The sequence below is a fragment of the Sphingomonas sp. SP4 genome (genome assembly GCF_058313375.1).
Genome location: NZ_JBZFLE010000001.1, coordinates 1,728,797 through 1,781,925, shown reverse-complemented (window position 1 = coordinate 1,781,925; position 53,129 = coordinate 1,728,797). Strand labels below are relative to the sequence as shown.

The window sequence follows — 53,129 nt, the reverse complement described above, 5'->3', positions numbered from 1 at the left end:
TGGGCTGTCCCAGCCACTCCTGGAACGTCCCCGCCTGGTTGCGCCACAGCACATCGCTCAACCCGTCACCGTTGAAGTCGTGGGCCGGGACATCCGGAATGACCGTGAGCTGTACCCCGCCCCCGGCCGCTGCAGCCGCCACGATCTTGCCCTCGGGCACACTGCCAAGCGTCAGGGAGCCGCCGCTGTAGGTTAGCGTGTTGCCGGAAAGGCTGAAGGAAAAGCCAGCAAGGCTCGCGTCCGTGACGACAATCCTGTCGCCTACCGAGAAGTCGGTGATCGTGTCGCCGCTGAGCCCCGCGGCCGTGTCCTTGAACGTGTCGTTCCCCGCGCCCCCGGTCAGGGTATCGATACCTCCACCGCCGGTCAGGACGTTCGCGGCTCCGTTGCCGAAGATGGCGTTGCCGACTGCGTTCCCTGTGCCGTCGATAGCGAGGGACCCGGAGAGGAGGAGGTTCTCGACGTCACTGCCAAGGACGTAAGTGACCTGACTTTCCACATAGTCATTGCCGCCGCCGGCCAGCTCCACAACCTGATCGCCGGCATTGTCGACGAAGTAGTAATCGTCGCCGGCGCCGCCCGTCATCGTGTCCGCGCCGGCACCGCCGAAGAGGAACTCGGAATTGGCCGTGCCATTGAGCGTATCGTTGCCCGCGGTTCCCCAGATCAGGTTCGGAGTGAGGATGAAGTCGGACGCGGTGACCGCGCCCTCGACCTGAATCGTCATCGGTCCATTGGCCGTCTGGACAGTAACGGTGCTGACGCCGCCAGCGAAGGTCCAGCTCACCGAATGAGCAACGGTCACGCTGAGGTCGATCTCGTCGACCCCGGTGACAAAGCCCTTGATCGTGTCCACGGACGCGCCCGCAGACTCGTCATGGTGCAAGTAGACGATTACGTCGGCATCGGCGCCGCCATTCAGCACGTCGGCGCCGAGACCGCCATAAAGGACGTCTTGGCCGGCGCCGCCCTCGAGAGTATCGGTGCCGAGACCTCCATCGAGGATGTCGTCGCCCCCATTGCCGATCAAGTGGTCGTTCCCATCCAGGCCGCTGAGCGTGTTCTGGAAATCATTGCCCGTGATGACGTTCGCCAGCTCATTGCCGGTGCCGTCAAAGACACTGTCGACCGTTCCGAACTGGGCTAGAGTCAGGTTTTCGACGTTAGCGCCGAGCGTATAGTCGGTGCCGCTCACCACCGTGTCGATGCCGGCTCCTGCTTTCTCGACCACCACATCGCCGGCGACGTCGACGACGTAGGTGTCGTTCCCCAGGCCGCCTTCCATCCGGTCCGCGCCGGCGCCGCCATCGATGCGGTTATCGGCATCGTTACCGATCAGGACCTGGTCGGCGTAGAAGGTACCAGTCAGGTTCTCGATGTTAGGCAGGCTCGCAATACTGTACGTCGCAAGGTCGGTCCGGATCTCGTCCGTTCCTTCGTTCGCCGCCTCGACGATCGTATCGAACTGGTCGACGTTGTAGATGTCGTTGCCGGCGCCGCCCTCCAAATGGTCCGCGCCCCAACCTCCTGTCAGCGTGTCGTTGCCGGCTCCGCCCGAAACGAAATCGTCACCCGCCTCGCCGTCCAGGACGTCGTCGCCGGCGTTTCCCTGCACGTGGTCGATTCCGGAGCCGCCGAGAATGTTGTCGTTGCCATCGCCGCCGCTCACTAGGTCGTTGCCGTCGCCGCCCCAGAGAGTGTCATTGCCACCCTCGCCGAAGACCTGGTCGTTGTCCTCGTCACCAGAGGCGCGGTCGTCGCCACCGCCCGCATGGATCACGTCGTTGCCGGTGCCGCCGTTGACGAAATCCATCTGGATTCCGGTGGTGATCGTGTCGTCGCCGCCAAACCCAAAGATACCGCTCGTCATGAACGAGCCGCTCACCGGCGCATCGCCGGTCGTGATCGTGTCGGCGAACTCGGTGCCGTAGATCTGACCGTAGCTTTCGAACCCTTTGATGGTCCCCCCGGCGATGCTAATCGTGCCCCCGGCGAACATGGTGGACAGGTCGAGCACCGCGCCCGCCGTCCCGCCACGAAGGGAAATGGCGAGGCTGTCCGTGCCGCTGCCGCCGTCGGCACTGTCGCCATATCCGATCGAGATGAGATCGTTGCCTGCACCGCCGTTGACGACGTCATGCTCGGTCCCATCGTCGACCATGATGTACGCGTTGTCCGCGTAAAGCGCGTCGTTGCCGTCCCCGCCACTCAGCGTATCGGCGCCAAGGCCGCCCTCGAGCGTATCATCCCCGGCGCCCCCATCGAGGACGTCATTGCCTTCGCTCGCGTGGACGGTGTCGTTGCCCGCCCCAAGCGTCAGCTGGTCGTCGCCGAGACCGAGGTACAAATCGAACTGCTCAAAATTTACGAGTGTCAGTCCGCCGCCGGTGAAGTTCCCCCCGATGACGCTGCCGATCAGCGCGGGGCTGTCGAACGGCAGCTGGAGACTAATGGTATCGGAGATGGTCTGGGCGCCGGCGTCGATCGTGATCTTCCAGCCGGGGGGCACCGACGTAAGATCGATGTAGAAAACGTCGTCGGCCGAGCCCGTCTTGATGTTTAGTTCCTCGATACCCCACGTCTCGACCGACGTGAGGCCGTCGCGAGCGCGAAACGAGCCGTAGAGGCCGCCGTCCATGTAGCCGATATTCTGGCCGACTGACGTCGTACCGGCGATGCCCGAATAGTCGATGAAGGCGCGATCGTAGCCCGCGCCGCCAATGAAGCGGTCCTGTCCGCTTGAGGAATAAAAGGTGTCGTTCCCGTCTCCGCCGTCGAGGCCGTCACTGCCGGCGCCGCCGTTCAACGTGTCGTCACCGCCCAAGCCGTAGATGACATCATCGTCGCTGGTGCCGTTCAGCGTATCGTTGCCGGCAGTACCAGTTATCGTTGTCGGCATTCCTCTGTTCCCCCACGCTCGCCGGTCCTGGATATGTCAAAGGCAAGACTCGTCGGCGACGCAGTCCACCCAATGACACATCCGGATGATGCCCCGTTCAGTCGCCCGCGAATGAACTTCGCGTGCAACCGGGAAACTACTGTTGTTCAGGGACTTGGCAAGCCGCTTGGGGCGCAAATCCAGTTTAGGAATCCATACGATCCGCTTCTGCTGACCCGGACTGGTACATTCACGCGCCGTCGGCGGCTCATAGCCGTTCATCGAAAAGGAATTGCGGTGAGGTCTGCTGGGGAGAGCCTGCACCAGGCCAAGCGGGCCTGAAGGGGTAAGCCGATGTCACTCGACCGCCGTGATTTCATCAAGGCTGCCGCGGCGATGGGTGCTTCGCTCGCCTGGGTTGGGAGTGCGCGTGCGTCACGCAGCAACTGGCGGGAGAGCAGCGAGCATTATCCGCAGGGAGTCGCATCCGGCGATCCCGATCCGCACAGCGTCATTTTGTGGACGCGACGCCCTTACGATGGGGGCGGTCGTCACATTCTCACCCTGGAGGTCGCGGAAGACGAAGGTTTTCGAACTGTCGTCGCGCATGCTCGTGCGCCTGTCCTGGCGAGCGCCGATTGGACGGCGCGCGTGCTGGTAGGCGGGCTCAAGCCGGCGCACGTCTACTGGTACCGTTTCACTGACGCCGAGGGGAACGGGAGCCGCATCGGGCGTACGATCACCGCACCGCTCGAAAACGATCCGCGGCCGGTCAATTTTGCTTTCGTCAGCTGCCAGGACGTCAACGAGGGCAAGCTCAACGCCTATCGCCGAATGATTTTCGAGGATGAGCGCGCCGCGCCCGCGGACCAGCTCGGCTTCGTCCTGCACCTCGGCGATTTTATCTACGAGGTTGTCGAATATCCCGACGAGGTGAAGACGCGCTTCGACCGGACGATCTACGATGTCGGGCGCATTCCCGACGGCGGCAAGGCTAGCAACTTCCATTATCCCCTGACCGTCGATGGCTACCGCGCAATCTACAAAGGTTATCTGGCCGACCCCGATTTGCAGGACGCCCGAGCCCGCTGGCCGTTCGTCTGCATGTGGGACAATCACGAATTCTCCTGGCAGGGGCGGCAGAGCATCCAGCAGGCAGGAGGTCCGCCGCGGCCGGGCCAGACGATCAAGGTCGCCGCCAACCAAGCCTGGTTCGAATATATCCCCGCTCGCGTGAAGGCGCCGAGCGGATCGCTCGATGCCTTCGGGACGGTTCCGGTCAAGGACGTCGAAATCAAGAAGTGGGACGCTGACGGCCTCGGCATCGAGCCCAACAACCTGGCCGCCATCAACAGCCTCATCGCCTATCGGGCGCTCCGCTACGGCAAGCACCTCGACCTCATCCTCACCGACCAGCACAGCTTTTGCGGCGAGGATCCCAGCAATGACGACGACATCGTCAAAATCTTCGACCCGAGCTTCAACGGCATGTTCTCCGAGGAGGCAATGATCGCGCTCGACTTCGGGCGTGCTTACAATGGCGGCAACCCGCCCGCTGAACTGCATTTCCGCGATGCCAAGATTCCAAACCCGAGCAAGGACAAGGCCCCGCGCACCATTCTCGGCGCTGAACAGAAAGCCTGGTTCAAGGATCGGTTGAGGCAATCGACCGCGACCTGGAAGATCTGGGGCAATTCGCTGGGAGCGCTCGATGAGCGCGTCGACTTCCAAAACCTGCCGCCTGAGATGGCGAAGAACCCGTGGCCGGCGGACACCTTCGGCATATCGCGAACCGACGATTACGGAGCGGCTTATGCCGAGCGCAGCGAAATCTATGATCTTGTCCGCGACGCAAAGATCACGGGCTTTGCGATCGTGTCAGGCGACCGCCACAGCTTCTGGGCCGGCTATGCGGCGGCTGCGCTCCCGCCGCGCAAGTTCGAACCGGTCGGCTTGAGCTTCGTCGGCGCCTCGCTCGTCAGCCCAGGTGGCCAGGAAGCATGGGAATATGGGTTCAAGAAGGACAAGACGATGCGCCCGCTGTATCTCGCCGACCTGCCCGACGGGAAGGTCGTGTGCACGTACAACATGATGCTGAGGCACGGCGTCCGGTCGGCTCTCGAATATGCCAGGAACTTTGACCTGAAGCGCGCCTACGCCGTTTCCAACCCAGCCCTTTCGCCGCACCTCGAATTTGTCGATGCCGGCGGTCATGGCTACGCAACCGTCCGCCTCAGCGGTGACGAAATGTGGACGGAGTTCGTCTGCATCCCGCGCCCGGTGACGCGCAGCGAACGGCCGGATGGCGGCCCACTGCGCTATCGGGTGGTGCACAGTGCGCTACTGTGGAGCGCGGGAGAGTCGCCGAAGCTCCGTCAGCAGGTGCTCGAAGGCGATGTTGGTTTATCGATCTAATCCGGTGGAGGTGAGCTAGGCCCTGACTGAACGCTGCCGCCATCGCTGGAGAGCGACGACAGCCCAAACGATCTCGACCAGGCCGAATGGCCAGGCGCCCTGGAGGAAGCCGTAAACGGAGCCGAGGGCCGAACCGAGCGCAAAACCAAGGATCCACGCAGGATCGCGGTCTTCCAGCGCATAACAGATCAGCGTGAATGAAACGGCGGCGAGCCCGAACCAGGTGAGAGCGTCCATTTAGGGCCTCCTTCTCGTAGCTAATCGGTGCCGGACTAAACCTTGCTCCTTACGCCCCTCTCAGCTATGGGCCCACACCGTCCGGCAGGTGGCGATCCCCTCTGGACAGCCCGTCTCAATTGGCGAGCGCGTACGGTGAACCGGGCAATGACCGGCACCGGAACGCGCTTTTTCGCATTGTGGCCGGGCTGTTCTGGGTGCCGCCCTAAGGACGCCGCTCCGGCAATGGTGCCGCTGCGGCAGTACATGCAACCAGGTCCGCATGTGGAAGGCTCGCCATGGTGGCGCGCCACGCGGCAGGCCCGATTGAAGAATTAGGAAAAACAAACGCTTATGGCGACTACGACATTCCCGACCCGCGACGATTTCGCGGCCCTCCTCAACCAGAGCCTCGGCGGAGAGAACGAGGCATTCGAAGGCAAGGTGGTGAAGGGCACCGTCACCGGGATCGAGAACGACATGGCCGTGATCGACGTTGGCCTGAAGTCGGAAGGCCGCGTGCCGCTGCGTGAGTTCGCAGCTCCGGGCCAGAAGGCCGAGATCAAGATCGGCGACGAAGTCGAAGTCTATGTCGACCGCGTCGAGAATTCGGCCGGCGAAGCCATGCTGTCCCGCGACCGCGCACGCCGCGAAGCTGCCTGGGACAAGCTCGAGAAGGAATTCGAAGCCGGCAACCGCGTCGAAGGCGTGATCTTCGGCCGCGTGAAGGGCGGCTTCACCGTCGATCTTGGCGGCGCCGTGGCCTTCCTGCCCGGCAGCCAGGTCGACATCCGCCCGGTTCGCGACGTCCAGCCCCTGATGGACCTGCCGCAGCCGTTCCAGATCCTGAAGATGGACCGCCGCCGCGGGAACATCGTCGTGTCGCGCCGCGCTATCCTCGAAGAGACCCGCGCCGAGCAGCGCAGCGGCCTCATCCAGTCGCTGGCCGAGGGCCAGGTCATCGAGGGCGTGGTCAAGAACATCACCGACTACGGCGCGTTCGTCGATCTCGGCGGCATCGACGGCCTGCTGCACGTCACCGACATCAGCTACAAGCGCGTCAATCACCCGTCCGAGGTTCTCAACATCGGCGACACGGTGAAGGTGCAGATCATTCGCATCAACAAGGAAACGCAGCGCATCTCGCTCGGCATGAAGCAGCTCGAGAGCGATCCGTGGGAAGGCGCCGCCGCCAAGTATCCGGTCGGCGGAACCTTCAGCGGCCGCGTGACCAACATCACCGAATATGGTGCGTTCGTCGAGCTCGAGCCGGGCATCGAAGGCCTGGTCCACGTCTCCGAGATGAGCTGGACCAAGAAGAACGTTCACCCGGGCAAGATCGTCAGCACTTCGCAGGAAGTCGACGTGAAGGTGCTCGAGGTCGATCAGGAGAAGCGCCGTATCAGCCTTGGCCTGAAGCAGGCTCAGTCGAATCCCTGGGAAGCGTTCGCAGAGGCTCACCCGGTCGGCTCGGTCGTCGAGGGCGAAGTCAAGAATGCGACCGAGTTCGGTCTGTTCATCGGCCTCGAGGGCGACGTCGACGGCATGGTTCACATGTCGGACATCGCCTGGGGCGTGTCGGGCGAGGAAGCGCTGCAGCTTCACCGCAAGGGCGAGACCGTCAAGGCGCAGGTCCTCGACGTCGACGTCGAGAAGGAGCGCATCAGCCTCGGCATGAAGCAGCTCGAGGGCGGTGGCGGCGCTGGCGCCGGTGCCGGAACCGGGGCTGCGGTTGGCGGTGTTCGCAAGGGCGAGACGGTCACGCTGATCGTTCGTGCGGTTCAGGACGCCGGTCTCGACGTCCAGGTGGGTGACGATGGAGCCATCGGCTTCGTCAAGCGCACCGACCTTGGCCGCGATCGCGACGAGCAGCGTCCGGAGCGCTTCCAGGTCGGCCAGCACTTCGATGCGCTGGTCACCGGCTTCGATCGCTCGAAGAAGCCGACCTTCTCGATCAAGGCGATGCAGATCGCCGAAGAGAAGCAGGCGGTCGCTCAGTACGGCAGCTCGGACTCGGGTGCGTCGCTCGGCGACATCCTCGGCGCCGCGCTGAAGGAAAAGGCGGAAGCCGGCGAGAAGGCGACCAAGAAGAAGTAATTATAAAGGCGGCGTTTCTTAGTGGGACTACCACAAGAAGCGCCGCCTTCGTTTCTGTCTTGCGTGAGACAAAGTTTCCTGACAGCGTGCCGGACAAGCGGCCCCTGTTCGGGGAGAGTATCGGGGCCGATCCAAATTCCTATGCGGGGATGCCGATGATCCGTTCCGAGCTGGTGCAAAAGCTTTGCACCGATTTCCCAGATCTCACGCAACGTGAGGTTGAAGGCGTTGTTAGCGCTATCTTCGATTCCATCACTGACCAGCTCGCCAAGGGCGGCCGTGTCGAGCTTCGCGGTTTCGGCGCTTTTTCGACCCGCCAGCGCGATGCGCGCGTCGGACGCAATCCGCGGACCGGCGAGTCCGTCTCCGTCGACGCCAAGCGCGTGCCCTACTTCAAGCCGGGCAAGGAAATGCGCGAGCGCTTAAACTTAGGCGAAGTTACTGCCGAATAGCCGGGGCGCCCTACCGTAGCCGCGGCTGGCAAAGCGCCTAATGTTTTGGGCGGACGTGGCGGAACGGTAGACGCTGGGGACTTAAAATCCTCTTCCCGATAGGGAGTGTGGGTTCGACTCCCACCGTCCGCACCAGCTTCGCGCACAGCCTGTCCGGGGAACAGGCGAGCACGACGCTCCTGAGCGAAGCGAAGGCTGCCGGAGAGGTCCGGGGGGGACAGCGAGCACGAAGCTCCGAAGCGGACGGCCATAAGCGCTTGAGAGCGCTAAAGAACTGCCGCGCCTCATTTAATCCGTTCTGGCTAGACAATTTCTTAAGCGTTTACGGGTTAACGCCAGAAACGTGTCCAGCGTCGGTAAAAGCAGGGTGGCGTCCGTGACCAAATCGCGGCTTGATAATGCTCGCCGCGATGCGGTGGTGCTCGCCGTTCTGATCGTCGCGGTCATGATGCTGATCTGGAACGGAAGTTCCTTCTTCAGCCACCTGCGCTTCGCCGGCGATTTCGGACCCGAAGTGCGCGTTGCGAGCACTGCACTGACGCTCAACGTCGCGCTGATCATGTTCGGCTGGCGCCGTTACGTCGACCTTCAGCACGAAGCCGAGCTGCGGCAGGAGCAGGAGCGTCGCGCTGTCGTCCTGGCGACCACGGATGCGGTGACTGGCCTCTACAACCGCAAGGGCTTCGCGGACGAGGCCGCGGCGCTCAGCGAAAGATGCAAGCCGACCGGCTGCAATCTTGTCATCATCTCGCTGCAAGTTCAGCGCTTCAAGACAGTCAACGACCAGCACGGCTACGAGACCGGCGACCGGCTGCTCAAGAGCATCGCCGGTGCGCTGAAGGAAACCGTCGGTCCGGAGGCAGTCGTGGCGCGCTTGAGCGGCGACGAATTCGCCATCGCGCTCGGGCTGAACGATGCGCAGATGCCGCAGGCCGAGAAGATCGCCGAGAAGGTTCTGTTCGCGGCCACGAGGCCGTTCACGCTGGACGACCGCATTATCCAGGTCGGCGGCTTCTCCGGAATTGCGTCGGCCGACGCCGCAGAGACCAAGGTGCCCGACCTGATGCGCCGCGCCGACATCGCGCTCGATCACGCGCGGCGCGGCCGCGTTGCACGTCCCGTGTGGTTCGACGCCGGAATGGAGCGCGCGCTGCTAGCGCAGGGCGAGATCGAGCAGGGCATCCGCTTCGGCCTCGAGCACGGCCAGTTCGTTCCGTTCTTCGAGCCCCAGGTCGATCTGGCCACCGGCACGATCGTCGGCTTCGAGGTGCTGGCCCGCTGGAACCACCCGCTTTCGGGCATCATCGGGCCCGACGTGTTCATTCCGGTGGCCGAAGAGATCAACGTCATTGGCCGCCTGTCCGAGCAGGTGATCACCGAAGCCCTGCGCGAGGCCGCGGCGTGGGATCAGTCGATCAAGATTTCGGTCAACATATCGCCGACGCAGCTGGCCGATGGCTGGCTCGCGCAGCGCATCGTCCGCATCCTCGCGGAGACCGGCTTCCCGGCCGAGCGGCTGGTGGTCGAAGTCACCGAGAGCTCACTCTTCGCCGACATCGACCTCGCGCGTACGATCGCGACGAGCCTCAAGAACCAGGGCATCCGGCTGGCGCTCGACGATTTCGGGACGGGCTTCTCGTCGCTGGCACACCTGCGGTCGCTGCCGTTCGACATCATCAAGATCGACCGCAGCTTCGTCAGCAACCTGCATGCCAAGCGCGAGAACAGCGCCATCATTCACGCGGTGACGACACTTGCCAATGCCCTGTCAGTGCCGGTGTGCGTCGAGGGCATCGAGGGCGAGGACGTCTACGAGGCCGTCGTCGCGCTCGGCTGCCAGATCGGGCAGGGATGGTATTTCGGAAAGGCGATGCGCGCCGACCAGGTCCGGGAGATGCTGCGCGGCCGTAAGCAGGACGCCGAAGCGCCTGCGCGAACGAGCGCAACCAACCGCTAATCAAGTCAGAAAAATCGCACCCTTGTCCCGCTGCGGGACGCTGGGAGCCGTCCGTCGCATCGATGAGTTGAGCATGGTAAAAATCGGGTTAAGGTTTTGCCATGCAGCTTGTGCGTACAGCCAGTGCAGTTCATCCCCGCACCTTCGGGCGCGGCCCCCGGAAGGTCTCCGGCGACATTGTCGCTGTCAGGCCTGCCGCTCTGATCAGCGACGATCTGAAGCTCTTCGCCACGACCTTCGCGGCGGGCTTCATCTTCGTTTCGGTATTTCTCGCTTAGTCGCAGGCGAGGTGGAGCTTCCACCCCAGCCACGCCGAGAACACGCACATTGCAGCCACCAGCAGCAGCTGACCGGTGGGTCCGATTCCGACGCTGCTGAGCGCGAAGGCAAGTAACGAGCCGATGACCATCGCGCCGGAGTTCACGATGTTGTTCGCCGCCACGGTTCGGGCGGTTTCACTCTTCGGGACGGTGGTGGTCAGGAACGCGTAGAGCGGCACGACGAACATTCCGCCGGTGATCGCAACACCGAGGAGCGCCAGGATCATGAGGCCGGCCATCGGATGCGTGACGAAATTGCCGAGCGTGGTGAGGCCCGGATCGTGCTTGCCCCAAGCCAGCGCGACGAAGTGCAGCAACAGAACGAAAACGCCCATCGAGAGGACGGATGCGGGCGCGAAGCGCGCCGACACTTCGCTCTTGAGCAGGCGGTTGATTGCAACGGAGCCGATGGCGATGCCGACCGAGAAGACGGCGATGAACATGCTCGCGACTTGCTCGTCAGCGCCTAGGACGTTCTTCACCAGCGGCGGGAAAATGATGATCAGCACCGCCCCGATGGTCCAGAAGAAGCTGATCGCGAGGATCGCCAGGAACAGCCGCCGGATATGAAGCGTCGCGCTGACCAGTTCGATCGACGCATGGATGATGTGCCAGTTGAACGGAATGCGATCCGCGGCCGGCGGGGCAGGGGGCACCTGCCGCCCCGCGAGCAACCCGAGCACCGCGATTCCGATCGTGCATGCCACCGCAATTGGCGGCGTATCCGCGAGCACTCCCGCAAGGATCGTTCCGCCCAATATTGCAAGATAGGTTCCGGCTTCCACCAGGCCGGTGCCGCCAAGCACTTCGTCCTTCTTCAAGTGCTGCGGGAGGATCGCGTACTTGATTGGGCCGAAGAACGTCGAGTGAACGCCCATCGCGCAGACCGCGGCAAGCATCAGCGGGATGTTGGCCAGCATGATCCCGGCACCGCCACAGATCATGATCCCGATCTCGGCAAGCTTGATGATGCGGATCAACCGCGACTTGTCATGATCGTCCGCGAGCTGCCCGGCCAGCGCCGAGAAGAGGAAAAAGGGCAGGATGAAGAGGCCCTGCGCGATCGCGCTGAATTGGGTTTCCTGCGCTGGATTCTTGAGGAGTTTGTAAGTCGCGAAAAGGACCACTGCCTGCTTGAACAGGCTGTCGTTGAACGCTCCGAGAAACTGCGTTGTGAACAGCGGCAGAAAGCGCCGCGCGCGCAACAGGTGTGATACGTTCTGAATCAAGGACGAAGCGCGCCGGCTCTTATGGACTGGGGAGCGAAGGCATAGCCAGCTTTGCGCTTTGCTCCAAACGCTATAACGACCCTGTTTCAGAACGATGCTGTCGCTACCGAACCTGCTTACGCTTTCGCGGATCCTGGCGGTGCCGATCCTGGTATTCCTGCTGTGGAAGCCGGCGCCGTGGGACTATGCGGTGACGTTCGTGCTCTACTGCATCGTCGGCATCACCGACTATTTCGATGGATATCTCGCCCGCGCGCAGGGCCTGACTTCGCGGCTCGGTCAGTTTCTTGATCCCATCGCCGACAAGATCATGGTTGCCGCAGTTCTCGTGATGCTGATGGCGAGCCGCAAGGCCGATGGCTTGCCCCCGATCATCCAGGACTGGAGTGTCATTCCAGCGCTCATCATCCTGCTTCGGGAGATCATGGTTTCGGGGCTTCGCGAGTATCTTGCGCCGCTCAACGTGTCGGTCCCAGTGAGCGCGCTCGCCAAGTGGAAGACGACGTTTCAGATGGTCGCGCTTGGTGGGTTGATCCTTGGCGGGGCGTTCCCCGAGCAGCCGTGGATCCACTACGTCGGGATCGTCAGCCTGTGGCTTGCGGCGGCGCTGACGCTGATAACCGGCTACGATTATCTGCGCATCGGGCTCAAATACATGGATTGAGGCCCGATAGCCGTTGATCGATTTTCTGCGTCTGACTGACCAACTTTAATCGTTTCTGTCGTTTCACCGACAGGCCTAGGCCGACACTCCTACAACTGAATGGAGGGATGGCATGGACGCGAAGACCGGCGAACCGATGGGATGCCCCGTAGACCGGCCAACGACTGTACGATCACTGCTCGGCCGTCAGAACCGAGATTGGTGGCCTGAGTCCCTCCCAGTAGAGATCCTGCATCAGGGCGGCGTTTCGCCTGACCCGATGGGTGCCGACTTCGATTATGCCGAGGCGTTCAAGAAGCTCGATTATCAGGCGCTGAAGCGGGACCTGACCGCACTGATGACGGACAGCCAGCCGTGGTGGCCGGCGGACTATGGGCATTACGGCCCCTTCTTCATCCGCATGGCCTGGCACGCGGCGGGCACCTACCGCACGGCGGACGGCCGCGGCGGCGCGAACTCGGGCAACCAGCGCTTTGCTCCGCTCAACAGCTGGCCAGACAACGGCAACCTCGACAAGGCGCGGCGGCTGCTGTGGCCAATCAAGCAGAAGTACGGGAAGAACATCAGCTGGGCCGACCTGTTCATCCTCGCCGGCAACGTGGCGATCGAGTCGATGGGCGGGCCGATCTTCGGCTTCGGCGGCGGCCGCAAGGACATCTACGAGCCTGAGCGCGACGTCTATTGGGGCGCCGAGGAGAAGTGGGTCGAGGCGACCGAAACCCGCATCCAGCCGGACCGCGAGATGGAACTCGAGCATCCGCTCGCGGCGATCCAGATGGGCCTCATCTACGTCAATCCCGAAGGGCCGGGCGGCAATCCCGACCCGCTGCAGTCGGCTCGCGACATCAAGGTGACGTTCGAGCGCATGGCGATGAACCATGAGGAGACCGTCGCGCTGACGGCCGGCGGTCATACGTTCGGCAAGGCGCACGGCGCGGGCGATCCGAGCCTGGTCGATGTCGCGCCGGAAGCGGCCGATATCGCGTTGCAGGGTCTCGGCTGGGCGAGCGCATTCGAAAGCGGCATGGGCGAACACACGATCACCAGCGGCATTGAAGGTTCGTGGGTGAACACGCCGACGTCGTGGTCGGAGAACTATTTCCGCCTGCTGCTCGACTATGAATATGAGCTGGTGAAGAGCCCGGCCGGTGCGAAGCAGTGGCAGCCGATCAACCAGAAGCCGGAAGACATGGCACCTGCCGCGCACGACCCGAACAAGCGCGTGCCGACCATGATGACCACGGCCGACATGGCCTTGAAGGTCGACCCAGAATTCCGCGTCATCTCGGAGAAATTCCGCAACGACCACGAGGCATTCAAGGACGCGTTCGCGCGCGCCTGGTTCAAGCTGACCCACCGCGACATGGGTCCGAAGGGCCGTTACCTCGGCCCGGAAGTCCCGTCGGAGGACCTGATCTGGCAAGACCCGGTTCCGGCGGGAAGCAAGCCTTCCGACGCGGATATCTCTGCGTTCAAGTCGAAGATCCTCGATGCAGGCTTTAGTGTCGGCCAGTTGGTCAAGGCGGCGTGGGCGTCGGCGTCGACCTATCGCAGGTCCGATCACCGCGGCGGCGCCAATGGCGCTCGCATCCGGCTTGCTCCGCAGAAGGATTGGGCGGTCAACGAGCCCGAAGAGCTTGGCCGCATTCTCTCGAAGATCGAGGAGCTTCGCGGCAACCTGTCCGTCGCAGACGCGATCGTCCTTGCCGGCACGGCTGCGGTCGAAAAGGCGGCGAGGGATGCTGGTTACAACGTCACGGTCCCGTTCACCGGCGGACGCGGCGACGCGACGCAGGAATGGACGGACGCCGAAAGCTTTGGCGTGATGGAGCCGGCAGCCGACGGCTTCCGCAATTATCTGAAGACCAAGCATTCGGTGCGCACCGAAGAGCTACTGCTCGACAAGGCATCGCTGCTCGGCCTTTCGGGACCGGAAATGACAGTGCTGATCGCTGGACTCCGCGTCCTTGGTGCGAACTATCAGGACCGGCCCGAAGGCGTTTTCACCAACCGCAAGGGTCAGCTGACCAACGACTTCTTCGTCAACCTGCTGGACAACTCGACCTTCTGGGAGGTGGTCGAGGACAGCGGCGACGAGGAGTTCATCGGCTACACCCATGGCGGGCGCGACGAGAAGTGGCGCGCGACGCGGACCGACTTGATCTTCGGTTCGAACAGCCAGCTTCGCGCGACGGCCGAGGTCTATGCCGAGAAAGGCAATGAGGAGAAGTTCGTTCGCGACTTCATCAAGGCCTGGACCAAGGTGATGAACGCGGACCGGTTCGACCTGCCTCAGAACACGAACAGCGTTCAGCCGGAAGGCATCGCCGAGCCGGCACTGGCTAAATAGGATTCACTTCGGCTCGCTGCGGCGCCCCGCTCCCCTCCCCCGGCGTCGCAGCGTTCCGAAGCTGAATGCTAAGCGTAAGCAGGTTCTTTTGAGCCTTCAGGTTCCCCGGCGGTGCCGAGGCCCGGCGTGACCTCCAGCATGATCTCGCGCAGCGCCTGCGCCAGCATCCTGAACTCGCTTTCGCGCGGGCTTGACCGCCGCCAGATCAGGGCGATGCGGCGGTATCCGTGATCGGACCGCAGCGGCTTCGCGTCGACTTGGGTGTTCTCGAGAATGCCGGCCTCAATCGCCATTGACGGGATGAACGTCACGCCGAGACCGTTGTCGACCATCTGCACCAAGGTGTGGAGCGACGTCCCCATCATTGCGGCATGAGCCCGCATTTCGGGCCGGTTGCAGGCGGATAGCGCATGGTCCTTGAGGCAATGGCCGTCCTCAAGCAGCAGCATCCGGTTCTCGTCGATGGCGCCGACGTCCACCTTCGCCCCCGCGGGCGCTTCGCCGCGCGGGAAGGCCACGAACAGCGGATCGTCGAACAGCGGTGCCGAATCCACGTCGCCGCAGGCGTAGGGGAGGGCGAGCAGCACGCAATCGAGCTGACCGCGGTGCAGCGCTTCGCAGGCTGACTGGCTGGTCTCTTCCCGGAGGTAGAGCTTCAACTTCGGCCATTCCTGGCGAAGGCGCGGTAGCATCGCGGGCAGGAGGAAGGGCGCGATCGTGGGAATGACGCCCATTCTGAGCTCCCCATGGAGCGGTTGTCCCGCGGCGCGGGCCATTTCGGCCAGCTCCTCCGTTTCGCGCAGCACGCGAACCGCCTTGTCGGCGATCTTCTCGCCAAGCGGGGTGAACCGCACCACTCGGCGCGTCCGCTCGACGAGAGTGACGTTGAGCAGAGTCTCCAGCTCGCGAAGTCCGGCGGACAGAGTGGATTGCGTGACGAAGCACGCTTCGGCCGCCTTGCCGAAGTGGCCGTGCTCCCGCAGTGCAACGAGATATTGAAGCTGCTTGATGGTCGGTAGGTGGACGGTCATCGTAATCGAAAATTCCAATCAGTTCATTCGATATAATAGACTTGAACGATTGGAGCCAGAACCATAGATGCTGCGGTGCAAGACAGTTTTATTGTGCAACGCAACAGGAGTAATGAATGCTGACCGTTGGTGACAAGATTCCTTCCCTCACCCTTCCCGTGCAGCAGGGCACGTCCGCGCTGCCGGCAGGCGAGACGATCGATCTCGGCCAGACCAATGGCAAGTGGAAGGTCCTGTTCTATTGGCCGAAGGACTTCACTTTCGTCTGCCCGACCGAGATCGTCGGCTACGGCGATCTGAAGGCTGACTTCGAGGACCGCGACACCGTTCTGATCGGCGCTTCGACGGACACGGCGCACGTCCACTTCGCATGGCGCCGCTCGGACGAGCAGCTCGCAAATGCGGATTTCCCGTGGATCGCAGACAACAAGAAGGAACTGGCGGACGCGCTCGGCATCGTCGATCGTGAAGAGGGCGTCGCCTACCGCGCGACCTTCATCATCGATCCGGACAATGTGATCCAGCACGTCACGGTCAACGGACTCAACGTCGGCCGTAACCCGGCGGAGACGCTGCGCGTGCTCGACGCGCTTCAGACGGATGAGCTCTGCCCCTGCAACTGGGCGCCGGGCGAAGAGGTCCTCAAGCCCGCAGCCTAGCTAGCTGAATTCAGTTCCTCCCCGCCCCTGTGGGGAGGATGGCCGGCATGCCCCCGCCGGCCGCTTCGGAGGGGCGGGTTTGGTTCGCCCAGGCCCGTCCCTCTTTTGCATCCATTCCCAAGGAAATCCCATGTCGCTGAAAACATTCACCGAGAGCCTGCCCGATTACGCCAAGGATATCCGCCTCAACATGGGTTCGATCCTCAGCGACCAGCTGATGGGTGAGGAGCGCAAGCTCAGCCTGTTGCTCTCATGCGCGCACGGATCGGGCTACAAGCCTTTGGTTGAAGCTGCTGAGGCCGAAGTCGCAGGCAAGCTGTCGGATCAGGTCGCGAATGCTGCTCGCGGCGCTGCCGCGCTGATGGCGATGAACAACGTCTATTACCGCTTCGTACACCTGACCTCGAACCCCGAATACGGCCAGATGCCGGCCCGCCTCAGGATGAACTTCATCGGCTCGCACGGGATCGCCAAGGAAGACTTCGAGCTGTTCAGCCTCGCCGTCTCAGCGATGAACGGCTGCGGCATGTGCATCGACAGCCACGAGCGCGTGCTGTTGCAGCACGGCGTAAAGCCGGAAGTCATTCAATCGGCGGTGCGGATCGCAGCGGTGATGAAGGCGATCGCGACGGTTCACGCGACGGTTTAGTCGACTGGCTCGAGCTGAGGGTTGGTCCACAGGAATGCTGCCGGGATGCCGAGGGCCATCAGCCCGAGAGCGATCGGCAGCACGCCATTAGGGACGAGCAAAGCCATGACCCAAGCCGGAAGCGTCAAGGCGACTAGGCCGACGAAGGTAAGTAAGCCGGACGCCTGACGGAGGACTGACCGGAGCGTGTGGCGCTCGCGGAACAGGCGCGTGAGTTCGTCTACGGTCCGGCTGGCGGTCTTCATGCAATAGCCGGGAAAGACGCCGTGGATGATGCAGGCAAGACCCGCGCCCACGAGCATCAGTCCGACGCCCACGGCAAACCGCAAATGTTCGAAGTAGCTTTCACCGGCCTCAGACAGATGTGCTCTGCTTCTTCTCCACATGATTCGCCGTCTCCCTCAGCGCGGCGATTTTATACTCTACTGTTAGGCTAGGGAACGATCGCACACGCCGTCCGGCGAAGAATCGCGTCAGCTGAGCGCGCGGTAAAGACCGTAGAGACTGACGAGAGTCAGCAGCGCGCCGACGAAGGTCAACAGCGTGTCAGCCTTCACTTTCTTGGCGATCCAGGCACCGAAAGGCGCCGCGAAGACCCCTCCAATCAGCAGGCCGACGGTTGATACGGTGAACGCCTGCCAGCCGATCCTCGCGAGGAACGTCGCCGAGATGGTGACCGTCAGGAAGAATTCGGCGGTGTTGACGGTGCCGATCGTCTTGCGCGGATTGCTTCCCTGGACGAGCAGGTTCGACGTGACGATTGCGCCCCATCCACCACCGCCGGCTGCATCGAGGAACCCGCCCAGCAGGCCTAGCGGCGACACCACCTTCGGTTGCCGTTCGGTGTGCCGATGCATCACGCCGCGGTAGAAGAGATAGAGGCCAAGCGCGGTCAGGTAGGTCAGCACGAACGGCTTGGCGACGCTCGCATCGACTTCGGTGAGGACGTAGGCGCCGAGGACTCCGCCAATGACGCCCGGGACGACCAGGCGGGCGAATAGCTTCCAATCGACGTTCCGATGCAGGACGTGACTGATGCCCGAAACGCCCGTCGTGAACGTCTCGGCGGTGTGGACGCCTGCGGAGGCGGCGGCGGGAGGAACGCCCATGCTGATCAGGAGCGTGCTGGAGATCTGCCCGTAGGCCATTCCCAGCGCGCCATCGACGACCTGCGCGGCGAAGCCGATCAGGATGAAGAGGACGAGCGTGAAAGGATCGCCCAAGATTTGCGTTAGGATGTCGTGCTCCAGCCCTGTTCGAAAGCGCGCTGTGCCCAACGCCAACCGGATCGGCAAGGTCCTTAACTTGAACCCTTTATCAACTCGGCTTGGATTTAATTCGGTCCGCACTTAGATTGATGTCAGCAACAGCAAGAGGTCGAAGCGCTTGCAATCCGGGCTGATCGCCTATCTGGACTCCGTCAAATCCCGAGACCCTGCCGCGCGTTCGCGGTGGGACGTTCTGTTCTATCCCGGCGTCTGGGCATTGGGTCTGCACCGGGTTTCGCACTGGCTGTGGGAAGGGCATTTGACCTTTCCGGCGCGGCTGGTGAATCATTTCTCGCGCTTCCTGACGGGCATCGACATCCACCCGGGCGCGAAGATCGGAAAAAGGTTCTTCCTCGATCATGGCTTCAGCGTGATCGGCGAAAGCGCCGAGATCGATGACGACGTCACCATCTATCAGCACGTGACTCTCGGCGGCACGAACCCGACGACTGGCGTAGGCGGCAAGCGCCACCCGACACTGCGCAGCGGCGTGGTCATCGGTTCGGGCGCGCAGGTGCTCGGCCCGATCGAGGTCGGCGAGGGCGCGAAGGTCGGCGCCAATTCGGTCGTCACCAAGGACGTCGCGCCGGGGCAGACGGTGGTGGGGATTCCTGCGAAGCCGGTGCCGGTCGACGTGGTCCACTATAGCCCGGGGTTCATGCCCTACGGCACGCCGTGCGGCGAGGATGTAGATCCGGTCCGTGCTCGCATCAGCGAGCTAGAGGATGAAATTGCAGAGCTGCGGAAGGAGGTGGCGGAGCTTAGAACTGCTCGCCAGCCGCAGCCGAAGGTGAAGTCCGCTTGAGCGTCGTAACGCCGTTCCCGAGTAAGTGGGACCGGCAGCCAATTGCCACTTTCGATCGCAAGGAGCTGATGCGCATCCTCGACCTCTACGGCCGGATGGTCGCAGCGGGTCACTGGCGCGATTATGCCCTGCGCATCGATCCCGACGTCGCAGTCTTCGCTGCATACCGCCGGACGTCCGAGCGCCCGGAGGTCCGCATAGAAAAACGCCCCGCGCTTCGACTGAAGCAGGGGGCGTTTGCCTTGGTCAGTGAACATGGTGCGGTGCTCAAGCGGGGCCACGAGCTTTCGCTGGTGTTGGCCCCGCTCGAGCGCCGGCTCATGCGGCTGGTTGGGTAATCACCGCAGGACGATCCAGGTTCGGCAGGCGTTCCTGGAGATTTGATGGTAGCCGGGTGACGATCAGGCGGCGAGCCTGGTGCCAGTAGGCCGACAGCAGAAGCAGTGCCGAACCGATGATCAACGCCGTCAGCGCAACGTTCAGCTCGACCGCGCCGAACTGCTTGAACAACTCGGTCAGCGCGTAGAGCACGTAGGCTAGCGCGGAGACGAGCAGCGCACGGCGGTCGATCGCCAGTGCGGTGAGTCCGAACAAGACGTACAGGCCGACCACGACGAGCGCCTCGCCGGTGCTAACCGCACCGCTGTTGAGACCCATCAGCGTGAAGATCGGGTGAGCGATCATCGGCGCCGCGAGCAGGTGCAACCAGAAGGCGACGTCCGAGCGGCGCGTCACGCGGGCACGGTCCGACGAATCCCACCACATGGCGAACAGGAACACGCCGATGCCCAGCACTAAAACGAAGCCGAGGATGAGGTTCTTGGCGCTCTCGCTGTCGCCCGGCTGCACGATGCCGATAACGATCGCGAGGAACAGGCCGGCGACGGCAGCGGCGCCAGCGGCAATCGTGATCGGAACGTGGAACTTGCGCCAGTGCAGATAAGCACCGGCAGCTGCGACTGCAGCGGCGATCCCACCAACGGTGGCGGCGAGGAGCTGGTTGTGATCATTGAACTGATCCGCCCCGATGGTCTGGATCAGCAGGAAGCCCGTGCTCGCAAGCACCGCGCCGACAAAGGCCAGCAGCAGCAGGATAGAGGGGAGGGCCATGCGGCGCTTCGCCGTGAAGAATAGAGCTAGGCACCAGGAAGTTGCAGCGATCGCCAGCGGAGCGAGGAAGCTAGGGCCCTGTTCGCCGTGATCGCTGATGTACAGGCCGGTGGCCTGTCCGATGCTCTGGCCGATCCAGCCGACCGCGAAGAGGAGGATGGCGGCGGCGATCGACACGAAGATGTCGTTGAAGCCGGTGATGAGCCTGAATTGCTCTTCATCGGGGATGCTGAGAGCGCGCTGGCCCTCGACATGCGCGCGCAAAGCGTTGGCCGCTTCGGCGCTGATCACGCCCGACGCCACGGCGTCGTCGAGCTCTTGTTGACTGTACATAGGCTCCTCCCGTTGTTGACAGGAGCTTATGCCTACTGTGTTATAGTGTCAATACACCAAGGCAGTTGAAGAAGGTTTCTCGCTCTCGAAGCCTAACGCGGATACGGGAATGCGTGAGTGAGTTAAGCGTCCGAGACTTTGAGTCACAGGAGCATAGAACGATGGCGAAGAAGGCGAGTAGCAAGAGCGACAGCAAAGGCGGCGGCAAGAGCGGCAAGAAGACCGGCACTCAAGTCACGCGCGTTTCCGCTGCTCGTGGTGATGAGCGGTCTACGGGTAATGGCTTCGACGCCAGCGAAGCGTTCCTGAAGCTGCTGCAGAGCCCGCTCGTCGCGGAGCTTGTGGCCGTGGCCGCCACGGCGGCGTTGGCGGCGCTTGCCGAACAGGGCTTCACCAACGGCGGCGCAACCCGCGGCAAGAAGGCCGGGAAGGCCGTGAAGGCGGCGGGCAAGGCTGCTGCGGCCGCTGTCGGCCGCCGGCTCGGCACGGAAATGGACGAGATCCGGAAGGCGGCTAAGGCCGGCGCAGGAGCGTAAGGCGGGCGCGGCCGACGTTGCGCGTCGCTTCAATCGAGAGGGCGCCTGGGTCGACTTGGTCGTTGCGGTTGGTTTCAATACTGAGCCAGCCGCCCGGCGCGAGCCAATCGGCGCTTTCGACTGCCCGCGCAACGGCGGTGCCCGCGCCCTCCGCATAAGGCGGATCGGCGAAGATCAGGTCGAACGGTTCGGAGCGAGGTAGCGCGAGCGCCGAGCCGCCAATCACATTTCCGGTCGCACCGAGCTTGTCGATATTGCGGCGGATAACCGCAGCGGCCTTCTGGTCGCTTTCGACGAAAGTCGCCGAGGAGGCCCCGCGCGAAAGCGCTTCGAGGCCGAGCGCACCGCTGCCGGCGAAGAGGTCGGCCACGCGTAGATCCTCGAAGGACCCGATGCGGCTGGCGAGCATCGAAAACAGCGTCTCGCGCGCCCGGTCCGCGGTAGGTCGCGTCGATTGTCCGGGCGGCGCTTCGATGGTCCGCCCGCGCCAGGCGCCGGCGATGATCCTCACTTCAGGCTCTTCCGGAACTCGGCCAGCTCAGCTGGGTCGATTTCATCCACGCTAGTCGGTTCCAGCCCTTCGAGCGTGAATGGGCCGTAGGCGGTGCGGATCAGCCGCGAGACCCGCATGCCGAGATGTTCGAGGACGCGGCGAACCTCGCGGTTCTTTCCCTCACTCAGGCTCATCTCGATCCAGCAATTGCGGCCGGTGCGCCGTTCCAAATTGGCGTTGATCGAACCATAGTGGATGCCCTCGATCGTGATGCCGTCCGCGAGGTCTTCGAGCTGGTTCTGCGTCACGTCGCCGAACGCTCGCGCACGGTACGTGCGCACCACGCCGGTCCTCGGCAGCTCGAATTCGCGCTTCAACTCGCCGTCGTTGGTGAGGAGGAGCAAACCTTCCGTCATGAAGTCGAGGCGCCCAACGGGCATGACGCGCGGCAATCCCTTGGGTAGCCGGTCGTAGATTGTCGGGCGGCCTTTAGGATCCCGCTCAGCCGTAAGGGTGGTCGGCGGCTTGTAGAAGCGGAACAGTCGCGTTGCCGCCGCCGGACGGACGGGCCGGCCGTCGACGGTCACGCCCGACAAGTCCGTCAGCAGCGTCGCAGGCGTGGTCAGCTTTTCGCCATTGAGTGCGATGCGTCCTTCAGCGATCATGCGCTCAATCTCGCGCCGAGACGCGATTCCGGCCCGCGCGAGCAGCTTGGCGATACGTTGCGGGCCGCCTTCGCTTTTGGGTGCTGGGGATGGCCCGGCGCGGCGCACTTTTTGTGGTCGCGGCACCGGTCGCCCGTTTGTTCGTTGCTTTGGTTGTTTCGGAGGCGGGTTCATTATTCGAGGCTCAAAAGATGCTGTTCGGTAAGCGTAAGCAGGTCGTCAAGCGGATCCTCATCGTCGAGGACGAACCGCTGACGGCGTTCGACAACGAAAATATGCTTGGCGATGCGGGTTACCACATCGTCGCGACGGTCGACGACCTCGATGAAGCGCTCGAGGTTCTCGACCGCGAAGAGGTGCATTTGATCCTCAGCGACGTGCGTCTGCGCAAGGACAAGACCGGCGTCGAGCTTGCGCATGCGGCCAAGCAAAAGGGCGTGCCGACGCTGTTCGCTACCGGCTATCCTTACCCGGGCGCAGCTGAGGTTGCGGTGGGAAGCCTGCTCAAGCCTTATTCCGCCCGGCAGCTCTGCAAGGCGATCGAATGCGTCGACCGACACATGCAGGGCCAGAAGGTCAAGCCGCCCAAGGGCCTCGAACTGTTCATTGTCGTCGGCGAACAGGAATAACCACCACTAGCCAGCCGCACATCCCCTGCTAGGATCGCCGTTTCTCGGGGAGGGACTGCACCTATGGCGACTGCGGCAGAGCAATCAGGCGGCGGATGGCGGAATGCTCTGCCGGCGGCTGTCAGGCCCTATACCGAAGCCGCGCCGCTAGCCTCGCTGTTCCTCGGAATGTCGTCGGGCTTCCCCTACGCGATGATCGGCGCGACGCTGACGACGCGCCTGAAGCAGGACGGCATCGACAAGTCGACGATCACTGCCTTCACGCTCGTGTTCCTCGCGTACAATTTCAAATTCCTGTGGGCCTGGATCGTGGACGGCGTGCGGATCCCGATCCTCGGTCGCCTAGGTCAGCGCGTATCCTGGATGCTGGTCGCCGGACTCTTCGTGATCGCCGCGGTAGTCAATCTGGCGCTCGCCAACCCCGACGCCGGGATTGGCACCGTCGTGACCGCCGCCATTCTTGTGGGCATTGCGGGCGCTACCTTCGACATCGTCATCGACGCCTATCGCATCGAGCTTCTCGAGCCGCGCCAGCTCGGCGTGGGTTCGGGCATGTCGCAATATGGCTGGCGTATCGGGTCAGCCGGAGCGGGCGCCATCGCGCTCGTGGTCGCGGCGCGTCATGGCTGGAGCGCCGCATACATCGCCTGCGCCGCGCTCGCGCTTCCCGCGATGCTGACGGCTCTCGTGATGGGCGAGCCGCAGCGGCACCGCGCGCCAGCCGAGAAGAAGGGCATCGCCCGGACGATCGCGGCGGTTTGGCAGCCGTTCGCGGAGTTCTTCCAGCGTAAGGGCGCCGTTCTCGTCCTGGCTTTCATCCTTCTGCACAAGATCGGCGACACGCTGGCGAACCTCACGTTCCGCCTGCTGTTCGACGATCTCGGGTTCAGCAACGACGAGATTGCTGCCTACGACGTCGGCGTCGGCTTCTGGGCCTATCTGATCGGCATCTTCATCGGCGGTATCCTCTATTCGAGGCTCGGCCTGAAGCGATCGGTGCTGATCAGCCTCATTCTCATGGCCGTTTCCAACTTCGCCTTCGCGCTGCTCGCGGCCAGCGGGCACAGCAATATCGGCATGGCCGGCGCGATCGGCTTCGAGAATATCGCGAGCGGCATCGGCGGCGTCTGCGTGGTCGCTTACTTCTCGGCGCTCTGCGACCTGCGCTTCACGGCGGCGCAATATGCGTTGATTTCGGCGGCGGCGAGCATCGTCGGGCGCCTCATCACGGGGACGACGGCGGGCGCGCTGATCGATGCGATGGGCTACGTGAACTTCTACCTGCTGACGACGGTCATCGCGCTGCCGGGCATCATCATCTTCTGGATCATGATGCGCACGGGTCTCGTCGATGCGTCGATCGGCAGCGCCGGTACGGCAGGCAGCGGGGACGTCCGTGCCGAGCATCCGGACGAGGAAAAGCCGGCTTAGTCCGGCGCCTGATCGTTCACGGCGAGGACCTCTCCCGCCAAATAGAGCGAACCGAAGATTAGGACGCGTGCCTCCTCGGGGATGGCCGCGAGCGCTTGCTGGAAATCGTCGTGCGGTTCGGCCGCAAAGCCTAGCTCGGCGGCCATGTCGGCGAGTTCGTTCGGGGCGAAGCTTGCATGCGTGCGGATGGGGACGGTGTGGACGCGTTCGATCAGACCCTCGAACGGTTCCAGCATCTTCGGCGGGTCCTTCGTGGCAAGGCTGGCGAAGATCATGTGCAGCGGTTTGTCGCCGAAATGGTGCTTCACATATGACGCGACCTGGCGCGCCGCTGACGGATTGTGACCGCCGTCGAGCCAGACGTCGCGGTCGCTGACGAGGGGACCGGGGGCGAGATGCTGGAGACGAGCGGGCCAATCCGCCCAGCCCATGGCGGCGCTCAGCGCGGACGTCGGGACGGTCAGCGCGTCCTGGTGGCGCAGCATCGCGACGGCGAGGGCAGCATTCATTGCCTGATGCCGTCCGGGAAGGCGGGGCAGGGGCAGGTCGAGCGTGCCGCGCTCATCTTCGTAACGCAGCTTGCCCTGGCGCGAGATTGCGTCCCAGACACCGCCGCGCGGGAGCCATTGCGCGCCGCGCTCATGCGCGACCTCGCCGACGCGCGTAGCGACTTCGGGCGGGTAGAGTTGGGTCACCAGCGGCACCCCCCTCTTGGCGATCGCGGCTTTCTCGGCGGCAATGTCGGTGAGGCCATGGCCCAGGAACTGCTGGTGATCCAGCGCGAGGTTAGCGATGCCAGTAAGCAAAGGTTGCTCGATGACATTAGTTGCATCGAGTCTACCACCAAGACCGACCTCCAATATGCAAGCGTCCGCGGGCGTGCGCGAGAACGCTAAGATGGCGACGGCGGTCGCGACTTCGAAGAAGCTCGGTTCGATGCCTTCGCTCACGTTGAGCGTCTCGGTGAGAAGCGCGGCGAGTTGCTCATCATCGATCAGGCGACCGGCGATGCGGATGCGTTCGTTGAAGCGGACGAGGTGCGGGCTCGTGAAGGCATGGACCTTATGGCCTGATGCCTCCAACGCGGCGCGCAGGAAGGCGACCGTCGAGCCTTTGCCGTTGGTCCCTGCGACGTGGAGCACCGGCGGCAATTTGTCCTGCGGACGGCCGAGACGATCGAGGAGCTCGGCGATGCGGTCGAGGCCGAGCCGGTCGCCGGCCGGCGACAGCTTCGACAGGCGATCCAGCTGCGACTGAACCGCGGGGTGCGTCGAACGCGCGAAGTCGGCCATTACGCCGCCGCTTTCGTCTCCGGAGCGAGATAGGAGATGAGCAGCGCCAGCCGGTCCTTCAGCTGACCGCGCGGAACGACCATGTCGATCATACCGTGCTCCAGCAGATATTCGGCGCGCTGGAAGCCTTCGGGCAGCTTTTCGCGGATGGTCTGCTCGATCACGCGCTGGCCGGCGAAACCGATGAGCGCGCCGGGCTCGGCAAGCTGGACGTCGCCAAGCATGGCGTAGGAGGCGGTAACGCCCCCCGTTGTCGGGTCGGTCAGGACGACGATGTAGGGCAGCCCGGCTTCACGCAGCTCCGCCAGCGCCACGGTCGTACGCGGCATCTGCATCAGCGAGAGGATGCCTTCCTGCATGCGCGCTCCACCCGCGGCGGTGAAGAGAATGTAGGGCGTGCGCTCCTCAATCGCGGCGCGGACGCCGGCAAGGAATGCGGCGCCGACCGCAATGCCCATCGATCCGCCCATGAATGCGAAGTCCTGAACGCCGACGATGACCTTGTGCCCGTCGATCCGGCCCCGCGCGTTGAGCAAGGCGTCGCGCTCTTCAGTTGCGGCGCGGGCAGCCTTGATCCGCTCGGTGTAGCGCTTGGTGTCCTTGAACCGCAGCGGATCCTCGCGGACCTCGGGCGGCGGAAGCAGCTCCCACTCCGCGGCGTCGAATATTTGCTCGAAGCGCTTCTCGGCACCGATGCGGTCGTGGAAGTCGCAGCGCGGACAGACGCTGTAATTCTCTTCCCATTCCTTGACGAACACCATCGTCCCGCAGCGGCTGCACTTGTGCCACAGATTCTCGGCGGTCTGGCGCTTGGGCAGGAACGGAATGCCGCTGCGGACTCGGCTGAGCCAACTCATTTCAAATTCTCACTTTTTCCTTGGCGGACGACAGGGTCGCCGCAATGTCTCTGATTGCCTGTGATGGGCAGGGGGCGCCCGTGATTGGCCGCCCGATGACGACAACGGACGCGCCGTCGTCAAGTGCCTGGCGCGGGGTGACAACCCGCTTCTGGTCCGCGACGTCGCTGCCTTCGGGCCGAACGCCCGGGACGACGAAGAAACCCTCCGGCCATGCGGCTTTGGCCGCGGCGACCTCGGCGCCGGAGCACACGATGCCGTCGACGCCGGATTCCTGTGCAAGCTGCGTCAGCCTAGCGACCTGCTCGGACGGCGAACCGTCGACGCCGATTGAGCGGAGATCATCTCCGTCGAGGCTTGTCAGCACGGTCACTGCGACGACCTTGGTGGATGGCGGAGCGGCACGCTTAGCCGCGGCGAGCATCTCGCGCCCGCCGGCGGCGTGAACGGTCAGTATCTCCGGTTCAAGCGAGGCCAGCGCTTCGACCGCCTTGGCGACAGTATTCGGAATGTCGTGGAGCTTGAGGTCGAGGAAGATCGGAAGCTCGCGCTCCGCCATTCGAAGGACGCCCTGGTGACCATTCGCGCAGAAGAATTCGAGACCCAGCTTCACGCCGCCCGCGACCCCGCGGACGTCTCGGACGATGGCCGCGGCGCGATGGATGTCGGGTGTGTCGATCGCGACGAAGATCGGGGTCATATTACTGGCTCCGTCTCTTCGGCCCGGGGCGGCTCGGCATAGGTTTCGGCATGGCGACGCTCTAGCGCCTCGATCTTGCGCCGGTGCGACCAGCCGCGCGCGCGCATGATCAGCCAGGTGGGCAGGAAGCCGAGCAGGAAGACGATCAGCACTAGGATCGGAATTTTCACATCCGCCTGGATGTCGCCCCAGAGGTTGAGCGTGACGTCGTTCCAGTTCCGCGTCGCAAATAGCGCCACGACCACCGCCAGGAGGACCCAGAACAGGGTCGAGAGAAATCGCATATGGCGCCTTTAAGCGACCCGTGCGTTGAACGCTAGAATACCGTTTGTCCCGCGCGCCTGTCGTTTTGGCGCAAGTGCGCTTAAGTGGCGTTGAGGACGTACCTTCCAACCGGCACAGCAAGAGTGGGGTGGGGAGTACAAAGTTTTGCAAATGAAGCAAAAGATCGGGCTGGGCGCCCTGATTGCCGTCATGGGCGCGTCGTTGCTCGCCATGCGGCCGCACGCGCCCGCGGGCAACCCTTCGGCATCCAAGGTTGCGAAGGCCCACCTGACTTTGGCGTCGCTTTCGACCGAATCACGGCGCGACATCGACTATCGTTTGATCGATGCTCGCCTGCGCCAACTGATGACCAAGCCCGCCATGGTCGGAATGGCCGTCGGCATCGTCGAGAACGGGCGCATTACCTTCCTCCAGGGCTATGGCGAGACGCTCGCCGGGTCGGGCGATCCGGTGACTCCCGAGACCGTCTTCCGCTGGGCCTCGACGTCGAAGGGCGTCGCCGCGACGATGGTCGCCAAGCTCTCGGAGCAGGGGAAGATCAACCTGCAGGCGCCGGTCGCTAACTACGCGCCTGACCTGAAGCTCCCGGCCGGAAACGAATATCGCGCCACCGTCGGCGACCTGCTGTCGCATCGGCTCGGGCTTTACCGCAATGCCTATGACAACAAGCTGGAGGAAGGGCAGGACCCCAGCATGCTGCGCGCCAGCCTGTCGCAGCTGAGCGCCACCTGCCAGCCGGGCACCTGCTGGTCCTACCAGAACATCGCGTATGACGCGTCGAGCGAGATGGTCAGCCGCGCGACCAACATGTCTTACGAGCAGGCGGTCAAGCGCATGCTGTTCAACCCGATCGGCATGTCCAGCGGTAGCGTGTCGATGACAGGGCTACAGTCGAACCAGAGCTGGGCCAAGCCGCACAGCGCCGGCCGTCGGCCGGAGCCGATCGTCGACACTTATTACAAGGTGCCGGGCGCAGCGGGCATCAACAGCAACATCAAGGACATGGCGCTGTGGATGGAAGCGCAGATGGGCGAAATGCCCGACGTGCTCGACGGCAAGCTGCTCAGCACGATCCATGCGCCTTACGTCGTGACGCCCACGGAGCGCGGACGTCTGCGCAAGTTCCTCGAGCGCATCGGCACCGCCTGGTACGGATACGGCTGGCGCAGCTACGATTATGCCGGGCACCGGATCATCGGCCATCGCGGCGGCATCAAGGGCTATCGCTCCTTCATCCTGTTCGATCCCGTGAAGAAGAGCGGCGTCGTCGCGCTGTGGAACAGCGACACGTGGCAGCCGGGCGGCCTCGAGTTCGAGGTGATGGACCAGATCTATAAACTGCCGTTCCGCGACTGGCTTGAGCTCAACACTAAGGTGCCGATCAACACGCGGGAAATCGCTTCGGCTGACTCCGAGCTTGAGAGCGGCAGCGGCGATTCAGCCGAGGTCCCGGCACGGCTTAGGGCCCATCTCCGCCGTTAACTGCGGCGCTCGGCTTTCGCCTTCGTCCGTTCCAGTTCGCGCTTCTGATCGAGGTGCGCCTTGTAGCGGCAGGCCATGCCGACGATCGACAGCAGCATGCCGAGCAGCAAGGCGGGAAGGTGCCACCAGGGCTTGCCTGGCTCCGGCCACGCGATCGCGCCGAGGAACAGCACGCTCACGATCGAGATGAGATAGCCGAGGCCTTTCCAGTCCACGCTCGAGCCTGATGCCTTTGTTACAGTTTCGTGACGCATGTCGCAGGAACATCCAAGCCCTTCAGTTTGTTTCGCTTTCAAACAAACGGGAGGATGTACACCCCATGGCTAAATCACAGGACGCGGTCGCACTTCTGAAGGAAGACCACCGCACGGTCGAAGAGCTGTTTGAAAAGTTCGAAAAGGCCAGCGGCGACGGCCGCAAGCAGACGCTCGCGGAGCAGATCTGCCTAGAACTATCGGTGCATGCACAGATCGAGGAAGAGATTTTCTATCCGGCCTGCGACGGAAAGGTCGACGAGGACCTGCTGAAGGAATCCTATGTCGAGCATGATGGCGCCAAGGTCCTGATCGCCGAGATCATGGCCGGCGGCCCCAAGGAGGACGAGTTCTACGACGCGAAGGTGAAGGTCCTTCAGGAAGAGATCGAGCATCACGTCGAAGAAGAAGAGAAGCGTATGGAGGGCCTGTTCGCTCAGGCGAAGAAGGCCGGCCTCGACATGGATGCGCTTGGCGAGCAGCTGAGCGCTCGCAAGGCGGAGCTGACCGAGCAGTTCAAGACGAGCGGCGTGCCCAAGCCGACGCTTCGCACGATGGAGGATGTGGCGGTCTGACCGCCTTTATTTAACTCAGGTTTACTCCATCTGTATTGAATCGGCGGTTTTCCGCTAGATTCGTCAACGGCCTCGCGCGGGTGGTATAAGCCGCGCGGGGTCGCTTTCCATTCCTTGCAGGCATGGCGCCCCTGACAGCCCGGCAAGCTGCCGCTTGTTAAGAAGGCAGGGGCCTATGAGTTACGACGACCACCTGTATCACCGTGAGCGCGAGCAGCATTGCCGCACCATGGCCGATCTGGCCAACGATCCGGACGTCCGCCGCCGGCATGAAGAGCTGGCTTCGCTGCACGCGAGCCGTGCGTCTCTCTACGGCGGATTGGCCGGTTCAAGCGCCGAGTTTAGCGCGGCCTAAGTGACGTCGCAGGCCGGGGACCAGCGCACGCAGGAGCTCAGCTTCGCATCGCCCGAGGTCCGCGGCTTCTTCGACGAAGCAACCAACAGCATTTCATATCTGGTCGCCGACCCTTCCACGGGCGTCGCGGCGATCATCGACCCAGTGCTGGGGTTCGATCCTGCATCCGGCAAGATCGATACCGACGCAGCCGACAACATGCTCAAGGCCGCGGACGAGGCGGGTTATACGGTCGGCTGGATCCTCGAGACTCATGCTCATGCGGATCACCTATCGGCAGCGGACTATCTGAAGGGCCGCATCGGCGCGAAGGTCGCGGTTGGCGCCGGGATCCGCCAGGTTCAGAGCACCTTCGCATCATACCTCGACGCGGAGGACGTGAAGCCGGACGGCGGCGATTTTGACCGCCTGCTCGCCGACGGCGACCAGCTCGAGCTCGGCAATCTTAAGATCGAGGTCATCGCAACCCCCGGCCACACGCCGGCCTGCGTTACCTACAGGATCGGCGATGCCGCCTTCGTGGGCGATACGATGTTCATGCCCGACTATGGCACCGCGCGCTGCGACTTTCCGGGTGGCGACGCGCGGAGGCTCTTCCAGTCCATGCGCCGGGTTCTCGGCCTTCCGCGCGAGACGCGGCTCTTCATGTGCCATGACTATAAGGCGCCGGGCCGCGACGTCTTCGCGTGGGAGACGACGGTCGGCGAGCAGCTCGACCGCAACGTGCACATCGGGGGAGGCGTCGGTGAGGACGCCTACGTTCAAATGCGCACGACGCGCGACGCTACGCTCAAGGTGCCGAAGCTCCTCTACCTCGCCATTCAGGTGAACATTCGCGCAGGCCGGTTGCCGCCGGCTGAAGCCAACGGCACCCGTTACCTCAAACTGCCTTTGAGCCTACCAGACGAGGCTTAGTTCGCGGTCGCCACCTGGTTCGGCGTATCGCGGCCGTAGATATCGTCGACGTAGGCGATCTGCCCGTCACGCACCTGAGCGGTGAGATAGGTCACGTAGATCGGCGTCGGCGTCGGCAGCAGCGCCTGCTGCTCCGGCGTACCGGACGCGTCCGCCTGCGGGTCGCGGCCGAGCAGCCAGCGCCCGAGACGCTCGGCGTCCTCGAGCCTAATGCAGCCATGGCTGAGCCCACGATCTTCAGAGTTGAACGCGGTCTTCACTGGCGTGTCGTGCAGGTAGATGTCGTCGGCATTGGGGAAACCGATCTTCAGCTTGCCCATCGAGTTCGCCGGCCCCGGCAGCTGGCGCACACGCACCTTCATGCTGCCGTCGGCGATCGCATGCCAATCGAGCGATGCGGGATCGAGTAAAGTGTCATCACCAGCTTCGGCGGGCATGACCTGATAGCCCCGGCTGGAGAGATAGTTCTGGCCCATGTTGAGCACGTTCTTGGCGATGGTCGACTGGATCATCTCCTGCGACACGTGCCAATAGGGGTTGAGCGTCGCATAATAGATGGTGCTGGCGAGCATCGGGGTCTGGGTGGTCGGATCTGCCTTGCCCACGATCACCCTCATGGAATCGACGATCTGGTTGTCCTCGATCATGTAGAGCCGTGCACCGGCCGCATCGACGATGACGTATTTCTTCTGGAACGGCATGTCGCGGACTCGGTCGAGGCTTGCCAGAACGCGTGGATCCACTGCGCCTCCGCGAGCCTGCATGTCCGACCATGCCGCTTCACGAAGCTGCGCATAGACCGGGTTCACGCTCGATACTTCACGAACGTACGTATTGAGCGACTTCGCAGCGGCGGTCCGCGCCAGGATCGTCGCAGGCGAGTCCTGCCGCGGGTTCACCCACTTGTCGGCGTAAGTCATGCCGGCAGGCGGACGCTGAAGCGCCTGAACGTAGAGCACCCATGCGGTCGTGAGCATGCGGTCGGCATCGGCCTGCGCCTGGGCGTCGCCCATGCTGGCGCGGGCCATGAGCGACTGCGCCTGCAGAGCGAGCGACGGACCGTTGGGGAGGCCATCCAGCGAAGCGCGCTGAAGCACGCCGAGCAAGGTGTTCGCCGCCGCGTTGCTGGATCCCGCACGCAGCCACAAGGGCGCGCCGCCGCGGGACGCGTAAAAGGCGCTGATCGCGCGGTCGGCAGCACCGCCGTAGGTGGAGCCCGGAGGAGCAAGCTCCGGAGTGGTCGCTGCTGCCGCCGAAGCAGGCGCATACGAAACCGTCAGCGCCACGCAGGCGACGCCGGCCAAAATCCAGTTTTTCACGGTCGAAACCTTAAAATCTGTGTCTTGTCGGCGATAACGCTAGACTGACCACAGGGTTCAAAATTACCGTTTAACAATGTGGTAAACGGTATTTGGGGTGCAAGGGGCTGTTCCCAATCGGGACTTAGACCCATGCGCGGCTCAGGGTTTGCCGAGACAGGGGCCGCGCCATCACGCGGCGCGGCCCGAACGGCTAGACTACGCGCCGATGTAAACGGGCGTGCCAACGGTGGTCACCGAATAGAGTTTCTTCGCAAATGCCGACGGCAGCCTTACGCAGCCGTGGCTTGCGGGCGTCCCGGGGTTGTGGCCGGCGTGAAGCGCGATGCCGTAATTGTCGATGCGCTGCATCCACGGCATCGGCGCGTTGTCGTACTTCTTCGACCGGTACATCGGCTGCTTGTCGAGGATTGAGAAAACGCCGACCGGCGTCGGCTTCTCGTCCTTGCCGCTGGAGATCGTGGAAGCCGCGATCAACGTGTCACCACGATAGAGATAGGCCATCTGGTCTGATAGGCTGACGACGACGCGCTGTGGGCCCATCGCGCCGGGTACATCGCGCCAGACATATTGACCTGGCTTCAACATCTTCGGACCGAATGCCTCAAGCATGTCGATCCGTGCCTGGGAGGCGGCGTCGCTCGCCTCCATCTGGGCTTCCCATGTTTCTAGAGCGAAAGCTGGCGAAGCTGCCGTAAGACTTCCAAGGGTACACGAACCCGCAAGCGCGAGCGCAAGGGCGAAACGCTTCATTTTACACCTAAATATTTGCTATTGACTTTTGCTGCGAAAATGCGCGGCACCCGAGTCGGGTTCCTTAGGGCTGTTCCGTTCATCGCACGGAAGCTTTCGCCGGAAATGGATGCTATGGGCTGGTCATGGCCCGGAAGTTCACTCCTCTAATCGCTGCGCTAGGTGCTGGAGCGGGGGTCTATTCCCTGCTTCGTTGGCGCCGTTCGAAATCGTCTCAAAATGAGACTGCGATGGACCAGCCGGAGGCAGTGAACGACCAAGATCCGGTCGATGAAGCGGACGAGGAATCCTTCCCGGCGAGCGATCCGCCGAGCTGGACCCTGGGTACGGACGACCCGCGGGGCTGAACGTCTAGCCGCTGACAGCCGTCATCCGGATCGCCGCGAGGGCGAGCAGGAACAGCACGATCAGCAGCAATGCGACCAGGCCGCCGAAGACCGTCTTGAAGCTCGGCGGTGTGAATTTCTCGGGCGCCTGAACGCGGCGCCAGATCTGTTGGTGCGACATAACTCTCGTTCCCTCTCGCGCGAGTCAGCGAGTGGCGAGGGCAGGGGTTCCTTAAATGCCGAGCTTCGCCTGCCAATCCGCAGCGAGGAGGCCGCGCTCTTCGGAATGGCGTTTCATGTAATCGGCGAAGAAGGGGCAGAGCGGGACCACCTTCAGGTGGCGGTCGCGCGCGGCCGTTAGCGCAAAGCGGATCAACGCAGAGCCGACGCCCTGACCCTCGTGTTGTGGCGGGACCTTGGTGTGCGTGAATGCGATTTCGCCCGGAGCGAGGCGATATTCGGCAAATGCGATGCTTCCGTCGCCTAGGTCGGCTTCGAAGCGATGCTTGGCGGGATTATCCTGGATGGCGAAGCTGGACATGATGCCGATGTAGCCACAGCCGTTGGACCCTGCCAGCGGCGAGCGCGTTCGGCGCCGCATGGCGGACCGAGAACAGATCGTAGAAAAAGAGAAACGGGAGTCACCGCTTTCGAACCGGGAGATTAGCGAGGCGGACCAACGCTCCAGCCCCAGCGCGAAGATCGTTCACGAGGCGATCCGCTTAGAAGGGTCAGAGGAGCTCGAGCGACCATACTCATCGATCGGCTGGTCGGGACTGGCGGCGGGCCTCACGATGGGCTGCTCGATGATCGGGGAAGGCATCCTGCAGGCGCGGCTTCCCGACGCCCCTTGGCGGGACCTGGTAGCAGCCTTCGGCTACAGCACCGGCTTTCTGTTCGTTACCATGGGACGGCAGCAGCTGTTTACCGAAACGACGCTGACCGTGATGCTTCCGGTGCTGCACAAGACCCACGGAATTGCAGACGTCGCGCGATATTGGGCGATCGTCTTCGCGGCCAATATCGTCGGCACCCTGCTGTTCGCCGCAGCGGCGACGATACCACACCTGTTTCAGCCGGATCTCGTACGATCATTCACCGAATTGGGCGTGCGAGCCGCGGAACCGGGCACGCTCGGCGTTCTGATCAAAGGCGTGTTCGCCGGCTGGCTGATCGCACTGATGGTCTGGTTGATGCCGGCCGCTGCATCGGCCCGCTTCCTGGTAATCGTCGCAGTCACCTGGCTGATTGGCGTTGCGCACTTCAGCCACGTCATTGCCGGTTCGGTCGAGACGGCCTTTGCGGCGATGCAGGGCGCGATTAGCTGGAGCGATTATCTCGTCGGCTTCCTCATTCCGGCCCTGGTCGGCAACTCCATCGGCGGCGTCGTATTCGTCGCCTTGCTCAACCATGCGCAGGTGAAAGCCGAAATCTAGCGTCCAGCAGTCGTCAAACTGACGTTTATCGAAGGACCATTGTCACGGACGCGTCACGATGATTAGCTGCCCGGCTTGACGATGCCGTCACTTCTGATGCTTTTCCGCGTGACGGCCGCCGCCCCACGAACCCGCTAATGGTGGCGGGCAGTGGCGGTGCATCGGGGAGATGCTCTTTGAACAAGTCGGTTCTGGCCGCGGCGTTGGCCGCTGCATCGCTCCTTGCCCTGTCCACTTGCCGCGATGCGCCGATGCCTGCTGACAACCGCGGAAGCTCTACTGGTTCGAATGCTGCAGCGACGGCCGGCGCGACGATCGACGGGACGTGGAAGACCGATGTCTCAACATTGAAAGTGGACCGCAGGCCGGACCAGTTCATCCTCAAGGACGGCCAATTCCAATGCACGACTTGCGTGCCGCCGCTGACGGTTACCGCCGACGGCGCATTCCACAAGGTGACTGGGCGGCCGTACGCCGACGAAATCGCAGTCAAGGTCGAGGACGCGAACAACGTCACGCGCGTCGGAAAGAAGAACGGCCATGTCACGAGCACGGTGAAATTCAGCGTCTCGCCTGATGGAAAGACGCTGACCCTCAGCTGGATCGACACTTCCACGCCGGGTGGAAAGCCGGTGACAGGAAGCTACACCGAAACGCGCGTCGCGCCGCCGCCGGCTGGAGCGCACGCGATCTCGGGCTCGTGGAAGCAGGCCGGCATTGAAAAGATGTCTGAGGAAGCGCTGATCGCGACCTTCCATGAGGAAGGCGACACGCTGCACGTCAGCACCGCTTCAGGCATCAGCTATTCCGCCAAGCTGGACGGAAGCGAAACGCCGATCAAGGGCGACATCGGCGGGACGACCGCGGCAGTGAAGAAGCTGTCCGACAACGTCTACGAGGAAACCGACAAGCGCGGCGGCAAGGTGATCGCGGTCATGACGATGACCGTGACTCCGGAGGGCAAGATGACGGTCAAGGACGAAAACAAGCAGAACGGCGCGGTGACCACCTACACGGCAGACAAACAGTAGCCGTTAAACTTTCATTCAATTCGCTTGCCAACTGCTGTTGCGAGTGATTTACCTCCCTTCACTGACGACACCGTCACTCCCGTGACGTTGTATGCGTGCGTGACGGCGCCGCAGGTTCACGAACCCGCCAATCTCGGCGGGCGTGACGCATAACGGGGAGTGGCTCATGTACAAGACGATCGGGGTGGCGCTGGCCGCCGCATCATTGCTTGCGCTTGGCGCCTGTAAGCAGAACACTGTTGGCGCGAATGAGTCCGGTAATGCTGCAGCAGAGAATGCCTCTGCGACGGCTGCGGCGGGGACCGGAATCGACGGCACCTGGAAGGCGGACGCGAGCAGCGTCCAGTTCGACCAGAAGCCGGACGAATTGCTGCTCCAGGCGGGGCAATATTCCTGCAAGTCCTGCGTTCCGCCGCTCACGGTCCCGGCGGACGGCGCATTCCACCCGGTGAAACGTCCCTACGCCGACGAATATGCGGTGAAGGTGGTCGACGATCACAATGTGGTCCGGACGTCAAAGAAGGGCGGCAAGCAGGTCGGCGAAACGAAGATGTCGGTTTCCGCTGACGGCAATACGCTCACCAACTCGTTCACCGACACCTCGGGCACCGAGACGGCCACCGGCAGCTTCGTCGAAACACGTGTCGGCCCGGCGCCTGCGGGAGCGCATGCGATCTCAGGTCAGTGGAAACCGTCGAAGCTCGAGAACTTCAACGCAGCGGCGCTGAACTTCACGTACAAGGTGGAAGGCGACACGCTGCACTCCAGCAGCGGAACAGGCCAAACTTACGACGCGAAGTTCGGCGGGCCCGACGTCCCGATCAAGGGCGACAATGCCGGCACGATGGTTTCGGTGAAGAAGACTGGCGACAACAGCTTCGAGGAAACCGACAAGCGCGACGGAAAGGTTGTCGGAGTGTTCAATTTCTCGGTCGACGCAAATGGCGTCGCACACGCGGTCTACGAGAACAAGGAAGACGGTTCTAAGGTCACCTATACCGCGACGCGCTAGCTCGCTATTGGGGCGGCCGCCGACAAGCGCGCCGCCCCCTTTTACTTACCTTAGAGCGCGCACTGGCGTTGATCGATAAATCCGTGGCGCCGTGTGCAAATTGCGCCGGCGCAAGGCAGCTAATGGCGGATTCCGTAGCAACCGGAATCACCAGCCAATGTCGCATGAAATTCTCGCCGATATCTTGAGCGAGCTGGAGGCCCTCAGCGAGATGCTGGCGCGCTCCATCGACGGGTATGAAAGCGAACCGCTTGTGCGTGACGCACTGTTCATGCTCATTCAGGCAAAGACGGCATCCGATCGCGCGGCGAAGCTCATTCGCGAGCGCCTGACGCAGTAGCGATTCGCGGGGCGCAAGCTCTTTATCAGTTGTAAAGCTGCGCGTTCTATCCAGTTTGGATGGCTGTTCAGCCGGATCGTCGCCAGGCCACGCGGCCTGATGATCCCGAACGTCGCGGGAGACGCGCAAACCCGCGCGCTATTATCGCTTTGCCTGCGACGGTTGACGCGCTGAGCGGCCTCCAGCAAACCTGCCTCCTGGACATCTCCCAGACCGGCGCGTGCGTAGAGGGAACGGACCTGCCGCCCGTCGGGAAAGACGCCATCCTCAAGTGCGGTGGCGTCGACACCCTCGGCACCGTGATCTGGGCAGTCGCGGAGCGTTGCGGCCTGCAATTCGACGAGCCGATCAGCCCCGCCCAACTGGTCGCGCTCCGCCACTTCGCCGTCGCCGCCGAGCAATCCGGCGCAACGGCCGACGAACGCCAGGCAGAGGCGGACTGGAGGAACGGGTTGGCCCGATAGGCAGCCAGTCTCCTGCTTCTACGATTGATTTCTTCTCCGCGCGGAAAGCAGACCTTGGCAGATAGCGAAACGCATCTCGCGGTGAGGCCAAGCGACAGTGGAACTTTTTGGTTAACAAGGAGTTAACAGGCGGATTCCCCGATTGCACGACTCTGTTCTTTGGTTTGGCCGCGAAAGGGAGAAGCTAAATGAAGAGACTTGCCATTAGTTGTGCAGCGCTCATCGCTGCAACTGCAGCATCGGGCCAGGTTGTCTACCAGAATGACTTTGATGGGGGGTATTTTGTCGCCCCTGGGGTCACCGATAGCTTTGGCGGTTTAACGCAGGGATCTTTGGAAGCGGCAATCGTTAATGGTTCGATCAACGCAACCGGTTGGTCAGGCAATTACTTCGCCAATCGCAGTGGCGGCACACCCACCGGAACACCTGGCAACGAGTCGGTTCTGGAGTTGACGAACTTACCCACGCACAGTTCGGTGACCCTGAATTTTCTCTTGGGATTCCTCGAGAGCTGGGACAGCAGTAATGGTAGCCCCGCTCCGGATTTGTTGGACATCACGATTAACGGCGTCCCGCTTCTTAGTGGCCTGACGGCTGACAACGCGAGCGGCAATGTCGAGAACTATGGCGGCGGAACGGAGCTGTTTGACGGTCCCGAGATCAACACCACTCAACTCTTTGGCGATACGCTCGTTGGTTATTCGCTAGTCTTCCCGCATACCAGTTCAACACTGAGTATTGGTTTTCAAGCAAACGGCGCTGGTTGGCAGGGTGGCACTGACGAGGCGTTTGGCCTCGACGCATTCCAGATCTCCTTAGACGGGACAACGGCCGTACCGGAACCTGCTACCTGGGCAATGATGTTACTGGGCTTTGGATTGGCCGGCTTCGCATTGCGCCGCAATCGGAAAGCAGCGGTCCTGCCTCACTACGCCTAACTGACATCCAACCTTGGGGCTGTTGCGACAATGCGGCAGCCCCGAGGAGGGCGCATGATCTTGCGCGGACCTAAGCCGCTAGCAGGATCTCACTGCTTCTTTCGCCCGTCTTCGCGGATGGCGCGAGTGAGGCGTCCTCGCTCCTGAGTTCCACCTTCGGTCCCCGCGGATCGGTAGAGCGTTTGCAGGTAAAGGATGTCGGAACGCGTGAGTTCGGCTTCGCGCGGTGCACCAGGTTCGAAAAGGCTGAGGATGGTCTTCACCCCTGCGCTCTTCGGGGCAGTGGTGCGGGCAAGCCCACGCATAGCAGCGTAATCTGCCAGCTGCGCCAGCGTAGCGCCCAAGGCGGCAGACCGATCGATAACGATGACAGATCCCTCGATATCCGCTCGCACAGGCTGCTTGATCATCGACGACGTTCTCACTCGCATCGTGGGAGCGTCCTCGGGAAAGCGCCCGCCAATCGTCCACGGAGCGCCTTTCATCGGCCGGAACCGGGGAGCGTGCGCAGTGCTCTCTCCGGTCAAACCGTCTTCGTTGCGGATCGTCACGACGGACCATGCCCGCGCCAGACCCGGCTGCGTGAGGATGCTCTCGACCTGCGTGACGTTGAGACCGGTCAACCAGCTCGGCATGTTGTGGCGGAGAGTTTTGACGAACTCCCGCCCGTCATCCGCTACAACGAGCAGCAGATTTGCTGCGCAGCGCTCATTCGCGTCGACCTGCGCGCCCACTCCCGCTGCGTTTTCGCGGATGCGTTGCTGAACGACACGGGCGGATTTCGCCTCCAGTCCCAGCGCCAACGGACACACGGGATTGTGATACCTCGCAACCTGATCGTAGCTGAGCGGCGTGATGTCCTGAACGAAGTCCCGCGCCTGCCGATCGCTCGGTGGCGGAGGCGAAGTGACGATGATCGGCGGGTGCCGATCGAGCGGAGCGGACTGGACCGCGGCAACCGCGGCCATGAGAGCGACGACTTGCATAAAGACAAGCTAAGTCAATCACTTGCCGACTGGAAGACCGTTGTCGGTAATCTATGTTATGGCCGAGTTTCGCGGCCGCTCCGCGACGTCAGCAGGCAACTCTGCCGTCATAATGAGGCTGCCCGTCACGATCCATGTAGTAGCAGTAGCCGCGGGTATCCCGATAATATTTGCGGCCCTCGAAAATCGTGCCCGGCACTGTAGCGCCGATGGCACCGCCCGCGATCGCACCGATCCCAGCGCCTCCGATGGTGTCACCCAAGGCCGCCCCGGCCAGCCCGCCTGCAACTGTGCCCAAGGCGGCACCGTACATCGCGCGCGTTCCCGCGCTTGGGGGCGAGCCGTAGGGATTGGTCGCGCACGCCGAGAGACTTAGCGAGATTGGGATAAAGGTCAGAAGGATCTGTTTCATGAGCCCGATACCTCCATCGGCCCCTGTTGCTCCGGCGACTGAAACTGCGGGAGCGGGCAATCGTTCCCGCAATCGTTGGGCTAAGTCACTGTACTTGCGAGATAAATAGGCAAGCAGTCCAGAGTCGCTGGTCCGGCCGACGACGAGACGGCCACGCACTGATCGTCTTTCCAGCGCGATGGCAGGCTCGGTCGGACGAATGCGTAGATCCGATGGTCTGACCAGTCTTACAGGCGCCACTCGTCCGCCCTTGAGGTACCAGCACCCTGGTGTCCGCAATGGGCGGAAAGCGGACTTTGCTCGGGGTATTAGGTCGACCGGCCACTCGTATTGAAGCGAGCTTCGCCGATTTCGGACGCGTGCTTGGAAGCAAAGCGATAAACTGCCGCTGCGATGGCTAGCGTAATGACCGTGATCACTGCGGGAGCGACATAACCTTGAGGCCACGATGCATCTCGAGCGAGAAACCCTGCAGCACACAGGCCGGTAACCAGCACTACGGCCGTTCCGCTGGCCGCTGGACTCGGTTCGTCAACGTCGGGTTTGCGTCGGGGCATCGTCGCCGCCGACGCCACGAGCAGGATCCACCAAATTAGGTAGATGCTGAGTGAGATGGTGCGGAGCTCAGCCGTCTCGAGGCCAACTGCTTTCAGATACCAGGTGAGGAGATATGCCCCGGTTGCGATCAGAAATAGCGATCGCGCAATGGGCTCCCAAAAGCGTCGGGTCAGAAACTTGCGAGGCATTCCGACGTCAGAGTGCAGCAGCGCTATAAAGTCCGCAATGGGTCGTAAGCGGACATTCCCGGCATTTGCTCCGTCGTGCTAATCGATCCTGATGACTGACGCAGGGACCAACCCCTTGGATGCGATGACCGCGGCTCCGGATCATCACGAGATGCTCATGGAGAATGAGCATGTCCGCGTTCTCGACACGCGACTGAAATCGGGCGAGCGCACACCTGTTCACACGCATCGCTGGCCCGCCACGCTTTACGTGATGAGTTGGAGCGACTTCCTGAGACGCGATGCCGAGGGAAATGTGATCGTGGATTCGCGCAATTGGGACCGTCAGCCTGCCGTCGGTGAGGCGCTTTGGCTTCCACCACTCACTCCGCATTCGGTCGAAAACATTGGTTATTCCGAACTGCGCCTCATCGCTGTCGAGTTGAAGTCAGTGTGACTCGTAAAGGCATGCTCGTCGTTGTTACAACGAGGGAGTTGCTGTAAGTTAATTTTGCTCGGTCTGTTCCGCGTGCCTTCGAAGCTTCGCGGGAGACATCCGATGAAGACTTGCGCGCTTTTCCTGGCCATTTCGCTGTTCGTCGCCTCTGAGGCCAGTGCGGCCCCGCCCGCCCCGGGCACCAGCGACCCTTGCGATCAGAGTTCGCTTTCTCAGGCACCCGAACCGCCGACAGTCTCGCCGCCTTTGGTGCCCGGAGCGCCTGCGCTGAAACTGGCCTACCATTCGATCTTCCCTCGCGGGTCGCTCAACTGCTTCATCGATCGGATTCACCCGACGCCGCAAGCGCTGGAGAAGGGTGACGCGCAGGTCGCGGGCCAAGCCTCCAGCTTCCCCGCCGGGTCGCAGGGCATCGTGCTGCAGCTTACAACGCCGAAGCCGATTCCATTGATACCCCGCGACCCGGATCACAACACCCAGACTTCGTCGGTCGGGCTTTCCAGTACGGCCCTTAACTTCGGGCCCGGTACCTTTTTCGCGGTGCGCGCCACCTTCGTTAGGCCCCGTGGGCCATTCGATCGGAAGGCCTGGGCAATCGGGCTCAATGCTCGAACTGGGGGAGCGGCGGATCTTGCGAAAGAAAAGCGGCTCAACATGACGTTGAGGTTCAAGCTGGGAGCCGCGACGCTTAACGCCTACGAAGCCGACGATCAGCGGGGAAGCAAGGACGTACCGAAAGCGACCTACAACGCGATCGTCAGTTCGCTGCAGCCCTTTACGCTAGAGCTGATGGTGAGCCGCATCACGGGCAAGGGTGCCGCCATCCTGACGACGGCAGGAGCCACTCCGCTTTACTTGAAGTTCGACTTGTCGACCTTTGGATCGACGTCAGGCCCTGTGATCTCGGCCGTCGGCCCGGCAGTGGCGAACTGCTGTATGCCGGCGACGACCACGTCAGTTGAGCTCACCGACTTTCAGATCCTGACCCATCCATCGACCCTGCCGCCCCATTGAGCATGATGTCCGCAACGGGTGGAAAGCGCACGCTCGCACCCCCATCTGATCCGCGGGCTGGGGCAAGCTGTGGAGACGCTCCGATGAAAATTCTGATGGTGCTTACCAGCCATGACCGGCTGGGGGACACAGGCAGGAAGACGGGATTCTGGCTCGAAGAGTTCGCCGCCCCCTATTACGTGCTGAAGGACGCTGGACACGAGATCACGCTTGCTAGTCCGAAGGGTGGCCAGCCGCCCCTCGACCCCAAGAGCGACGAGCCAGCTTCGCAGACCGATGCGACCCGCCGGTTCAAGCGCGATCAGGAAGCGCAGGCGGAGCTGGCGTCCACGGAACGCCTGGACTCGGTTCGATCGTCAGATTTCGATGCTGTCTTCTATCCGGGTGGTCACGGTCCGCTGTGGGACCTCGCCGAAGATGCGCACTCGAAGGCACTCATCGAGCAGACGCTTGCAGACGGCAAGCCGGTCGCCCTCGTGTGCCACGCTCCCGCGGTGCTGAAGAACGTCACTGCGACTGACGGAAGCCCGCTAGTCACTGGCAAGCGCGTTACCGGTTTCACCGACGAGGAGGAGGAAGCGGTCGGGTTGACCGAGGTCGTGCCGTTCCTGCTCGAAGACGTCCTGAAGCAGCTTGGCGCGAAGTTCAGTAAGACGGAGCCATTCAAGCCGCACGTGGTCCGCGAGGGACTTCTCATCACCGGCCAGAATCCGGCGTCGAGCGAGCCGGCGGCCGAAGCCTTGTTGGACGCGCTCACCAGGGAACCGGCGAGCGCGGGCGCGTAGCCCATCTGGCCATTGCGCTATCGCCGCGCGCCCGTGCGCCGTCGCCCTCACGAATTGTTATCGTTCGCGATTTTGGCTGCTGAACATAGTGACTTCAGCAGCACCAGCGGCGCCCGCCTTATCGAGCGACGATCACGATCGATGCTGTCGTTACCGTCGTCAGCTGATGCGAGTGAATCTTGTCGATCTGAGCCAAGCCGTCCTCGATCGCACCAAGCTCGCATTCTCGCGTGAACAGATCGCCGTCGTCGCTCGAAAATTCTCCTTTGCAGACCTGGCTCGCAGCCAGATGGACCTTGTGAACGAGCGTCTTCATCGCAGCCTCGGTCGCGAAGTCTGAGGCAGCAACGGGAACCGTGACCGACGAAAGATCAGGAACCGCAGCTGCGGAGGCGGGCGCGCCGATCATCGCAATCGCTGGCGCGAACATAAAGGCAGATTTTTGCATCGTCGTGCTCCCGAAGTTCGTTCGACGAACGGAGCGCAAACGCCAACTCCCGACTTACGCGAGCAGGCGCCCCTGACCGGCGCCATTTAACCGATCGTGTGTTGATAGAAAACCTGCCGGCGGAGAACGAGATTTGATTGGGACCTATGCGGTTGCGAGGTCCTCACGGCGTCGCGGCGCAGTTTCCTTCAGGGCTCGCGCGACCGCCTCTCCGACGCCGCGAGCGCTGGCCGGATTTTGTCCGGTGATGAGTTGGCCGTCCTCCACGACGTGTTTGCCGAACGGGATCATTGCCTTGGTGTAGCGGGCGCCTCGGCCTTTCAGTTCTTCTTCAAGGTTGAAGGGGACCACGTCGTCCCTGTTGTCCGCTCCTTCCTCGGCCCACGAGAAAGCGGTCATGTTCTTGTCCTGAACAAGCCAGCTGCCGTCGCTTAGCTTTGCTTCGAGGAAGCCGACCGGGCCATGGCACACGGCCGACACAATCTTCCCGCTTTCATAAAAGTCCGCCAACAGACGCCCGAGTTCGGGGGAGCGGAAGTCCCACATGGTACCGTGTCCGCCCGCCAGATAGATCGCGTCGTAATCGGCAACATTCACGTCAGCGAGCGGCAAGGTACGGTTGAGCTGATCCATGAATTGCTTGTCGCGGTAATGATTGGTGACGTCTCCGCCGAGCCGGCTGTTGTGGCCCATTTCGGGCAGCATTAGCCCTTGCGGGTCGAGCGGCACCCAACCTCCGGCCGGGCTCGCGATGTCACTCTGGAAACCGTGCTCTTCCGCGGCGTCCCAGAAATGCGTCAGTTCACCAAGCCAAAGACCGGTCCTGAAGCCCACGCTTTCATATTGGTCGACATTGGTTACGACGATGAGGATCCGGCCGGTGCGTTTCATGAGCGCCTCTCATTTGGTTCGATGGGTACCGTGGGCGGACCGCCGCTTCCCATGCGCGATCCGCCCGACGGCGACTATGCGGGTACCTCGAGTTCGAGGTCCGCAGACGCAGCCGACGTCTCGCCGGTGGGTTTCGAAGCGCCTGCGGCCGCTGGGGTCGCGCGGTAGTCTATCGGAGAACCTTCCGAAGCCTTGCCGCGAGAATAGCCGATGCCCTTCGGGAAGCCGCTGCGATCGCTATAGTCGCGCACCGGTTCGCCCTTACGATCGTGCAGGGAGCGGATCGACTGAGCGGCGAGCGCGTCGGCGATTGTAATGCCGGCGACCGCGGCGATGGCGAGACCGACATTGCCCTTCTTCGGATTGTCGTCGTTGTAAGCCGCAGCAAGCGAAGCCAGGTCGAGCACGTCGCCTGCGACGCGGCTCCAGGCGCCATAATCGTTGTTCACCGACAGGCACAGGACACCCGAAGCGATCTCGCGGGCACCATAGGCCCGGACGAGCCCCTCCTTGCCTTCGACCCCGAGCCATCGGGTCAGCACTTGCGGCGCGAACAATTCGGTAAGGCCAAGGCCCATGCTGAACCATCCGAGCGCGCGGCCGAAGCGGTCAGCGGGCTTGAGCGAACTTGGGCCTGTTTCGATGACTTTGGGATCCCCCGGCGAACGAGTGACGCTGGAAACTTTGGCTAACATGAGCGACATGATCTCACCTCTTCAAGAATGGTTTGCGGCTAATCAGGCAGGCTGCAGCATCACCTTGATGCAGCTGTCCTGCTTGTCGCGGAACTTGCGGTACATCTCGGGCCCCGCCGACAGAGGCTCCTTGTGGGTGATCACGAACGAGGGATCGATCTGCCCGTCCTCGATCCGGTGCAGGAGATCGTCGGTCCAGCGGTTCACATGCGCCTGGGCCATCCGGAACGTGATGCCCTTGTTCATCGCGATGCCGATCGGGAACTTGTCGACCAGGCCGGTATAGACGCCGATGATCGAGATCACGCCGGCGGGGCGGCAGTTGTAGATCATCTCGCGAAGTACGTGCCCGCGGTCGTTCTCGCTCAGCGTAATCTGCTTGAGGCGATCGTATATTGTGTCGGGCTGCGTGAAGCTGACGTGGTTTTCGGATCCGACCGCGTCGATGCACTTGTGCGGGCCTTCACCATTAGTGAGTTCGGTCAGCCTTTCGGTGACGCTCTCCTCATGGAAGTTGATGACCGTCGCTCCGGCGGCCTCGGCCATGGACAGCCGCTCCGGCAGGAAGTCGATTGCGATGACTTGCTCAGCGCCGAGCAGAATGGCGCTTCGGATCGTCATCTGGCCGACCGGACCGCAGCCCCAGATGGCGACCGTGTCGCCCGGTTGAATGTCGGCCTGCATCGCGGCGTGCCAACCGGTCGGCAGGATGTCGCTGAGGAACAGCAGCTTCTCATCAGGGATACCGTCAGGAACCTTGATGTGCGTCGCGTCAGCGAAGGGGACGCGCAGAAATTCGGCCTGCCCGCCAGCGTAGCCGCCGGTCAGGTGAGTGTAGCCGAACAGGCCCGCCGTTGGGTGGCCGAAGACCTTTTCGGCGAGGTCCGCCTTGCGGTTCGAGCGCTGGCACACGGAGAAGTTGCCGCGTTTGCACTGGTCGCACTCGCCGCAGATGATTGTGAAGGGAATTACGACCCGGTCGCCTACATTGAGGCCGCCACGGGACTTCGCCTCGGGCCCCAATTCGACGATCTCGCCCATGGTCTCATGGCCCATGACGTCGCCGGGCAACATGGCCGGGATGAAGTTGTGATAGAGGTGCAGGTCGCTGCCGCAGATTGCGCAGCTCGTGACCTTGATGACGGCGTCACGCGCGTCCTCGATTTCGGGGTCGCTGACCGTGTCGTAACGGATGTCTTCCTTGCCGTGCCAGACCAGAGCTTTCATCGCAGGCGCCTCCTCGAACGCAACTCCCCACCCGTCGAGCCAACACCCCCACTCTGTTGAGGTTCAGATTGTTGTCTTGCCGTTGCGTCCGGCTGCCATGTCGGCTCGACCGTGCGAGCCAAGTCATTTTAAATGCGACGTAATGTCTGCTTCGGGTGGGGGACATCATCTCGTCAGGCACTCATTCTTCAGTACGAGTACCGATAGGATCACTTAAGTACGTGGGGTATTAGGGTGACGTACGCGTACCGCCTCTAGCCGCGGGAGACGCATCCATGATCAGCTTCATGTTCGCTACCGGCATCGAGAACAGCGTGCCGAAGATCCAGAACGGCCGCCATCGAGTCGACGAGATGGAGAAGTGCGGCTTCTACAAATATTGGCGCAAGGACTTCGACCTTGTGCAGGAACAGGGGATCAAGTTCCTCCGCTACGGGCCGCCCATCCACACGACCTGGCTTGGCGAAGGCCAATATGACTGGAGCTTCGCCGACGAGACGTTCGAGGACCTCAAGCGCCGCGACATCGTTCCGATCGTCGACCTTTGCCACTTCGGCGTTCCGGACTGGATCGGCGACTTCCAGAACCCGGATTTCCCACGATTGTTCGAGCGCTACGCCGGTGACTTTGCGGCACGCTTCCCCTGGGTGCAGCTCTACACGCCCGTGAACGAGATGTTCATTTGCGCAACCTTCTCGGCGCGCTGGGGGTGGTGGAACGAGCAACTCAGCACCGACACCGCGTTCATCACGGCGCTCAAGCATCTGGTGAAGGCCAACATCCTGGCGATGCATGCGATCCTGGAGATCCGTCCGGACGCCCTCTTCATCCAGAGCGAATCTTCCGAGCACTTCCATCCGGAAAGCCCGTCGGCCATTCCAGAGTCCGAAGCTTTCAACGAGCAGCGTTTCCTGTCGCTCGACCTCAACTACGGATACGACGTGTCGGGCCGGATGATGGTGTTCCTGCACGACTGCGGGATGACGCTCGACGAGTACAATTTCTTCCGCACCAAGAACCTGCGGCACCACTGCATCATGGGGAACGATTACTACATCACCAACGAGCATCTGGTGCATGATGGCGGCGCGACAGGGCCATCAGGCGAAATCTTCGGCTATCACACGATCACGCAAGAATATTTCCACCGCTACCGCTTGCCCGTGATGCATACGGAAACGAACCTGTGCGACGGTTCGAAAGGCGAGGCGGTCACCTGGTTGCACAAGGAATGGGCGAACATCCTGCGCATCCGCCGCAGCGGCGTCCCGGTGCTCGGCTTCACATGGTATTCTCTGACCGATCAGGTCGACTGGGACACGGCGCTTCGCGAGAATAACGGCACCGTCAATCCGCTCGGGCTCTACGACCTCGACCGGAATATCCGGCCGGTCGGCAGGGCGTACAAGAAGCTGATCGCCGACTGGGGCAACCTGATCGACGCTCACAGTATTTGCCTGACCATTCCCGTCTTCAGCCCGTCCGAGCAGGAAGACCCGCTGGTCATCAGGGAGCAGGCAAAGGCCCGAGCCAACCGGATCGCATTGGGCAAGATGGCCATGTCGATGCTCAAGGAACCGGCGATCCCCGAAAGCAGCCGCAAGCTTCCCGCAGAAGTCGACTGAACGCGCCCGCTAAGGGTTTGCCCGATTATCAGGGAGCGGCCGATCCGGCACTCGACGCCCTGACGGCAGATATTGCCGAACGGGGGTACGACCATGTGCCGATGGGTCGCATATTCGGGCAGCCCGATCCGTCTCGAAGACCTGCTCTACAAGCCCGAGCATTCGCTGATCGATCAGAGCCTTCACGCCCGCCTCGGCGTGGAGACCACTAACGGAGACGGCTTCGGCATCGCCTGGTACGGAGAGGAGCCGTTCCCTGCCGTCTACAAGGGTGTCGACCCGGCGTGGAACGACCGCAACCTGCGCGAGCTGTCGCGGCACGTTCAATCGCACCTGATCTTCGCGCACATCAGAGCGTCGACCGGCTCGCCCGTCCAGCAAAGCAATTGTCATCCCTTCCGGCATGGCCGCTGGCTGTGGATGCACAACGGGCAAATCGCGCACTTCCACGATCTGAAGCGGGAGCTCGTGCTGGCGATCCACCCGAGCCTTTACGGCGAGCTGGAAGGATCCACGGATACGGAGGTCTTCTTCTTCCTCGCTCTGACCTTCGGGCTCGAGGACGACCCGCCCGCCGCCGTTGAGCGCGCCGTTGGATTCATCGAGTCCGTTGCCCGATCTCACGAGGTCGACGCGCCTGTTCGGATGAGCGTGGCCCTGAGCGACGGCAATGCGATTTGGGCCTTTCGCTATTCGAGTGAGGGCGAGCCACCGTCGCTTTATTTCTCAACCAAGGTTGAGACCCTGCGGGAGATGTACCCGGAGGTTGAAATATTCCAGGCGCTTGCGCCGGAATCGAGACTGGTCGTTTCAGAGCCGCTCGGAAGCCGGGTCGGCGCATGGAACGAAGTGCCGCGCTCCCACTATGGGCTCGTGCATGAGGGTGAGGACGTGATGCGGCCGTTCACGCCGCAGGCATGACTGTCAGGCGAACGGGCGGGCGATTGTAACATTCCTTCTCGAAAACAACTTCAGTCTTACCGGATCGAAGGCCGTAGGTCTGAATTGGGTGGAAAGCGGACGTCGGCAGAGTAAGATCCGCCTCATGAGCGTCGCGGCACGGTATTCACGGCCTTGGTTCCGGCAGACTTGGAAGATCATCCGTGCGATCAGTGCGGAAGGCAGGAGTGACTTCGAACGTGCGATGGAGTTGCTCGACGAAGCGGCGAAGATCGCCCCGTTGAAACCCGTATTCCGTGTAAGGCGCGCAAAGCTGCTGCTTCGTTCCGAGCGCCTCGATGATGCTTACCGAGCATTCGACGCGCTCAGGCAAGACTTCAAGGTTCTCAGAATCCTGATCGCCAATACCTCTACCACTACTGCACTGCGATGCTCTCTTTAATGCGGCCCGGATCAGCGCAATGGTCGTTGGCGGCGAAGCGGGCGAAGACCATCAATTGCAGTTGGGGCTTAAAGGCAATGCACCCAATGGTGACGGCCGCCGACATTCACGAGAACATGAGCATACCAAAGGGTTAGCTTTGCAATGTCCGCAATGGGTGGAAAGCGGACGTTAGCTGGCGCTGTTGGGCTGCCAATAGCTGATGTCTGCGGCAGCGTGATGAGCAACCGGGACCGTTCCTTAGAAGCCAGATCGGGACCGGAACTTGCAATTGATATCGAAATAAGAAATCCCTTCCTACGATTTAGCGCCGCAGGGACTACCCAATGGCAGCTGACGTCGGTGACCGTATGGCTAAAACTGCTAGGCCGGGTCGTAGCGCGCTTGGCCATGTCTTCTATGCGGGAATCGCGTTCTTCTGTGTTTTTCTAGCGCTGCTCAACAACTTCATTAGCTATGAGAAGTACCCGGTTCTTCGGATTGAGGTCCTCTACACCGTTTTGTTTCTCGCCATCGCAGCTTCGGTTTATGCCGTCCTCTATTACGTCGCTTCGCGCTTGCCGCGCCGGCCTCGACGCATTTTACACGGGATCATGGTTGCTGGTCTCGCGGGCTATGCGGTCGCTCTGGTCTCATCGCTTATCTACGCCGCTGCCGCTACTTTAGCAGCCGCGGCGCTTTTCACACTTTTCGACGCCCGCATTCTACCGCCAATTGCCTTCATGGCACTGGCAACAATGCTGACTGCCAGTCTGGGAATAGGTCAACAAACCGTTTCGCAGTTTGCAGAGTCAGGTCGCATGCGGCGCAGCAGCAATTCCGGCGCCGCTATTCTGCACGTAATCTTGGATGAGCATCTTGGCATAGAGGGGTTCCCGAGACGCAACCCCTCTAGTCCACAAATCGAAAGGTACCTGCGAGACTTCTATTTATCGCGAGATTTCAGATTGTTCGGAGGAGCGTATAGCCCGAACTCCAAGACTATCAGATCTATCCCGTTCATTCTGAACTTCGGGGTGCCTGAAGCAACCGATGCAATGCACAATGCGTATTTCGATCGCCTGACACAAGCCGGTTACGTCATCAACGTGTTGCAGTCGGACTACATCAACTACTGCTCTGAGCGGGTCGCGGTCTGCACCACATATCAATCCCAGAACTACACGCCGATTGCTGACGCTCAGCTGCCTCCCATCGACAAAGCCATCCTCATTATAAGGAAGATGGTGCCCAACAGGCTCGCCGAACTAGTTAAGGGTGGCATTCTGCGCCTCAATGACGTCGGGCTCCAGTTGCCACTCCCTTGGGTAACGCTCGACTTAAATCCAACGCCCATGAATGGGCTTGCGGCGCTGCGACGACTCAAGTCTAAGGTAAGTAGGATCCGTCCCGGAGAGGTCTATTTCGCCCACATCCTACTGCCGCACGGACCCTATGCGCTCAATTCAGACTGCTCTGTGTCGCGTGTTTCACAATGGATGCTTGGTGATCGAGGGCAACCGTTATCCCAGCGCCAAGATGCTTATGTTCGCCAGGTTCAGTGCGCCATTAAAGAAGTCGGACTGCTTCTAGATGCAGTAGATCACTCGCCCGCTGCCGGAAACGTGATTGTGATAATGCACGGGGACCACGGGTCCCGCATCAGCGACATAGCACCGAACTTCCAGAATATCGGCAAGTTTGACGACGAAGCGCTGATCGCGGGGTTCTCAACGCTCTTTGCTGTACGCGCGCCCGAGGTGCACGGTGGCTATGATTCAAGGCATTTCGCCGTTGCTAGCCTTGTGCACGAGCTTGCGGTTAGTGGCTTTCGGAAGGTGGGCTCTCGCGAGGATTCAGACCCCAAAGTCATGCTGCTGGATCAGAATTTAGTTCCACGCAAAAATCAGCCCTTACCGAAGCACTGGTGATCTCGCACCTACTTCGATCTCTCAGTCCGCTTGGGTCGAAAGCTGACGTTAGCTCACGCGCCTTACGTAAACGTTCGGCCAAGCCGCAAAGGCTGAGGCTGCAAAAACTGCACGCGTCGGTTCGCCCTTTGCATTTGCGAAAAACCGGCCCTCCGACGACATTGTGATTACAGGAGAGGAGCCAGGTGACGGCCGACCTTTGGAAAGGGAGGCTCACATGCTCCGGTTCACGACGCTGATTGCCGTTACACTTGCCACCGCGCATCCGGCCTTCGCCGCCGCCGCGCGGCCGGCCCTTGCCCCCGCCGTTACGGAATATGGCGAAGGCGAAGGCGAGCGCTTTGCTTACACGACCGAGCTCCGCGCCAACGGCTTCATCCACATCGCGGGCGTTTTGCTCGGATCGCAACAGCCGTTCACGCTCGTCGTCACCCCCACCGGCCACGTCGACGGGAACATCGGCGATGTCGCGGTCGAGTACACCGTCAGCAAGAAAGTCCGCGACGCTGTGGCCGCCCAGCTCATGGAGCGCCGGGCGCTCGCCAGCGCGCAATAATCACGACCGGGCGGTCATTCCGCGGCCGCCCGGAATTCCTCCTGCACCGCAACGGCGGAATTCTCGAATAGCCAGTCATGAAAGATGCGCACGGGCCGACGCTCCAGTGCGGCGGGCAGACAGGCGAACCAATAGGTATAGGGGCTCTCGGCTGTCTCGCTGAACAGCTGGACCAGGCGATCGTCGATCGAGCGGCTAAGGTGGCTCTTGAGCATGAAGGCGACCCCGAGACCCCCTGCAGCCGCATCCAGGATGAGCTGGCCGGCATCGAAGTAGTTGGTAACGGCCGGTTCCAGTCCGGGCATTCCGATCGACTTGCGCCAGACGTTGAACAGCTGAGGCATGTCGCGATGGAGGAGGATCGGTACTCGCTTCAGGTCCTGGGGTTCGCGCACGTCGTTGAGATCGCGCGAGCCGATCGCGACGATGCGGCCCCTTTCAAGCTTCCGGGAATAGAGCCGATCATCGATCCGGTCGGTGATGGTGATGACAGCGTCGGCACCTTCGGACAGAAGCGAGATCCGGTTGGGCGCGGTGTTCACGTCGATGGCGAGATTGGGATGCCGGTCGCGCAGCGCCGGCAGGGCCGGGATCAGCCGCTGTGCAGCGAACAGCGACGGCACCGCGATGCGAAGCCGCATGGAATTGGGCGGCGTGCTGACACGCTCGACGGCGAGCGCGAGGGCATCGACGTGCGGCTCGATCTCGGCGAGGAACGAGGCTCCGCGTGTGTTGAGCGAAACCGAATTGTGCTGCCGGTCGAACAGGGGTGCGCCGACGAACTGTTCGAGCGACTGGATCCGCCGGGTCAGCGCCGGGGACGAGAGGGATAGCGACTCCGCCGCGGCCTTGAGCGAGCCCTGGCGGGCCACGGTCACGAAGGCCTGGATGGATCCAACTGGCGGCAACCTGCGCACTTCAGCGGCTCCCGGAATTGTGCAACGCACAATGTAACCGGTCGTCCGGCGAGGGCAAGAAAAAAGGAGCCTTCCCGGGGAGAGAGAGTGGGAAGGCTCCTTTGACCGCTTAGAAACTTCAGGAGAGGCGCCAGAACGGCCACCCTTTGAGTGGCGTAGCGAAACCATTGCTGCAACTGCGAAGATATCATTCGCAATTGCAACATTTGCATCCTCGGTGGCGCGAGGAGACGGATGACGGTTCAAGGCTTGTGATCAGGGCGAAATTGGATCGTTTGCCCCGAAAGGTCCGCAATGGGTGAAAGCGGACCAAAGCCAACCATAGGCGCTGGAAGTCCGAGATCGCGATTTAACAGAGCTTTATCCGTTGTCTGCGCATCAAGTGCGCATGAAGCTGAATCCGATCGTCGCTGCAGCCATTGCTGTCGTTAGCGTCCAACCCGCCCAGGCGAAGACCCTCACTTTGCAACCGATTGGTTTGCCGTTTGCGCCCGATAGTCCCACGCCTCTCCAGCCGGACCATCCGCTGTATCGGAAGATTGCGCTGGATCCGCTCGCCGACATGCCCAACAAGGTTGGCGGGTTCCTAGTGCCGATCACCAGCTCAAAGGAGATGAA

Annotated in this window: 59 protein-coding genes, 1 tRNA gene and 1 pseudogene (1 of these 61 cut by a window edge); 35 read left to right on the top strand and 26 right to left on the bottom strand. The window is 62.3% G+C overall.

The annotated features are described in order from the left end of the window. Positions 1-2,899, bottom strand: a pseudogene (locus AC4GYV_RS09190) (hypothetical protein); the annotation flags it as partial. Positions 2,900-3,232: 333 nt separating this feature from the next. Between AC4GYV_RS09190 and AC4GYV_RS09185 the strand changes: the two are divergent. After that, a complete protein-coding gene (locus tag AC4GYV_RS09185) occupies positions 3,233-5,293 on the top strand; it encodes an alkaline phosphatase D family protein (protein ID WP_491100349.1) in 2,061 nt (686 codons plus the stop codon). A 15-nt stretch (positions 5,294-5,308) separates the two neighbouring features. Here the strand turns inward: AC4GYV_RS09185 and AC4GYV_RS09180 are convergent, their stop codons facing one another. Then, positions 5,309-5,530 (bottom strand): hypothetical protein, encoded by a 222-nt coding sequence (locus tag AC4GYV_RS09180; RefSeq protein WP_491100348.1) that lies wholly within the window; start codon positions 5,528-5,530, stop codon positions 5,309-5,311. 333 nt (positions 5,531-5,863) lie between these two features. On the opposite strand from AC4GYV_RS09180, the gene rpsA reads away from it, so the two are divergent. The 5 genes from rpsA (at position 5,864) to AC4GYV_RS09155 (ending at position 10,293) form a co-directional block, all read left to right on the top strand. Continuing rightward, entirely contained in the window at positions 5,864-7,606 is a 1,743-nt protein-coding gene (rpsA, locus tag AC4GYV_RS09175) for a 30S ribosomal protein S1 (protein WP_491100347.1), read from the top strand. Between the two features lie 155 nt (positions 7,607-7,761). Then, positions 7,762-8,058, top strand: a complete 297-nt coding sequence (locus AC4GYV_RS09170; RefSeq protein WP_491100414.1) for an integration host factor subunit beta — start codon at positions 7,762-7,764, stop codon at positions 8,056-8,058. Positions 8,059-8,107: 49 nt separating this feature from the next. Next, positions 8,108-8,193: transfer RNA gene (locus AC4GYV_RS09165), tRNA-Leu, on the top strand. A gap of 241 nt (positions 8,194-8,434) precedes the next feature. After that, positions 8,435-10,015 carry a putative bifunctional diguanylate cyclase/phosphodiesterase gene (locus AC4GYV_RS09160; RefSeq protein ID WP_491100346.1) on the top strand — a complete coding sequence of 527 codons (1,581 nt, stop codon included), beginning with the start codon at positions 8,435-8,437 and terminating at the stop codon, positions 10,013-10,015. Between the two features lie 101 nt (positions 10,016-10,116). Beyond that, entirely contained in the window at positions 10,117-10,293 is a 177-nt protein-coding gene (locus tag AC4GYV_RS09155; RefSeq protein WP_491100345.1) for a hypothetical protein, read from the top strand. Here AC4GYV_RS09155 and AC4GYV_RS09150 read toward each other — a convergent pair. Further along, positions 10,290-11,561, bottom strand: coding sequence for an MFS transporter (locus tag AC4GYV_RS09150; RefSeq protein ID WP_491100413.1), 1,272 nt, complete (start codon positions 11,559-11,561; stop codon positions 10,290-10,292). The genes AC4GYV_RS09155 and AC4GYV_RS09150 overlap by 4 nt on opposite strands. Positions 11,562-11,658: 97 nt before the next feature. On the opposite strand from AC4GYV_RS09150, the gene pgsA reads away from it, so the two are divergent. Both pgsA and katG read left to right on the top strand, forming a co-directional pair. Beyond that, entirely contained in the window at positions 11,659-12,228 is a 570-nt protein-coding gene (gene pgsA, locus AC4GYV_RS09145) for a CDP-diacylglycerol--glycerol-3-phosphate 3-phosphatidyltransferase (protein WP_491100344.1), read from the top strand. Between the two features lie 112 nt (positions 12,229-12,340). Beyond that, entirely contained in the window at positions 12,341-14,578 is a 2,238-nt protein-coding gene (gene katG / locus AC4GYV_RS09140; protein ID WP_491100343.1) for a catalase/peroxidase HPI, read from the top strand. Positions 14,579-14,646: 68 nt separating this feature from the next. Here the strand turns inward: katG and AC4GYV_RS09135 are convergent, their stop codons facing one another. Further along, positions 14,647-15,609: a hydrogen peroxide-inducible genes activator gene (locus AC4GYV_RS09135; protein WP_491100342.1), complete on the bottom strand. Its 963-nt coding sequence runs from the start codon at positions 15,607-15,609 to the stop codon at positions 14,647-14,649. A 116-nt stretch (positions 15,610-15,725) separates the two neighbouring features. Between AC4GYV_RS09135 and AC4GYV_RS09130 the strand changes: the two genes are divergently transcribed. After that, the gene (locus tag AC4GYV_RS09130; protein WP_491100340.1) at positions 15,726-16,268 is read left to right on the top strand and encodes a peroxiredoxin; all 543 of its coding nucleotides are present in this window, start codon (positions 15,726-15,728) and stop codon (positions 16,266-16,268) included. A 130-nt stretch (positions 16,269-16,398) separates the two neighbouring features. After that, positions 16,399-16,917 carry a carboxymuconolactone decarboxylase family protein gene (locus AC4GYV_RS09125; protein ID WP_491100339.1) on the top strand — a complete coding sequence of 173 codons (519 nt, stop codon included), beginning with the start codon at positions 16,399-16,401 and terminating at the stop codon, positions 16,915-16,917. On the opposite strand, the gene AC4GYV_RS09120 is transcribed toward AC4GYV_RS09125, so the two are convergent. Both AC4GYV_RS09120 and AC4GYV_RS09115 read right to left on the bottom strand, forming a co-directional pair. Continuing rightward, a complete protein-coding gene (locus AC4GYV_RS09120) occupies positions 16,914-17,303 on the bottom strand; it encodes a DUF6356 family protein (protein ID WP_491100338.1) in 390 nt (129 codons plus the stop codon). The genes AC4GYV_RS09125 and AC4GYV_RS09120 overlap by 4 nt on opposite strands. 87 nt (positions 17,304-17,390) lie before the next feature. Then, positions 17,391-18,155 carry a sulfite exporter TauE/SafE family protein gene (locus AC4GYV_RS09115; RefSeq protein ID WP_491100412.1) on the bottom strand — a complete coding sequence of 255 codons (765 nt, stop codon included), beginning with the start codon at positions 18,153-18,155 and terminating at the stop codon, positions 17,391-17,393. A gap of 148 nt (positions 18,156-18,303) precedes the next feature. On the opposite strand from AC4GYV_RS09115, the gene epsC reads away from it, so the two are divergent. Both epsC and AC4GYV_RS09105 read left to right on the top strand, forming a co-directional pair. Then, positions 18,304-18,990 (top strand): serine O-acetyltransferase EpsC, encoded by a 687-nt coding sequence (epsC, locus tag AC4GYV_RS09110; protein ID WP_491100337.1) that lies wholly within the window; start codon positions 18,304-18,306, stop codon positions 18,988-18,990. After that, the gene (locus tag AC4GYV_RS09105) at positions 18,987-19,328 is read left to right on the top strand and encodes a DUF2794 domain-containing protein (protein ID WP_491100336.1); all 342 of its coding nucleotides are present in this window, start codon (positions 18,987-18,989) and stop codon (positions 19,326-19,328) included. Before epsC ends, AC4GYV_RS09105 begins: the two co-directional genes overlap by 4 nt. On the opposite strand, the gene AC4GYV_RS09100 is transcribed toward AC4GYV_RS09105, so the two are convergent. Then, on the bottom strand, positions 19,309-20,433 hold the full coding sequence (locus tag AC4GYV_RS09100; RefSeq protein WP_491100335.1) for a hypothetical protein: 1,125 nt from the start codon (positions 20,431-20,433) through the stop codon (positions 19,309-19,311). The two genes, AC4GYV_RS09105 and AC4GYV_RS09100, sit on opposite strands and share 20 nt — an antisense overlap. A 161-nt stretch (positions 20,434-20,594) precedes the next feature. On the opposite strand from AC4GYV_RS09100, the gene AC4GYV_RS09095 reads away from it, so the two are divergent. Beyond that, a complete protein-coding gene (locus AC4GYV_RS09095; protein ID WP_491100334.1) occupies positions 20,595-20,969 on the top strand; it encodes a hypothetical protein in 375 nt (124 codons plus the stop codon). On the opposite strand, the gene rsmD is transcribed toward AC4GYV_RS09095, so the two are convergent. Together rsmD and AC4GYV_RS09085 are read right to left on the bottom strand one after the other, a co-directional pair. After that, positions 20,947-21,480: a 16S rRNA (guanine(966)-N(2))-methyltransferase RsmD gene (rsmD, locus tag AC4GYV_RS09090; RefSeq protein ID WP_491100333.1), complete on the bottom strand. Its 534-nt coding sequence runs from the start codon at positions 21,478-21,480 to the stop codon at positions 20,947-20,949. The genes AC4GYV_RS09095 and rsmD overlap by 23 nt on opposite strands. Next, positions 21,477-22,301, bottom strand: coding sequence for a pseudouridine synthase (locus AC4GYV_RS09085; RefSeq protein WP_491100332.1), 825 nt, complete (start codon positions 22,299-22,301; stop codon positions 21,477-21,479). Before AC4GYV_RS09085 ends, rsmD begins: the two co-directional genes overlap by 4 nt. Between AC4GYV_RS09085 and AC4GYV_RS09080 the strand changes: the two genes are divergently transcribed. Continuing rightward, on the top strand, positions 22,217-22,756 hold the full coding sequence (locus AC4GYV_RS09080; RefSeq protein ID WP_491100331.1) for a response regulator: 540 nt from the start codon (positions 22,217-22,219) through the stop codon (positions 22,754-22,756). The two genes, AC4GYV_RS09085 and AC4GYV_RS09080, sit on opposite strands and share 85 nt — an antisense overlap. A 63-nt stretch (positions 22,757-22,819) precedes the next feature. Continuing rightward, positions 22,820-24,187 (top strand): AmpG family muropeptide MFS transporter, encoded by a 1,368-nt coding sequence (locus AC4GYV_RS09075; RefSeq protein ID WP_491100330.1) that lies wholly within the window; start codon positions 22,820-22,822, stop codon positions 24,185-24,187. Here the strand turns inward: AC4GYV_RS09075 and AC4GYV_RS09070 are convergent. The 4 genes from AC4GYV_RS09070 to AC4GYV_RS09055 are packed head-to-tail and all read right to left on the bottom strand — an operon-like array spanning position 24,184 to position 27,320. Then, positions 24,184-25,479: a bifunctional folylpolyglutamate synthase/dihydrofolate synthase gene (locus AC4GYV_RS09070; protein WP_491100329.1), complete on the bottom strand. Its 1,296-nt coding sequence runs from the start codon at positions 25,477-25,479 to the stop codon at positions 24,184-24,186. The two genes, AC4GYV_RS09075 and AC4GYV_RS09070, sit on opposite strands and share 4 nt — an antisense overlap. Further along, positions 25,479-26,336: an acetyl-CoA carboxylase, carboxyltransferase subunit beta gene (gene accD, locus AC4GYV_RS09065; protein ID WP_491100328.1), complete on the bottom strand. Its 858-nt coding sequence runs from the start codon at positions 26,334-26,336 to the stop codon at positions 25,479-25,481. The genes AC4GYV_RS09070 and accD overlap by 1 nt, the downstream gene beginning before the upstream one ends. A gap of 1 nt (position 26,337) precedes the next feature. Further along, positions 26,338-27,036 (bottom strand): orotidine-5'-phosphate decarboxylase, encoded by a 699-nt coding sequence (gene pyrF, locus AC4GYV_RS09060; RefSeq protein WP_491100327.1) that lies wholly within the window; start codon positions 27,034-27,036, stop codon positions 26,338-26,340. After that, positions 27,033-27,320, bottom strand: a complete 288-nt coding sequence (locus AC4GYV_RS09055) for a lipopolysaccharide assembly protein LapA domain-containing protein (RefSeq protein ID WP_491100326.1) — start codon at positions 27,318-27,320, stop codon at positions 27,033-27,035. Before AC4GYV_RS09055 ends, pyrF begins: the two co-directional genes overlap by 4 nt. A 151-nt stretch (positions 27,321-27,471) precedes the next feature. Between AC4GYV_RS09055 and AC4GYV_RS09050 the strand changes: the two genes are divergently transcribed. Continuing rightward, positions 27,472-28,803, top strand: coding sequence for a serine hydrolase domain-containing protein (locus AC4GYV_RS09050; RefSeq protein WP_491100325.1), 1,332 nt, complete (start codon positions 27,472-27,474; stop codon positions 28,801-28,803). On the opposite strand, the gene AC4GYV_RS09045 is transcribed toward AC4GYV_RS09050, so the two are convergent. Beyond that, a complete protein-coding gene (locus AC4GYV_RS09045) occupies positions 28,800-29,018 on the bottom strand; it encodes a hypothetical protein (RefSeq protein ID WP_491100324.1) in 219 nt (72 codons plus the stop codon). The two genes, AC4GYV_RS09050 and AC4GYV_RS09045, sit on opposite strands and share 4 nt — an antisense overlap. Positions 29,019-29,122: 104 nt before the next feature. On the opposite strand from AC4GYV_RS09045, the gene AC4GYV_RS09040 reads away from it, so the two are divergent. The 3 genes from AC4GYV_RS09040 (at position 29,123) to AC4GYV_RS09030 (ending at position 30,902) form a co-directional block, all read left to right on the top strand. Then, positions 29,123-29,632, top strand: coding sequence for a hemerythrin domain-containing protein (locus AC4GYV_RS09040; protein ID WP_491100323.1), 510 nt, complete (start codon positions 29,123-29,125; stop codon positions 29,630-29,632). 175 nt (positions 29,633-29,807) lie between these two features. Continuing rightward, positions 29,808-29,987 (top strand): hypothetical protein, encoded by a 180-nt coding sequence (locus tag AC4GYV_RS09035; RefSeq protein WP_491100322.1) that lies wholly within the window; start codon positions 29,808-29,810, stop codon positions 29,985-29,987. Beyond that, a complete protein-coding gene (locus AC4GYV_RS09030) occupies positions 29,988-30,902 on the top strand; it encodes an MBL fold metallo-hydrolase (protein WP_491100321.1) in 915 nt (304 codons plus the stop codon). Here the strand turns inward: AC4GYV_RS09030 and AC4GYV_RS09025 are convergent. Together AC4GYV_RS09025 and AC4GYV_RS09020 are read right to left on the bottom strand one after the other, a co-directional pair. Further along, positions 30,899-32,221, bottom strand: coding sequence for a L,D-transpeptidase family protein (locus AC4GYV_RS09025; RefSeq protein WP_491100320.1), 1,323 nt, complete (start codon positions 32,219-32,221; stop codon positions 30,899-30,901). The two genes, AC4GYV_RS09030 and AC4GYV_RS09025, sit on opposite strands and share 4 nt — an antisense overlap. Positions 32,222-32,419: 198 nt before the next feature. Then, positions 32,420-32,974 (bottom strand): L,D-transpeptidase family protein, encoded by a 555-nt coding sequence (locus tag AC4GYV_RS09020; RefSeq protein ID WP_491100319.1) that lies wholly within the window; start codon positions 32,972-32,974, stop codon positions 32,420-32,422. A gap of 125 nt (positions 32,975-33,099) precedes the next feature. Between AC4GYV_RS09020 and AC4GYV_RS09015 the strand changes: the two genes are divergently transcribed. Beyond that, a complete protein-coding gene (locus tag AC4GYV_RS09015; RefSeq protein WP_491100318.1) occupies positions 33,100-33,321 on the top strand; it encodes a hypothetical protein in 222 nt (73 codons plus the stop codon). Between the two features lie 4 nt (positions 33,322-33,325). Here the strand turns inward: AC4GYV_RS09015 and AC4GYV_RS09010 are convergent, their stop codons facing one another. Then, positions 33,326-33,481: a hypothetical protein gene (locus AC4GYV_RS09010; RefSeq protein ID WP_491100316.1), complete on the bottom strand. Its 156-nt coding sequence runs from the start codon at positions 33,479-33,481 to the stop codon at positions 33,326-33,328. Positions 33,482-33,532: 51 nt separating this feature from the next. Further along, positions 33,533-33,901 (bottom strand): GNAT family N-acetyltransferase, encoded by a 369-nt coding sequence (locus tag AC4GYV_RS09005; RefSeq protein WP_491100315.1) that lies wholly within the window; start codon positions 33,899-33,901, stop codon positions 33,533-33,535. Here AC4GYV_RS09005 and AC4GYV_RS09000 point away from each other — a divergent pair. From AC4GYV_RS09000 to AC4GYV_RS08975, 6 genes are all read left to right on the top strand, one after another. Then, positions 33,900-34,736: a formate/nitrite transporter family protein gene (locus AC4GYV_RS09000; protein ID WP_491100314.1), complete on the top strand. Its 837-nt coding sequence runs from the start codon at positions 33,900-33,902 to the stop codon at positions 34,734-34,736. The genes AC4GYV_RS09005 and AC4GYV_RS09000 overlap by 2 nt on opposite strands. Positions 34,737-34,912: 176 nt before the next feature. Beyond that, a complete protein-coding gene (locus AC4GYV_RS08995) occupies positions 34,913-35,767 on the top strand; it encodes a hypothetical protein (protein ID WP_491100313.1) in 855 nt (284 codons plus the stop codon). Between the two features lie 166 nt (positions 35,768-35,933). Further along, on the top strand, positions 35,934-36,779 hold the full coding sequence (locus AC4GYV_RS08990) for a hypothetical protein (RefSeq protein ID WP_491100312.1): 846 nt from the start codon (positions 35,934-35,936) through the stop codon (positions 36,777-36,779). Between the two features lie 157 nt (positions 36,780-36,936). After that, positions 36,937-37,119: a hypothetical protein gene (locus tag AC4GYV_RS08985; protein WP_491100311.1), complete on the top strand. Its 183-nt coding sequence runs from the start codon at positions 36,937-36,939 to the stop codon at positions 37,117-37,119. A gap of 59 nt (positions 37,120-37,178) precedes the next feature. Continuing rightward, positions 37,179-37,583 carry a PilZ domain-containing protein gene (locus tag AC4GYV_RS08980; RefSeq protein ID WP_491100310.1) on the top strand — a complete coding sequence of 135 codons (405 nt, stop codon included), beginning with the start codon at positions 37,179-37,181 and terminating at the stop codon, positions 37,581-37,583. Positions 37,584-37,771: 188 nt separating this feature from the next. Continuing rightward, complete coding sequence (locus tag AC4GYV_RS08975; RefSeq protein WP_491100309.1) at positions 37,772-38,521, top strand: PEPxxWA-CTERM sorting domain-containing protein; 750 nt, start codon at positions 37,772-37,774, stop codon at positions 38,519-38,521. Between the two features lie 89 nt (positions 38,522-38,610). Here AC4GYV_RS08975 and AC4GYV_RS08970 read toward each other — a convergent pair whose 3' ends face one another. The 3 genes from AC4GYV_RS08970 to AC4GYV_RS08960 form a co-directional block, all read right to left on the bottom strand. Continuing rightward, on the bottom strand, positions 38,611-39,489 hold the full coding sequence (locus tag AC4GYV_RS08970) for a hypothetical protein (protein ID WP_491100308.1): 879 nt from the start codon (positions 39,487-39,489) through the stop codon (positions 38,611-38,613). 106 nt (positions 39,490-39,595) lie between these two features. Continuing rightward, a complete protein-coding gene (locus AC4GYV_RS08965; RefSeq protein WP_491100307.1) occupies positions 39,596-39,919 on the bottom strand; it encodes a YMGG-like glycine zipper-containing protein in 324 nt (107 codons plus the stop codon). Positions 39,920-40,227: 308 nt separating this feature from the next. Next, positions 40,228-40,665, bottom strand: coding sequence for a hypothetical protein (locus AC4GYV_RS08960; RefSeq protein WP_491100306.1), 438 nt, complete (start codon positions 40,663-40,665; stop codon positions 40,228-40,230). A 91-nt stretch (positions 40,666-40,756) separates the two neighbouring features. Between AC4GYV_RS08960 and AC4GYV_RS08955 the strand changes: the two genes are divergently transcribed. The 3 genes from AC4GYV_RS08955 (at position 40,757) to AC4GYV_RS08945 (ending at position 42,900) form a co-directional block, all read left to right on the top strand. After that, positions 40,757-41,101, top strand: coding sequence for a cupin domain-containing protein (locus AC4GYV_RS08955; RefSeq protein WP_491100305.1), 345 nt, complete (start codon positions 40,757-40,759; stop codon positions 41,099-41,101). A gap of 102 nt (positions 41,102-41,203) precedes the next feature. Next, on the top strand, positions 41,204-42,115 hold the full coding sequence (locus tag AC4GYV_RS08950) for a hypothetical protein (RefSeq protein WP_491100304.1): 912 nt from the start codon (positions 41,204-41,206) through the stop codon (positions 42,113-42,115). Positions 42,116-42,198: 83 nt separating this feature from the next. Further along, entirely contained in the window at positions 42,199-42,900 is a 702-nt protein-coding gene (locus AC4GYV_RS08945; protein ID WP_491100303.1) for a type 1 glutamine amidotransferase domain-containing protein, read from the top strand. Between the two features lie 118 nt (positions 42,901-43,018). Here the strand turns inward: AC4GYV_RS08945 and AC4GYV_RS08940 are convergent, their stop codons facing one another. From AC4GYV_RS08940 to AC4GYV_RS08925, 4 genes are all read right to left on the bottom strand, one after another. Continuing rightward, a complete protein-coding gene (locus AC4GYV_RS08940) occupies positions 43,019-43,348 on the bottom strand; it encodes a UrcA family protein (protein ID WP_491100302.1) in 330 nt (109 codons plus the stop codon). Positions 43,349-43,492: 144 nt separating this feature from the next. Further along, positions 43,493-44,239, bottom strand: coding sequence for a type 1 glutamine amidotransferase domain-containing protein (locus AC4GYV_RS08935; protein WP_491100301.1), 747 nt, complete (start codon positions 44,237-44,239; stop codon positions 43,493-43,495). A gap of 74 nt (positions 44,240-44,313) precedes the next feature. Further along, positions 44,314-44,943, bottom strand: coding sequence for a hypothetical protein (locus AC4GYV_RS08930; protein WP_491100300.1), 630 nt, complete (start codon positions 44,941-44,943; stop codon positions 44,314-44,316). 33 nt (positions 44,944-44,976) lie between these two features. Continuing rightward, positions 44,977-46,161 carry a zinc-dependent alcohol dehydrogenase gene (locus tag AC4GYV_RS08925; protein ID WP_491100299.1) on the bottom strand — a complete coding sequence of 395 codons (1,185 nt, stop codon included), beginning with the start codon at positions 46,159-46,161 and terminating at the stop codon, positions 44,977-44,979. A gap of 275 nt (positions 46,162-46,436) precedes the next feature. Between AC4GYV_RS08925 and AC4GYV_RS08920 the strand changes: the two genes are divergently transcribed. From AC4GYV_RS08920 to AC4GYV_RS08900, 5 genes are all read left to right on the top strand, one after another. Next, positions 46,437-47,786 (top strand): family 1 glycosylhydrolase, encoded by a 1,350-nt coding sequence (locus AC4GYV_RS08920; RefSeq protein ID WP_491100297.1) that lies wholly within the window; start codon positions 46,437-46,439, stop codon positions 47,784-47,786. 93 nt (positions 47,787-47,879) lie between these two features. After that, entirely contained in the window at positions 47,880-48,707 is an 828-nt protein-coding gene (locus AC4GYV_RS08915; RefSeq protein WP_491100296.1) for a class II glutamine amidotransferase, read from the top strand. A gap of 124 nt (positions 48,708-48,831) precedes the next feature. Next, on the top strand, positions 48,832-49,128 hold the full coding sequence (locus tag AC4GYV_RS08910; RefSeq protein ID WP_491100295.1) for a tetratricopeptide repeat protein: 297 nt from the start codon (positions 48,832-48,834) through the stop codon (positions 49,126-49,128). 326 nt (positions 49,129-49,454) lie between these two features. Continuing rightward, positions 49,455-51,038, top strand: a complete 1,584-nt coding sequence (locus tag AC4GYV_RS08905) for a hypothetical protein (RefSeq protein WP_491100294.1) — start codon at positions 49,455-49,457, stop codon at positions 51,036-51,038. A 217-nt stretch (positions 51,039-51,255) separates the two neighbouring features. Next, a complete protein-coding gene (locus AC4GYV_RS08900) occupies positions 51,256-51,594 on the top strand; it encodes a hypothetical protein (RefSeq protein WP_491100293.1) in 339 nt (112 codons plus the stop codon). A gap of 14 nt (positions 51,595-51,608) precedes the next feature. Here AC4GYV_RS08900 and AC4GYV_RS08895 read toward each other — a convergent pair whose 3' ends face one another. Continuing rightward, positions 51,609-52,511: a LysR substrate-binding domain-containing protein gene (locus tag AC4GYV_RS08895; RefSeq protein ID WP_491100292.1), complete on the bottom strand. Its 903-nt coding sequence runs from the start codon at positions 52,509-52,511 to the stop codon at positions 51,609-51,611. Between the two features lie 388 nt (positions 52,512-52,899). On the opposite strand from AC4GYV_RS08895, the gene AC4GYV_RS08890 reads away from it, so the two are divergent. Continuing rightward, on the top strand, positions 52,900-53,129 hold the start of the coding sequence (locus AC4GYV_RS08890; RefSeq protein ID WP_491100291.1) for a hypothetical protein. It continues 400 nt past the right edge of the window; 230 of the gene's 630 nt are visible here — the first part of the coding sequence; the start codon lies at positions 52,900-52,902; its stop codon lies beyond the right edge, outside the window.

What these genes read in the sequence shown, in the direction of transcription:
- AC4GYV_RS09185 (WP_491100349.1), top strand. Translation starts at nt 3,233, where the DNA reads ATGTCACTCGACCGCCGTGATTTCATCAAGGCTGCCGCGGCGATGGGT.
- AC4GYV_RS09180 (WP_491100348.1), bottom strand. Translation starts at nt 5,530, where the DNA reads ATGGACGCTCTCACCTGGTTCGGGCTCGCCGCCGTTTCATTCACGCTG.
- rpsA (WP_491100347.1), top strand. Translation starts at nt 5,864, where the DNA reads ATGGCGACTACGACATTCCCGACCCGCGACGATTTCGCGGCCCTCCTC.
- AC4GYV_RS09170 (WP_491100414.1), top strand. Translation starts at nt 7,762, where the DNA reads ATGATCCGTTCCGAGCTGGTGCAAAAGCTTTGCACCGATTTCCCAGAT.
- AC4GYV_RS09155 (WP_491100345.1), top strand. Translation starts at nt 10,117, where the DNA reads ATGCAGCTTGTGCGTACAGCCAGTGCAGTTCATCCCCGCACCTTCGGG.
- pgsA (WP_491100344.1), top strand. Translation starts at nt 11,659, where the DNA reads ATGCTGTCGCTACCGAACCTGCTTACGCTTTCGCGGATCCTGGCGGTG.
- katG (WP_491100343.1), top strand. Translation starts at nt 12,341, where the DNA reads ATGGACGCGAAGACCGGCGAACCGATGGGATGCCCCGTAGACCGGCCA.
- AC4GYV_RS09135 (WP_491100342.1), bottom strand. Translation starts at nt 15,609, where the DNA reads ATGACCGTCCACCTACCGACCATCAAGCAGCTTCAATATCTCGTTGCA.
- AC4GYV_RS09130 (WP_491100340.1), top strand. Translation starts at nt 15,726, where the DNA reads ATGCTGACCGTTGGTGACAAGATTCCTTCCCTCACCCTTCCCGTGCAG.
- AC4GYV_RS09125 (WP_491100339.1), top strand. Translation starts at nt 16,399, where the DNA reads ATGTCGCTGAAAACATTCACCGAGAGCCTGCCCGATTACGCCAAGGAT.
- AC4GYV_RS09120 (WP_491100338.1), bottom strand. Translation starts at nt 17,303, where the DNA reads ATGTGGAGAAGAAGCAGAGCACATCTGTCTGAGGCCGGTGAAAGCTAC.
- AC4GYV_RS09100 (WP_491100335.1), bottom strand. Translation starts at nt 20,433, where the DNA reads ATGTACAGTCAACAAGAGCTCGACGACGCCGTGGCGTCGGGCGTGATC.
- AC4GYV_RS09095 (WP_491100334.1), top strand. Translation starts at nt 20,595, where the DNA reads ATGGCGAAGAAGGCGAGTAGCAAGAGCGACAGCAAAGGCGGCGGCAAG.
- AC4GYV_RS09080 (WP_491100331.1), top strand. Translation starts at nt 22,217, where the DNA reads ATGGCCCGGCGCGGCGCACTTTTTGTGGTCGCGGCACCGGTCGCCCGT.
- AC4GYV_RS09085 (WP_491100332.1), bottom strand. Translation starts at nt 22,301, where the DNA reads ATGAACCCGCCTCCGAAACAACCAAAGCAACGAACAAACGGGCGACCG.
- AC4GYV_RS09075 (WP_491100330.1), top strand. Translation starts at nt 22,820, where the DNA reads ATGGCGACTGCGGCAGAGCAATCAGGCGGCGGATGGCGGAATGCTCTG.
- AC4GYV_RS09070 (WP_491100329.1), bottom strand. Translation starts at nt 25,479, where the DNA reads ATGGCCGACTTCGCGCGTTCGACGCACCCCGCGGTTCAGTCGCAGCTG.
- accD (WP_491100328.1), bottom strand. Translation starts at nt 26,336, where the DNA reads ATGAGTTGGCTCAGCCGAGTCCGCAGCGGCATTCCGTTCCTGCCCAAG.
- pyrF (WP_491100327.1), bottom strand. Translation starts at nt 27,036, where the DNA reads ATGACCCCGATCTTCGTCGCGATCGACACACCCGACATCCATCGCGCC.
- AC4GYV_RS09055 (WP_491100326.1), bottom strand. Translation starts at nt 27,320, where the DNA reads ATGCGATTTCTCTCGACCCTGTTCTGGGTCCTCCTGGCGGTGGTCGTG.
- AC4GYV_RS09050 (WP_491100325.1), top strand. Translation starts at nt 27,472, where the DNA reads ATGAAGCAAAAGATCGGGCTGGGCGCCCTGATTGCCGTCATGGGCGCG.
- AC4GYV_RS09040 (WP_491100323.1), top strand. Translation starts at nt 29,123, where the DNA reads ATGGCTAAATCACAGGACGCGGTCGCACTTCTGAAGGAAGACCACCGC.
- AC4GYV_RS09035 (WP_491100322.1), top strand. Translation starts at nt 29,808, where the DNA reads ATGAGTTACGACGACCACCTGTATCACCGTGAGCGCGAGCAGCATTGC.
- AC4GYV_RS09020 (WP_491100319.1), bottom strand. Translation starts at nt 32,974, where the DNA reads ATGAAGCGTTTCGCCCTTGCGCTCGCGCTTGCGGGTTCGTGTACCCTT.
- AC4GYV_RS09015 (WP_491100318.1), top strand. Translation starts at nt 33,100, where the DNA reads ATGGCCCGGAAGTTCACTCCTCTAATCGCTGCGCTAGGTGCTGGAGCG.
- AC4GYV_RS09010 (WP_491100316.1), bottom strand. Translation starts at nt 33,481, where the DNA reads ATGTCGCACCAACAGATCTGGCGCCGCGTTCAGGCGCCCGAGAAATTC.
- AC4GYV_RS09000 (WP_491100314.1), top strand. Translation starts at nt 33,900, where the DNA reads ATGGCGGACCGAGAACAGATCGTAGAAAAAGAGAAACGGGAGTCACCG.
- AC4GYV_RS09005 (WP_491100315.1), bottom strand. Translation starts at nt 33,901, where the DNA reads ATGCGGCGCCGAACGCGCTCGCCGCTGGCAGGGTCCAACGGCTGTGGC.
- AC4GYV_RS08990 (WP_491100312.1), top strand. Translation starts at nt 35,934, where the DNA reads ATGTACAAGACGATCGGGGTGGCGCTGGCCGCCGCATCATTGCTTGCG.
- AC4GYV_RS08985 (WP_491100311.1), top strand. Translation starts at nt 36,937, where the DNA reads ATGTCGCATGAAATTCTCGCCGATATCTTGAGCGAGCTGGAGGCCCTC.
- AC4GYV_RS08980 (WP_491100310.1), top strand. Translation starts at nt 37,179, where the DNA reads ATGGCTGTTCAGCCGGATCGTCGCCAGGCCACGCGGCCTGATGATCCC.
- AC4GYV_RS08975 (WP_491100309.1), top strand. Translation starts at nt 37,772, where the DNA reads ATGAAGAGACTTGCCATTAGTTGTGCAGCGCTCATCGCTGCAACTGCA.
- AC4GYV_RS08970 (WP_491100308.1), bottom strand. Translation starts at nt 39,489, where the DNA reads ATGGCCGCGGTTGCCGCGGTCCAGTCCGCTCCGCTCGATCGGCACCCG.
- AC4GYV_RS08965 (WP_491100307.1), bottom strand. Translation starts at nt 39,919, where the DNA reads ATGAAACAGATCCTTCTGACCTTTATCCCAATCTCGCTAAGTCTCTCG.
- AC4GYV_RS08960 (WP_491100306.1), bottom strand. Translation starts at nt 40,665, where the DNA reads ATGCCTCGCAAGTTTCTGACCCGACGCTTTTGGGAGCCCATTGCGCGA.
- AC4GYV_RS08955 (WP_491100305.1), top strand. Translation starts at nt 40,757, where the DNA reads ATGACTGACGCAGGGACCAACCCCTTGGATGCGATGACCGCGGCTCCG.
- AC4GYV_RS08950 (WP_491100304.1), top strand. Translation starts at nt 41,204, where the DNA reads ATGAAGACTTGCGCGCTTTTCCTGGCCATTTCGCTGTTCGTCGCCTCT.
- AC4GYV_RS08945 (WP_491100303.1), top strand. Translation starts at nt 42,199, where the DNA reads ATGAAAATTCTGATGGTGCTTACCAGCCATGACCGGCTGGGGGACACA.
- AC4GYV_RS08940 (WP_491100302.1), bottom strand. Translation starts at nt 43,348, where the DNA reads ATGCAAAAATCTGCCTTTATGTTCGCGCCAGCGATTGCGATGATCGGC.
- AC4GYV_RS08935 (WP_491100301.1), bottom strand. Translation starts at nt 44,239, where the DNA reads ATGAAACGCACCGGCCGGATCCTCATCGTCGTAACCAATGTCGACCAA.
- AC4GYV_RS08930 (WP_491100300.1), bottom strand. Translation starts at nt 44,943, where the DNA reads ATGTCGCTCATGTTAGCCAAAGTTTCCAGCGTCACTCGTTCGCCGGGG.
- AC4GYV_RS08925 (WP_491100299.1), bottom strand. Translation starts at nt 46,161, where the DNA reads ATGAAAGCTCTGGTCTGGCACGGCAAGGAAGACATCCGTTACGACACG.
- AC4GYV_RS08920 (WP_491100297.1), top strand. Translation starts at nt 46,437, where the DNA reads ATGATCAGCTTCATGTTCGCTACCGGCATCGAGAACAGCGTGCCGAAG.
- AC4GYV_RS08915 (WP_491100296.1), top strand. Translation starts at nt 47,880, where the DNA reads ATGTGCCGATGGGTCGCATATTCGGGCAGCCCGATCCGTCTCGAAGAC.
- AC4GYV_RS08910 (WP_491100295.1), top strand. Translation starts at nt 48,832, where the DNA reads ATGAGCGTCGCGGCACGGTATTCACGGCCTTGGTTCCGGCAGACTTGG.
- AC4GYV_RS08905 (WP_491100294.1), top strand. Translation starts at nt 49,455, where the DNA reads ATGGCAGCTGACGTCGGTGACCGTATGGCTAAAACTGCTAGGCCGGGT.
- AC4GYV_RS08900 (WP_491100293.1), top strand. Translation starts at nt 51,256, where the DNA reads ATGCTCCGGTTCACGACGCTGATTGCCGTTACACTTGCCACCGCGCAT.